Origin of the sequence: Phyllobacterium myrsinacearum, assembly GCF_002980555.1 — a bacterium.
Classification (GTDB): Bacteria; Pseudomonadota; Alphaproteobacteria; order Rhizobiales; family Rhizobiaceae; genus Phyllobacterium; species Phyllobacterium myrsinacearum.
Map to the genome: position 1 here is coordinate 225,067 of NZ_PVBT01000006.1, position 53,091 is coordinate 278,157.

General features: G+C 60.4%; 63 protein-coding genes (2 of these 63 cut by a window edge). 25 read left to right on the forward strand and 38 right to left on the reverse strand.

Annotated elements, in window-relative coordinates:
* The 5 genes from rarD to cysS all read right to left on the reverse strand — a co-directional run.
* Positions 1-206: the 5' end (the start) of an EamA family transporter RarD gene (gene rarD, locus C5750_RS19550; RefSeq protein WP_105735841.1), read on the reverse strand. The gene continues 712 nt to the left of window position 1, outside the view; 206 of the gene's 918 nt are visible here — the first part of the coding sequence; it begins with the start codon at positions 204-206; its stop codon lies off the left edge, out of view.
* A gap of 155 nt (positions 207-361) precedes the next feature.
* Positions 362-1,975 carry a citramalate synthase gene (gene cimA, locus C5750_RS19555; RefSeq protein WP_105735843.1) on the reverse strand — a complete coding sequence of 538 codons (1,614 nt, stop codon included), beginning with the start codon at positions 1,973-1,975 and terminating at the stop codon, positions 362-364.
* Positions 1,972-2,466 (reverse strand): GFA family protein, encoded by a 495-nt coding sequence (locus C5750_RS19560; protein ID WP_105735845.1) that lies wholly within the window; start codon positions 2,464-2,466, stop codon positions 1,972-1,974. The genes cimA and C5750_RS19560 overlap by 4 nt, the downstream gene beginning before the upstream one ends.
* Positions 2,456-2,839 carry an endonuclease domain-containing protein gene (locus C5750_RS19565; RefSeq protein ID WP_105735847.1) on the reverse strand — a complete coding sequence of 128 codons (384 nt, stop codon included), beginning with the start codon at positions 2,837-2,839 and terminating at the stop codon, positions 2,456-2,458. Before C5750_RS19565 ends, C5750_RS19560 begins: the two co-directional genes overlap by 11 nt.
* Before the next feature lie 181 nt (positions 2,840-3,020).
* A complete protein-coding gene (gene cysS / locus C5750_RS19575; RefSeq protein ID WP_105735849.1) occupies positions 3,021-4,478 on the reverse strand; it encodes a cysteine--tRNA ligase in 1,458 nt (485 codons plus the stop codon).
* Between the two features lie 385 nt (positions 4,479-4,863).
* Here cysS and C5750_RS26630 point away from each other — a divergent pair, with 385 nt between their 5' ends.
* Entirely contained in the window at positions 4,864-5,028 is a 165-nt protein-coding gene (locus C5750_RS26630; RefSeq protein WP_158531317.1) for a hypothetical protein, read from the forward strand.
* Here C5750_RS26630 and C5750_RS19580 read toward each other — a convergent pair.
* Together C5750_RS19580 and C5750_RS19585 are read right to left on the reverse strand one after the other, a co-directional pair.
* Complete coding sequence (locus C5750_RS19580) at positions 5,005-5,619, reverse strand: LysE/ArgO family amino acid transporter (protein ID WP_105735851.1); 615 nt, start codon at positions 5,617-5,619, stop codon at positions 5,005-5,007. The genes C5750_RS26630 and C5750_RS19580 overlap by 24 nt on opposite strands.
* 41 nt (positions 5,620-5,660) lie before the next feature.
* Positions 5,661-6,425, reverse strand: a complete 765-nt coding sequence (locus C5750_RS19585) for an SOS response-associated peptidase (RefSeq protein ID WP_105735853.1) — start codon at positions 6,423-6,425, stop codon at positions 5,661-5,663.
* 125 nt (positions 6,426-6,550) lie between these two features.
* On the opposite strand from C5750_RS19585, the gene C5750_RS19590 reads away from it, so the two are divergent.
* The 4 genes from C5750_RS19590 to C5750_RS19605 all read left to right on the forward strand — a co-directional run bounded on the left by C5750_RS19590 (position 6,551) and on the right by C5750_RS19605 (position 8,671).
* Positions 6,551-6,982 (forward strand): NUDIX hydrolase, encoded by a 432-nt coding sequence (locus C5750_RS19590; protein WP_105735855.1) that lies wholly within the window; start codon positions 6,551-6,553, stop codon positions 6,980-6,982.
* 118 nt (positions 6,983-7,100) lie between these two features.
* A complete protein-coding gene (locus C5750_RS19595) occupies positions 7,101-7,436 on the forward strand; it encodes a TIGR02301 family protein (protein WP_245421171.1) in 336 nt (111 codons plus the stop codon).
* A gap of 103 nt (positions 7,437-7,539) precedes the next feature.
* Positions 7,540-7,797 carry a hypothetical protein gene (locus C5750_RS19600; RefSeq protein WP_105736147.1) on the forward strand — a complete coding sequence of 86 codons (258 nt, stop codon included), beginning with the start codon at positions 7,540-7,542 and terminating at the stop codon, positions 7,795-7,797.
* 22 nt (positions 7,798-7,819) lie between these two features.
* Positions 7,820-8,671: a hypothetical protein gene (locus tag C5750_RS19605; RefSeq protein ID WP_105735859.1), complete on the forward strand. Its 852-nt coding sequence runs from the start codon at positions 7,820-7,822 to the stop codon at positions 8,669-8,671.
* Here the strand turns inward: C5750_RS19605 and C5750_RS19610 are convergent.
* A complete protein-coding gene (locus C5750_RS19610) occupies positions 8,668-9,447 on the reverse strand; it encodes an AraC family transcriptional regulator (protein WP_105735861.1) in 780 nt (259 codons plus the stop codon). The two genes, C5750_RS19605 and C5750_RS19610, sit on opposite strands and share 4 nt — an antisense overlap.
* A gap of 96 nt (positions 9,448-9,543) precedes the next feature.
* Here C5750_RS19610 and C5750_RS19615 point away from each other — a divergent pair, with 96 nt between their 5' ends.
* From C5750_RS19615 to C5750_RS19625, 3 genes are all read left to right on the forward strand, one after another.
* Entirely contained in the window at positions 9,544-9,798 is a 255-nt protein-coding gene (locus tag C5750_RS19615; RefSeq protein WP_105735863.1) for a hypothetical protein, read from the forward strand.
* Positions 9,799-9,939: 141 nt separating this feature from the next.
* Complete coding sequence (locus C5750_RS19620) at positions 9,940-10,392, forward strand: carboxymuconolactone decarboxylase family protein (RefSeq protein ID WP_105735865.1); 453 nt, start codon at positions 9,940-9,942, stop codon at positions 10,390-10,392.
* A gap of 55 nt (positions 10,393-10,447) precedes the next feature.
* Positions 10,448-11,245, forward strand: coding sequence for a sigma-70 family RNA polymerase sigma factor (locus C5750_RS19625; RefSeq protein WP_342588474.1), 798 nt, complete (start codon positions 10,448-10,450; stop codon positions 11,243-11,245).
* Positions 11,246-11,269: 24 nt separating this feature from the next.
* On the opposite strand, the gene C5750_RS19630 is transcribed toward C5750_RS19625, so the two are convergent.
* Positions 11,270-11,929, reverse strand: a complete 660-nt coding sequence (locus C5750_RS19630) for a DsbA family protein (protein ID WP_105735869.1) — start codon at positions 11,927-11,929, stop codon at positions 11,270-11,272.
* Between the two features lie 295 nt (positions 11,930-12,224).
* On the opposite strand from C5750_RS19630, the gene C5750_RS19635 reads away from it, so the two are divergent.
* Complete coding sequence (locus C5750_RS19635; protein ID WP_165403442.1) at positions 12,225-13,013, forward strand: PhzF family phenazine biosynthesis protein; 789 nt, start codon at positions 12,225-12,227, stop codon at positions 13,011-13,013.
* Here C5750_RS19635 and C5750_RS19640 read toward each other — a convergent pair.
* Positions 13,001-14,338 (reverse strand): dihydroorotase, encoded by a 1,338-nt coding sequence (locus C5750_RS19640; protein ID WP_105735873.1) that lies wholly within the window; start codon positions 14,336-14,338, stop codon positions 13,001-13,003. The genes C5750_RS19635 and C5750_RS19640 overlap by 13 nt on opposite strands.
* A gap of 76 nt (positions 14,339-14,414) precedes the next feature.
* On the opposite strand from C5750_RS19640, the gene ygfZ reads away from it, so the two are divergent.
* From ygfZ to C5750_RS19675, 7 genes are read left to right on the forward strand one after another with little or no spacing between them, the layout of a single operon-like run.
* The gene (ygfZ, locus tag C5750_RS19645; protein ID WP_105736149.1) at positions 14,415-15,266 is read left to right on the forward strand and encodes a CAF17-like 4Fe-4S cluster assembly/insertion protein YgfZ; all 852 of its coding nucleotides are present in this window, start codon (positions 14,415-14,417) and stop codon (positions 15,264-15,266) included.
* 12 nt (positions 15,267-15,278) lie between these two features.
* On the forward strand, positions 15,279-15,914 hold the full coding sequence (locus C5750_RS19650) for a YfbR-like 5'-deoxynucleotidase (RefSeq protein WP_105735875.1): 636 nt from the start codon (positions 15,279-15,281) through the stop codon (positions 15,912-15,914).
* A gap of 9 nt (positions 15,915-15,923) precedes the next feature.
* The gene (locus C5750_RS19655; protein ID WP_105735877.1) at positions 15,924-16,445 is read left to right on the forward strand and encodes a tyrosine phosphatase family protein; all 522 of its coding nucleotides are present in this window, start codon (positions 15,924-15,926) and stop codon (positions 16,443-16,445) included.
* Complete coding sequence (locus tag C5750_RS19660; RefSeq protein ID WP_105735879.1) at positions 16,442-17,407, forward strand: NUDIX hydrolase; 966 nt, start codon at positions 16,442-16,444, stop codon at positions 17,405-17,407. The genes C5750_RS19655 and C5750_RS19660 overlap by 4 nt, the downstream gene beginning before the upstream one ends.
* A gap of 9 nt (positions 17,408-17,416) precedes the next feature.
* Positions 17,417-17,923 (forward strand): cupin domain-containing protein, encoded by a 507-nt coding sequence (locus tag C5750_RS19665; protein WP_105735881.1) that lies wholly within the window; start codon positions 17,417-17,419, stop codon positions 17,921-17,923.
* 51 nt (positions 17,924-17,974) lie between these two features.
* Positions 17,975-18,250 (forward strand): type II toxin-antitoxin system RelE/ParE family toxin, encoded by a 276-nt coding sequence (locus C5750_RS19670; RefSeq protein WP_105735883.1) that lies wholly within the window; start codon positions 17,975-17,977, stop codon positions 18,248-18,250.
* 8 nt (positions 18,251-18,258) lie between these two features.
* Positions 18,259-18,561 (forward strand): HigA family addiction module antitoxin, encoded by a 303-nt coding sequence (locus C5750_RS19675; protein WP_105735885.1) that lies wholly within the window; start codon positions 18,259-18,261, stop codon positions 18,559-18,561.
* Positions 18,562-18,564: 3 nt separating this feature from the next.
* Here the strand turns inward: C5750_RS19675 and panB are convergent, their stop codons facing one another.
* From panB to C5750_RS19705, 6 genes are all read right to left on the reverse strand, one after another.
* Complete coding sequence (gene panB, locus C5750_RS19680) at positions 18,565-19,380, reverse strand: 3-methyl-2-oxobutanoate hydroxymethyltransferase (protein WP_105735887.1); 816 nt, start codon at positions 19,378-19,380, stop codon at positions 18,565-18,567.
* Positions 19,381-19,406: 26 nt separating this feature from the next.
* The gene (panC, locus tag C5750_RS19685; protein WP_105735889.1) at positions 19,407-20,252 is read right to left on the reverse strand and encodes a pantoate--beta-alanine ligase; all 846 of its coding nucleotides are present in this window, start codon (positions 20,250-20,252) and stop codon (positions 19,407-19,409) included.
* Complete coding sequence (gene nadC, locus C5750_RS19690) at positions 20,249-21,133, reverse strand: carboxylating nicotinate-nucleotide diphosphorylase (RefSeq protein ID WP_105736151.1); 885 nt, start codon at positions 21,131-21,133, stop codon at positions 20,249-20,251. Before nadC ends, panC begins: the two co-directional genes overlap by 4 nt.
* Positions 21,134-21,159: 26 nt before the next feature.
* The gene (locus C5750_RS19695) at positions 21,160-22,740 is read right to left on the reverse strand and encodes an L-aspartate oxidase (RefSeq protein WP_105735891.1); all 1,581 of its coding nucleotides are present in this window, start codon (positions 22,738-22,740) and stop codon (positions 21,160-21,162) included.
* Between the two features lie 43 nt (positions 22,741-22,783).
* A complete protein-coding gene (nadA, locus tag C5750_RS19700; RefSeq protein ID WP_105735893.1) occupies positions 22,784-23,857 on the reverse strand; it encodes a quinolinate synthase NadA in 1,074 nt (357 codons plus the stop codon).
* Positions 23,858-24,142: 285 nt separating this feature from the next.
* Positions 24,143-24,358 (reverse strand): hypothetical protein, encoded by a 216-nt coding sequence (locus C5750_RS19705; protein ID WP_130269035.1) that lies wholly within the window; start codon positions 24,356-24,358, stop codon positions 24,143-24,145.
* 142 nt (positions 24,359-24,500) lie between these two features.
* Here C5750_RS19705 and C5750_RS19710 point away from each other — a divergent pair, with 142 nt between their 5' ends.
* Positions 24,501-25,733: an MFS transporter gene (locus tag C5750_RS19710; RefSeq protein ID WP_105735897.1), complete on the forward strand. Its 1,233-nt coding sequence runs from the start codon at positions 24,501-24,503 to the stop codon at positions 25,731-25,733.
* A 6-nt stretch (positions 25,734-25,739) separates the two neighbouring features.
* Here C5750_RS19710 and C5750_RS19715 read toward each other — a convergent pair whose 3' ends face one another.
* The 5 genes from C5750_RS19715 to C5750_RS19735 form a co-directional block, all read right to left on the reverse strand.
* Entirely contained in the window at positions 25,740-26,918 is a 1,179-nt protein-coding gene (locus tag C5750_RS19715) for a glycoside hydrolase family 5 protein (RefSeq protein WP_105735899.1), read from the reverse strand.
* A 152-nt stretch (positions 26,919-27,070) separates the two neighbouring features.
* Positions 27,071-27,358, reverse strand: coding sequence for a PTS sugar transporter subunit IIB (locus C5750_RS19720; protein ID WP_105735901.1), 288 nt, complete (start codon positions 27,356-27,358; stop codon positions 27,071-27,073).
* Between the two features lie 27 nt (positions 27,359-27,385).
* The gene (locus C5750_RS19725) at positions 27,386-27,847 is read right to left on the reverse strand and encodes a PTS sugar transporter subunit IIA (protein WP_105735903.1); all 462 of its coding nucleotides are present in this window, start codon (positions 27,845-27,847) and stop codon (positions 27,386-27,388) included.
* A gap of 37 nt (positions 27,848-27,884) precedes the next feature.
* On the reverse strand, positions 27,885-29,276 hold the full coding sequence (locus C5750_RS19730; RefSeq protein ID WP_105735905.1) for a PTS galactitol transporter subunit IIC: 1,392 nt from the start codon (positions 29,274-29,276) through the stop codon (positions 27,885-27,887).
* Positions 29,277-29,506: 230 nt separating this feature from the next.
* A complete protein-coding gene (locus tag C5750_RS19735; RefSeq protein ID WP_105735907.1) occupies positions 29,507-30,031 on the reverse strand; it encodes a CcdC protein domain-containing protein in 525 nt (174 codons plus the stop codon).
* Positions 30,032-30,089: 58 nt separating this feature from the next.
* On the opposite strand from C5750_RS19735, the gene C5750_RS19740 reads away from it, so the two are divergent.
* Positions 30,090-30,683 (forward strand): TetR/AcrR family transcriptional regulator, encoded by a 594-nt coding sequence (locus tag C5750_RS19740; RefSeq protein ID WP_105735909.1) that lies wholly within the window; start codon positions 30,090-30,092, stop codon positions 30,681-30,683.
* A 26-nt stretch (positions 30,684-30,709) separates the two neighbouring features.
* Here C5750_RS19740 and C5750_RS19745 read toward each other — a convergent pair whose 3' ends face one another.
* The 10 genes from C5750_RS19745 to rpoZ form a co-directional block, all read right to left on the reverse strand.
* Complete coding sequence (locus C5750_RS19745) at positions 30,710-31,228, reverse strand: PaaI family thioesterase (protein WP_105735912.1); 519 nt, start codon at positions 31,226-31,228, stop codon at positions 30,710-30,712.
* Positions 31,225-32,001, reverse strand: coding sequence for a DNA repair protein RecO (gene recO / locus C5750_RS19750; protein WP_105735914.1), 777 nt, complete (start codon positions 31,999-32,001; stop codon positions 31,225-31,227). Before recO ends, C5750_RS19745 begins: the two co-directional genes overlap by 4 nt.
* A gap of 26 nt (positions 32,002-32,027) precedes the next feature.
* On the reverse strand, positions 32,028-32,966 hold the full coding sequence (era, locus tag C5750_RS19755) for a GTPase Era (protein ID WP_105735915.1): 939 nt from the start codon (positions 32,964-32,966) through the stop codon (positions 32,028-32,030).
* Entirely contained in the window at positions 32,963-33,676 is a 714-nt protein-coding gene (rnc, locus tag C5750_RS19760; protein WP_105735918.1) for a ribonuclease III, read from the reverse strand. Before rnc ends, era begins: the two co-directional genes overlap by 4 nt.
* A 7-nt stretch (positions 33,677-33,683) precedes the next feature.
* Positions 33,684-34,466, reverse strand: coding sequence for a signal peptidase I (lepB, locus tag C5750_RS19765; RefSeq protein WP_105735920.1), 783 nt, complete (start codon positions 34,464-34,466; stop codon positions 33,684-33,686).
* Between the two features lie 89 nt (positions 34,467-34,555).
* The gene (acpS, locus tag C5750_RS19770; protein WP_105735922.1) at positions 34,556-34,960 is read right to left on the reverse strand and encodes a holo-ACP synthase; all 405 of its coding nucleotides are present in this window, start codon (positions 34,958-34,960) and stop codon (positions 34,556-34,558) included.
* The gene (locus tag C5750_RS19775) at positions 34,957-35,517 is read right to left on the reverse strand and encodes a DUF2062 domain-containing protein (RefSeq protein WP_105735924.1); all 561 of its coding nucleotides are present in this window, start codon (positions 35,515-35,517) and stop codon (positions 34,957-34,959) included. The genes acpS and C5750_RS19775 overlap by 4 nt, the downstream gene beginning before the upstream one ends.
* A 71-nt stretch (positions 35,518-35,588) precedes the next feature.
* Entirely contained in the window at positions 35,589-36,167 is a 579-nt protein-coding gene (gene pyrE / locus C5750_RS19780; protein ID WP_105735926.1) for an orotate phosphoribosyltransferase, read from the reverse strand.
* A 10-nt stretch (positions 36,168-36,177) separates the two neighbouring features.
* The gene (locus tag C5750_RS19785; protein WP_105735928.1) at positions 36,178-38,400 is read right to left on the reverse strand and encodes a RelA/SpoT family protein; all 2,223 of its coding nucleotides are present in this window, start codon (positions 38,398-38,400) and stop codon (positions 36,178-36,180) included.
* Positions 38,401-38,552: 152 nt separating this feature from the next.
* On the reverse strand, positions 38,553-38,957 hold the full coding sequence (rpoZ, locus tag C5750_RS19790; protein WP_105735930.1) for a DNA-directed RNA polymerase subunit omega: 405 nt from the start codon (positions 38,955-38,957) through the stop codon (positions 38,553-38,555).
* Positions 38,958-39,254: 297 nt separating this feature from the next.
* Here rpoZ and C5750_RS19795 point away from each other — a divergent pair, with 297 nt between their 5' ends.
* Positions 39,255-39,827 (forward strand): LabA-like NYN domain-containing protein, encoded by a 573-nt coding sequence (locus tag C5750_RS19795; RefSeq protein WP_105735931.1) that lies wholly within the window; start codon positions 39,255-39,257, stop codon positions 39,825-39,827.
* A 79-nt stretch (positions 39,828-39,906) separates the two neighbouring features.
* Positions 39,907-40,557, forward strand: coding sequence for a uracil-DNA glycosylase (locus C5750_RS19800; protein ID WP_105735934.1), 651 nt, complete (start codon positions 39,907-39,909; stop codon positions 40,555-40,557).
* A gap of 17 nt (positions 40,558-40,574) precedes the next feature.
* Here C5750_RS19800 and smpB read toward each other — a convergent pair whose 3' ends face one another.
* On the reverse strand, positions 40,575-41,063 hold the full coding sequence (gene smpB, locus C5750_RS19805) for an SsrA-binding protein SmpB (protein WP_105735936.1): 489 nt from the start codon (positions 41,061-41,063) through the stop codon (positions 40,575-40,577).
* Positions 41,064-41,094: 31 nt separating this feature from the next.
* Positions 41,095-41,976, reverse strand: a complete 882-nt coding sequence (gene dapA, locus C5750_RS19810; protein WP_105735938.1) for a 4-hydroxy-tetrahydrodipicolinate synthase — start codon at positions 41,974-41,976, stop codon at positions 41,095-41,097.
* A 265-nt stretch (positions 41,977-42,241) separates the two neighbouring features.
* On the opposite strand from dapA, the gene C5750_RS19815 reads away from it, so the two are divergent.
* Positions 42,242-44,338, forward strand: coding sequence for a lytic transglycosylase domain-containing protein (locus C5750_RS19815; protein WP_105735940.1), 2,097 nt, complete (start codon positions 42,242-42,244; stop codon positions 44,336-44,338).
* A gap of 32 nt (positions 44,339-44,370) precedes the next feature.
* Entirely contained in the window at positions 44,371-45,261 is an 891-nt protein-coding gene (locus C5750_RS19820) for an alpha/beta fold hydrolase (protein WP_245421172.1), read from the forward strand.
* Here C5750_RS19820 and C5750_RS19825 read toward each other — a convergent pair.
* The 4 genes from C5750_RS19825 to C5750_RS19840 all read right to left on the reverse strand — a co-directional run bounded on the left by C5750_RS19825 (position 45,258) and on the right by C5750_RS19840 (position 48,447).
* Positions 45,258-45,917: a hypothetical protein gene (locus C5750_RS19825; protein WP_105735942.1), complete on the reverse strand. Its 660-nt coding sequence runs from the start codon at positions 45,915-45,917 to the stop codon at positions 45,258-45,260. The genes C5750_RS19820 and C5750_RS19825 overlap by 4 nt on opposite strands.
* A gap of 173 nt (positions 45,918-46,090) precedes the next feature.
* Entirely contained in the window at positions 46,091-46,756 is a 666-nt protein-coding gene (locus C5750_RS19830; protein ID WP_158531316.1) for a BON domain-containing protein, read from the reverse strand.
* 174 nt (positions 46,757-46,930) lie between these two features.
* Positions 46,931-48,049 (reverse strand): porin, encoded by a 1,119-nt coding sequence (locus C5750_RS19835; protein ID WP_105735946.1) that lies wholly within the window; start codon positions 48,047-48,049, stop codon positions 46,931-46,933.
* Between the two features lie 68 nt (positions 48,050-48,117).
* Positions 48,118-48,447 (reverse strand): DMT family transporter, encoded by a 330-nt coding sequence (locus C5750_RS19840; protein WP_105736155.1) that lies wholly within the window; start codon positions 48,445-48,447, stop codon positions 48,118-48,120.
* A gap of 405 nt (positions 48,448-48,852) precedes the next feature.
* Between C5750_RS19840 and C5750_RS19845 the strand changes: the two genes are divergently transcribed.
* Both C5750_RS19845 and C5750_RS19850 read left to right on the forward strand, forming a co-directional pair.
* Positions 48,853-49,911 carry a porin gene (locus C5750_RS19845; RefSeq protein WP_105735948.1) on the forward strand — a complete coding sequence of 353 codons (1,059 nt, stop codon included), beginning with the start codon at positions 48,853-48,855 and terminating at the stop codon, positions 49,909-49,911.
* A 331-nt stretch (positions 49,912-50,242) separates the two neighbouring features.
* The gene (locus C5750_RS19850; RefSeq protein ID WP_105735950.1) at positions 50,243-51,169 is read left to right on the forward strand and encodes a tyrosine-type recombinase/integrase; all 927 of its coding nucleotides are present in this window, start codon (positions 50,243-50,245) and stop codon (positions 51,167-51,169) included.
* Between the two features lie 94 nt (positions 51,170-51,263).
* Here the strand turns inward: C5750_RS19850 and C5750_RS19855 are convergent, their stop codons facing one another.
* Positions 51,264-51,932 (reverse strand): hypothetical protein, encoded by a 669-nt coding sequence (locus C5750_RS19855; RefSeq protein ID WP_105735952.1) that lies wholly within the window; start codon positions 51,930-51,932, stop codon positions 51,264-51,266.
* 715 nt (positions 51,933-52,647) lie between these two features.
* Between C5750_RS19855 and C5750_RS19860 the strand changes: the two genes are divergently transcribed.
* Positions 52,648-53,091, forward strand: partial view of a class I SAM-dependent methyltransferase gene (locus C5750_RS19860; protein WP_105735954.1) — the 5' portion only. 228 nt of this gene lie beyond the right edge of the window; the window shows 444 of its 672 coding nt (coding positions 1-444); it begins with the start codon at positions 52,648-52,650; its stop codon lies off the right edge, out of view.

Below are 53,091 nucleotides of genomic sequence, written 5' to 3' on the forward strand. Positions count from 1 at the left end.
AGGTCATCAAAACGGCCCAGCCACCACAGGACAGCCCCGGCAATGGGAACCGACCAGACGATGCGGTGCGCCACCACTTCCAGCGCCGGCATGTAGGCGACGGCCTTCAGATAAAACGGCAGGATGCCCCACAGCAGATAGGCGGAAAGCGCAAAGATAAAGCCTTTCCTGCCGTCCGACATTCCCGGCCCTGCTTCAACTGCCATTGCCCCAGCTCCAGGGCCGCTCTGATTGATCTGTTCGCTCATGCGGCGATGCTCTACGACCATCGACCCATAACGTCCATTGAATTCGGCTGATCATTGCATCAAGGACCTTGATGTTTTCCAGCCGATTCCAGCCAGAAATGCGATAAATCTCTCTATTCGGCAGCGATTTTACCGGCCAGATCGCGATTTTTCATCAATTTATAGACGATTGAGTCCATCAGCGCCTGAAACGACGCATCGATGATATTGTCGGAAACCCCTACCGTCCACCAGCGCACATTGCTGGAATCCGTCGATTCGACCAGAACCCGGGTGATGGCTTCCGTGCCGCCATTGAGGATACGCACCTTGAAATCCGCCAGCACCAGATCGTCGATCTCGTGCTGATAGCGCCCCATATCCTTGCGCAGGGCCAGATCGAGCGCATTGACCGGGCCATGCCCTTCCGCCACGGACATGCGCTGCTCGCCATCCACCTCGACACGGACCACGGCTTCGGAAACGGTCTTGATGTTGCCATTGGCATCGAAGCGGCGTTCGACCATGCAGCGGAAGGATTCGACCTTGAAGAATTCCGGCACCGTGCCGAGCGTCCGCCGTGCCAGCAGCTCGAAGCTGGCATCGGCGCCCTCATAGGCATAACCTTCCGCCTCGTGTTCCTTGACCAGCGCGATCAGCGTATCGAGGCGCGGATCGTTTTTTGCAACGGAAATGCCGCGCCGTTCCAGTTCATTGATGAAATTGGACTTTCCGCCCTGATCCGACACCATCACCTTGCGGCGGTTCCCGACCGTCTCGGGCGGTATATGTTCGTAGGTGGCGGGTTCCTTGATCAGCGCCGAGGCATGAATGCCTGCCTTGGTGGCGAAAGCCGAAGCGCCGACAAAGGCGCCTTGCGCATTGGGGGCACGGTTGAGCAGTTCATCGAAACTGCGCGACAGGCGCGACAGGCCCTTCAGCTTTTCAGCGCTGATGCCCGTTTCAAAACGGTCCGACCAGGCGGGCTTGAGCGCCAGCGTCGGAATGAGCGTGATCAGGTTGGCATTGCCGCAGCGCTCGCCGATGCCGTTGAGCGTGCCCTGGATATGGCGCACGCCCGCATCGACGGCCGCAAGCGAATTGGCGACCGCCTGCTCCGTGTCGTTGTGGGCATGGATGCCGAGATGATCGCCGGGGATGGTTTTGGTGACGGCGCGGACGATCGCGCTGATTTCACCGGGCTGCGTGCCGCCATTGGTGTCGCACAGCACCACCCAGCGCGCGCCGGCGTCATAGGCGGTCTTGGCGCAGGCCATGGCATAATCCGGATTGGCCTTGTAGCCGTCGAAAAAATGCTCGCAATCGACGATGGCCTCCTTGCCCGCCTCGACCGCCGCCCGGACGGAGGCATCGATGGATTCGAGGTTCTCCTCATTGGTGCAACCAAGCGCGACGCGGACATGATAGTCCCAGCTTTTGCCGACAAAACAGACGACATCGGCCGAGGAGCGGATCAGCGCCGCCAGCCCCGGATCGTTGGATGCGGAGACACCGGCGCGCTTGGTCATGCCGAAAGCGGCGAACTTGGCGTGGCTGGTGCGCTTCTCCGCAAAGAAGGCCGTGTCGGTCGGATTGGCGCCGGGATAGCCGCCCTCGACATAATCGAGGCCAAACTCATCGAGCATGCCGGCGATGACCTTCTTGTCCTCGACCGAAAAATCGATGCCCGGCGTCTGCTGCCCGTCGCGCAAGGTCGTGTCGAAGAGATAAACGCGTTCTTTTGTCACTTGCCCGCCACTCCCAACGGCCATGCATCCGTATCATGATCGGGATGCTGGTTGGACACCATTGTCTTGAGGAATTCGATCGATTCCGGATCGCCATCGGATCTGTGGCCCGGCAACAGGCTGAGATCATCGACATAGGGCAGCTTGTCCTCGATGCCCCATTGCACGAGCGGCGCCAGCTCCTCCGGATGGTCGAAGGCGCCGATGGCCAGCGCGACGCCATCCGGCGCCTCATAGGTCAGGGGCGTGCCGCAATCCGCGCAGAAGCCGCGCTGGACATGATTGGACGAACGGAAGCGCTTTGGCGCGCCGCGCGTCCACTCCAGGTGCGCCGTCCTGGCGGAGACCAGCGGCGCATAGAAATTGCCAAAGGCCTTCTGGCACATACGGCAGTGACAGATGGAGGTATCCGTCAGCGCGCCCTCGATGCGGAACCGCACCGCGCCGCACTGACAGCCGCCACTATAGACGGGCTTGTTATCAAGACTCATGGCTGTGGCTCCCCTTCAGCGCAACACGGACAATGTGCTGGCACACGCCTTCGATATCCCGCAGAACATCGTCATTCCAGAAACGCAGGACGACCCAGCCATCGGCTTCCAGCCGGCGGGTTCGGCCCAGATCATAGAGCAGATGATCATCTTCACCATGCTGCGAGCCATCGAGTTCCACAATCACCCGGCGGGAAGGGCAGGCAAAATCAACGATGTAACCGGCAATGGGCATTTGCCGCTTAAAGGCCAGCCCCATCAGCCGATGGGCGCGAACCGCATTCCACAGCTTCAGTTCTGCGCCGGTCAAAGTCCGGCGCATTGCCCTGGCATTGTTGCGCATTTTGGGGGCGACGGGTGTATGCGACGGCATGGTGCTCACCCCCCTCTGTCCTGCCGGACATCTCCCCCACAAGGGGGGAGATCACATCGGCATCGCAGTTTTTGCTCAATGATCAACATTTCAAGTTTTGCGGATACGGCAATGAAAGCTGATCTCCCCCCTTGTGGGGGAGATGGCTGGCAAGCCAGAGGGGGGTGAAACAGCGCCAATGTCACCGCTTCACCTCCCAGGTTGTCACGCGCTCGCCGGTCTGCGGGTCCTTGCCGTCCTTGAGCTGGATGCCCTGCTCCAGGAGTTCATTGCGGATGCGGTCCGCCTCGGCAAAGCTTTTCGCCGCCAGCAGCGACAACCGCTCGCTGATCTTGGCATGAAGCTCCGCCTTGAAAGCATCAGACAGGCTGGCGGCGGTCTGCCCCGCCACATCCACGCCCAGCAGGGCAAATGCCGCATGATAATCCTCCGGGCTGACCGAACCGGATTTGCGGATCGATGCCAGCCAGTTGATCAGGCTCGGTGTCGCCAGATCGTCCGACAGGATGGTGATCGCATCGTCCGGGATCGTGCCAACAGGCGCATCGCCGACATATTCGCGCGCCTTGACCAGGATGTTCTCCGCTTCCTCGAGCCGGCTGACCGTGAAGTCGATCGGCTCGCGGTAATTGGTCATCAGCATGGCAAGGCGCAGCACCGCGCCCGGCCATTTGCGCCCGCCGAAGATGGTCGTCTGCAACAGCTCGTTGATGGTGAAGAAGTTGCCGGCGCTCTTGGCCATCTTCTGGCCTTCGACCTGCAGAAAACCGTTGTGCATCCAGATATTGGCCATGCGCTCGGTCCCCAGCGCGCAGCACGACTGGGCGATCTCGTTCTCATGGTGCGGGAACACCAGATCGATGCCGCCGGCATGGATATCGAAAATGTTCTTCATCGGATCGTCGCACATGAGACCGCCGCCGAAGGGTTCGAGCAGCTTGGCCATCGCCATGGCGGAGCACTCGATATGCCAGCCGGGGCGGCCAAGACCTTCGATGCCCGCGGGCGACGGCCAGCCGGGTTCATCCGCCTTGGACGGCTTCCACAGGACAAAATCCATCTCGTCGCGCTTGTAGGACGCAACATCGACGCGGGCCCCGGCAAGCATGTCATCGGCCGAACGGCGGGCAAGCAGGCCATAGCGCGGGCCCTTGCGGGCATTCATCGCCGAGGGGGAAAACAGCACATGGCCATCGGCGACATAGGCGACGCCCCGTTCGACCAGCCGGTCGATCATCGCCGCCATTTCCCGGGTGTAATCCGTGGCGCGCGGCTGGTCCGACGGCTCGAGATTGCCCAGCGCCGTCACATCCGCCTGAAACTGCGCATTGGTCTTGTCGGTGACGATCCGGATCGCCTCATTGAGCGGCAGGCCGGGATAATCACGCGCCGCGCGGGCGTTGATCTTGTCATCCACGTCGGTGATGTTGCGCACATAGGTCACCTGCGCCGCGCCATGCAGATGACGCAGCAGCCGGAACAGGACGTCGAAGACGATCACCGGGCGGGCATTGCCGATATGGGCATAGTCATAGACGGTCGGACCGCAGACATACATGCGCACGTTTTTCGGATCGATCGGCACGAAGTCTTCCTTCGTGCGGGTGAGCGTGTTGTAGAGGCTCAGGGTCTGCGGCATGTCTTTGATCTCAAATTCGGGTTGCAACGGTAAAAACGCATATCACGGCGCTGGTCTGGCGACCGGTGCGTTTCACATCTTTGGAGCAAATTTTGAGACGAAAACGGCCGGGGCCAGCGAAGCGCTAGCTGATAATAATCCGACAGGTAATAATCGTTACGGACGACGTTTTCATGATTGCATTTATGATTGAGCCGGGGCGCAAGGTCAAGCGCAACTTGCCAGCGGCCGGGTGTGGCAAATTTATCAGGTTTGAACTGGTTAATTCAAATTAACCGGAAAGCCCAAAATCCTCCCGGAAAGTGCCTTTTTTCCGGCGGAATTGACCGGGATTCCTGCACCCCAGAACAGAGGGGAATTGTCCCCGCGACACAGGACCGGACACATGACCAACACTTCCGTAGCGGCCAAAGCCCGCGACACCGTTTTCGCCGATCACCTGGCCGCACAATACCGTGCGATTGGCCCGGCCGCCGTTCAGGCCGCCGTTTTGACCAAGCCGCGCCAGCGGCCGCTTCTGACCGTTTCAACCGTGCAGGAAACGGACTAACAGACTGAGGGCGATCCCGGCCATCACAAGGCCGATGAGGACGTCCAGCACGCGCCATGCGGCCGGCCTTGCAAAAACCGGCTGCAACAGTCTCGCGCCATAGCCGAGACCAAAAAACCAGACGAACGAGGCGACCGCCGCTCCGGCGCCATAGGCCGCACGGTTGGCGCCTTCAAAGCGCGCCGACAGGCCGCCCAGCAGAACCACCGTATCCAGATAGACATGCGGATTGAGGAAGGTCAGCGCCAGAACCGTGGCAATGGCTGCCTTCAGCGCGCCCTCGCCCATGCGCGCCGCCTGCATGGCCTCCGGCTTGAGCGCCCGGCGAAACGCCACCGATGCATACCAGAACAGGAACACCGCGCCGCCAAGCGTGACAACCGAGATCAGCTTGGGGGACTGGGCAATCAGTGTGCCGAGACCGGCAACCCCGGCGGTGATCAGCAGCGCATCGGACAGCGCGCAGATCAGGCACAGGATGAACACATGCTGTTGCAAAAGCCCCTGGCGCAGAATGAAGGCATTCTGCGCGCCGATGGCGATGATCAGCGAGGCACCGAGAAGGAAACCGGACAAAGCGGCGGAAAACATGGGAAAATCCTGAAATCTGAATGGGAGGCTTGGATGGACGGTCAGAACAGCTTCATCTGATCGTCGGACTCGGGCGGCTTCTGCCGCAGCGGTTTTTTTGCCTCCAATGCCCCTTCGCTCACCCGCTCCTGAATGTCCGGCCCCATATTGGCAACCTTGTTGACCTTGTCGGACACCGGTATCGCCTCGAAAAAGTCAGCCTGGGCGGGTTTCAGCAGATCGGCGACGTGGCGCGGCTCCTGGGTCTTGCAGTCGAGCCAGCGGCTGAAATCCTTGGGATCGATGACGACGGGCATGCGGTCATGGATGGGGCGCAGCGTTTCATTGGCGCTGGTGGTCAGGATCGCACCGGTGTCCATTTCCGAACCTTCCGCATTGGCCCATGGCTCATACAGGCCGGCAAAGGCGATGACGCCGCCATGCTTGGGGCGGATCCAGAACGCCTGCGACTTGTTCTTGCCGTCGCGGCGCCATTCGTAAAAACCCGACGCGGGGATGAGCGCCCGGCGATGCCGCATGGCGGTCCTGAACGATGCCTTGTCGATTGCCGTTTCCGAACGGGCATTGATCATCAGCGGATAATTGGCCGTGTCCTTGACCCAGCCGGGAATGAACCCCCAGCGCACCAAAAGCGCGCGCCGGTCCGGGCGGTTGCTGCCGGGCGGCGGCGTTTCACCCGAAACGATCATCAGCACCGGCTGTGTCGGCGCGATGTTGTAGCGGGCCGGAAAGGCCTCGACATCCATCAGCCCCATCAGGGCTTCGATCTCTTCCGGGGTTCCGAGGAGGGCAAAACGTCCGCACATGCAATGAGAGCCTATTTGAATTGGAGTGGCGATCATCCGGTTTTTCGATGCCGGGTCAAGGTGGAGTTTGCAAGATGTGGAACCACGCTCTTGTCAAAGCTCCCACCGCGACATACCCCTAACGCATGGCACAGATTCCGCTTTCCCCCGATGTTGACGGCGTTTCAGCCGTCTGTATCCGCAACAAGGCGTTCCTCCTGGTGGAGCGCGGGCGCGAACCCGCCAAGGGCTGGCTGGCCTTTCCGGGCGGGCGGCGCGAAGAGGGCGAAGCGCCTGATACCGCCGCAATCCGCGAGCTGTTCGAAGAAACCGGCCTCCGCGCGTCAGAAGTGTCCTATCTCGACACGGTTGTCTTCGATTATTCGACGCCGGAATTTCCCGCCCCCCGGCCCTATCACCTCGCGGTTTTCCTGGCGCATGATCCTGAGGGCGAGGCTGTTGCTGCCGATGATGCGGCGGCGGTCCACTGGCTGAAAGTCGAGGAAATGGCGAGCTTTGATGTCACCGCCAGCGTCCTCGACATGGCCCGGACCCTGGCGCAAGGCTTCAAAAATTGAGGGTATTGCCGCATTGCGCCTTGAAGACGCCTTGCTTTCCGGCCACAACCGTCATCAGGGGATTCCACCGCCATAGGGTTCGTACGTGCGCCGCAGAGCATTGATATCAGCATTTCTGTTGGCGATCGTCAGCACGGGCCCTGCCCTTGCGGTGGACCCGCTCTACGAGACCAAGCTGATCCGGCTGGCGGAAATTCTCGGCTCCATTCATTCGCTGCGCAATATCTGCGGCGAGAAAAGCAGCCAGTGGCGCGACCGGATGGATTCGCTGCTGGCGGCGGAAAATCCGGACCCCGCCCGCCGGGCGCGGCTGGTGGCCAGTTTCAACCGCGGCTACCGCACGTTTACCGAGACCTACACCGCGTGCACGAGCCAGGCGATTGCGGCGATTGACCGCTACCAGACCGAAGGAGAAAGGCTTTCTTCGGAGATCATATCGGGCTATGGAAATTAACCAGGCTTTAACTGTTGAAGCCAAAGGACCGCATTTTAGGCAAAACGTATGGTATTGTTTAGCGGCAGTTTAAGAATTGGCTTCGGCCAAGGATGGTATAATCATGAACATGACATCGGCAGACCTCGATAAGTTGGTTGCAGAAGAAAAAAAGCTGGTTGCGATCGAATATCAGAATGAAGTCTGGGCAGATGGCACTCTTGAAGGTATCGAGCCCGAAATCATGGCCGAGGCTGCATTTGCGACCGCACTGACCGAGTTGATCAGGGATAACGGCGAAGTGTCCGCACTGGCCTTGCTCGAAGTGCTGCGCGAACGTATTTCTGCAGGTGAATTCTCTTCGAATCGCGTTTTGCAATAATTCAACGACCGGGTGATCCTGCATGCTCGACAAGCTCGCTTCCGCTTCCGTGATCGCCAGAACAGGTTTTCTAGCGGCAGTCCTTTGTGCCTGCGCTGTTCCTGCCTATGCCGCTGCACTGGACAGGCCCGTGCAGCTGGCGCTCAGCGAAATCAAGAAGGAAGAACTGCCGAAGGCTGCTGAAACGGCCCCGGCAAAGCCGGACGAGAAGGCACCGGCGGGCACGGCTCCGGCCGCTCCGCCTGCCGCGTCCGAACCCAAACCCGCCACGCCACCGGAAAAGCCCGCCGCCCCTGCCGCAGCGCAGGAAAAGAAGGCGCCCGAGGCACCCGCCGCCAAGGAAAACGACGCAGCCGGCGCGCCGCGCAGCAATCCGGCCCTGCCGAATGTGCCGGAAGGCTCGCCGCCGCCGCACGTGGAATACGATGTAACAAAACTGCCCTTCCCGGTGCAGAAGATGCGCGAGCTTATCATTGCCGCTGCCAAGACCGGTTCGCTGGAATCCCTGCGCCCGCTCATCGGCTCGGGCGATGACATGACGATGCTGTCGCTTGCCGATACGGACGGCGACCCGATTGCCTATCTGAAGAGCCTTGCCGGCGATACGGATGGGCAGGAAATTCTCGCCATTGCCATCGATATTCTCAATTCAGGCTATGTCCATCTCGACGCCGGAACGCCTGACGAACTCTACGTCTGGCCGTATTTCTTCGCCTATCCGCTCGACAAGCTCGATGCCAAGCAGCGCGTGGAACTGTTCCAGATCGTCACCGCCGGTGATTATGACGAGATGAAGCAGTTCGGCACCTATGTGTTCTACCGCCTCGGCATCACGCCGAAGGGCCGCTGGCGCTTCTTCGTCAACGGCGACTAGAGACTGCCATTGGCGAAATAGCGCGTGGGCGTGACCCCGAACACGCGCCGGAACATGGCAATGAAGGCGCTGATATTGTTGTAGCCGACATCAAGCGCCACCGTGGTGACCGCCTGCCCCGCTGCCAGCAGTTCCAGTGCCCGCATCAGCCGGGCGCGCTGGCGCCATTCGGTAAAGGTGAAACCCGTTTCAACCACGAATTTGCGCGTCATCGTCCGCGCGGGAATACCCGCCCAATCAGCCCAATCCTCGGCCTTTCGTTCGTCGAGCAGATTGCCGGTCAAGGCATGGGCGATGCGCACCAGGCGCACATCCGCCGGCATCGGCAGCCCGAGATCCTCATGCGGCAGGCTGGCGATCTCATCGAGAATGACGCGCGCAATCCGCTCCTTTCCCTGATCGAGTACCCCGCCCCTCCAGCCGGCCGCCCGGCTGACCGCCTCGCGCAGCAGGCCGGAGCTGCGCAGGGTGCAGGGAATGGCGGGCAGCATCGCGCATTCCGGCTCCGCCACATAGACACTCCAGCCGAAATAGGCCCCGTGCGATTGCAGCGAATGTTTGTGATGCGGCGGTATCCACACCGCGTGGATGGCGGGAACGACCCATTGCCCCGCTTCCGTTCCAATCGTCAACAGACCGGTGCTCGCCCCGAGCAGCTGTCCGCGTGCATGGGCGTGGACGGGAACAAACCGCGGAACACTCCTCTCCTGCCTGCCCGCGATGATGATCGGGCCTTCGGACGACATGGCTTGTTCGGGCGTGATGAAATAGCTCATTTTGGCCTCAACACCGTATTCATTGGCATGGATACGATAGCAGCGCCAACACACCGCGGCTAGTTTGCTCACACGGTTTTTATCAAGGAGATGACAATGCGTGCCCAGGATATTTTGCCCGACAATATCAGCCAGGTGGAGGTCAACGACGTCGCCGTGCGCAAGGGGACGGTCGGCGCCTTCCTCATCAATGCCCGGCTCTGGCTGAAGCCCGGCGTATCCGCCGAGGAGCGTGAACTGACCGAACAGGACATCATTGATGCACTGCCCGCGCTGGTGGCACTGGGTCTGTTTGACTTCTTATCGATCCGCGATCCCAAACTCAGGGAATTCATCGCCATGCATATATAGGAGGCATCGATGCTCATCGATCTCAAGGAATTGCCGCGCGGCTGAAAAACAATGCGAAAAAGTTTTGAGCGGCATGTCACATCCGGCCTTTCCATCTCGTCTTGTGTGCAGGCAACGCAATGCCACACAAGGAGATGACCGATGAAAGCCCGATTGATTCCCTATAGCTACGCCATCATGAAGCCAATGCTTGACATGGAGGACGCCGTTGTCAAAAGCGGCCTCGAACACAGCCTGATCGAGCTGGTCAAGATGCGCGCCTCGCAGATCAATGGCTGTGCCTACTGCCTCGACATGCATTCGAAGGATGCGATCAAGCATGGCGAGACGGTGCAGCGGCTGGTGCTGCTTGATGCCTGGCGGGAATCGCCGCTTTATAGCGACCGCGAGCGCGCCGCGCTCGGCTGGACCGAAGCCCTGACGCTGGTTGCGCAAACCCATGCGGACGACCGCGACTTTGAGCCGCTCAAGGCGCAGTTCACCGAAGAGGAGATCGTCAAACTGACCATGCTGATCGTGACCATCAACGCCTGGAACCGGATTTCCATCGGCTTCCGCTCCGTCCATCCGGTCGACAAAGCCCGTGCAGCCTGACGCGACGGAAACATTCAACCGCCTCCGGCCCCGGCTGATCCGCCTTGCCTATCGCATGCTCGGCTCGGTCGCGGAGGCGGAAGATATCGTGCAGGAAGGCTTTATCCGCTGGCACCAGGCCGACCGGTCGCAGGTGCGCAGCGCGGAAGCCTTCCTCGTGCGCACCATTTCGCGGCTTTGCCTCGATCACCTGAAATCGGCGCGCGTGCGGCGGGAAACCTATGTGGGAAGCTGGCTGCCCGAGCCGATCTTCGATCCGGGCGAGGAGGAAACCGACGGTGATATCACCCTCACCCTGATGATGGCGCTGGAACGGCTGTCGCCGCTCGAACGCGCGGCCTTCCTGCTGCATGATGTTTTCGGCCAGGACTTCAATCAGGTAGCGGAGGCCATCGGCCGCGATCCGGCAACCTGCCGCCAGCTTGCCAGCCGCGCCCGCACCCATGTGCAGCAGGCAAAACCGCGTTTTCCCGTGTCCGACGCCCATGGCAAGGATATCGCGACGGCCTTTTTCAACGCCTCGCGCAGCGGCGACATGCAGGCCCTGCAGGCGCTGCTCGCCGACGATGTCACGCTCTATACCGATGGCGGCGGCATCCGGCCCTCGGCGATCAATCCTGTCTATACGCTCGCCAAGGTGTCGCGCTTCTTTGCCGGCATTTCGCGCCGGGCGGAATACCACAAACCGCCGCTGCTGCGTCAGGGACTGATCGATGGCCTTCCCGGCTATGTCACCCGCGAAGCCGACGGCCTGATCCAGACCACCGCCCTCGCAATCGAGGACGGAAAGATCAAGGCGATCTACATCGTCCGCAATCCGGAGAAGCTGAGCCATATCGCCATCGCCAATTGATCCGGCAGTGGCGAGGCGCGCGCCCTATCGCGCGGTTTTCAATTCGCTGTCGATGATCGCCGACATCTGGGCCACCGAAAGCGCGCCGACATATTTCTTGCCGTTGACGAAGAATGTCGGCGTACCGGTGACGCCAAACTCCTTGAGCGCGCGCTCGCGCACGGCGTTCACCTTGTTGAGGAGTGCCTGGTCGGCCAGGCAGGATTTGAACTCCTGCTCCGAGAGCCCCGCCAGTTTCGACGTCTGCTGCAGGTAACCCAGGATATCCTTGGTCTCGATCCACTGCCGCTGATGCCCGAACAGCGTTTCGATGAAGGGATAATAGCGCTCCTTCGTCACGCAGCGCGCCAGCATGAAAATGCCCGTGGAGCGCGGCTCCAGCGGCATTTCGCGAAAGATGAGTTTCGCCTTGCCGGTGCTGATGTATTTCTGCTTGATCGCAGGCAGCGTTTGCGCGGTAAAGTCGGCGCAATGCGAACAGGCCATGGATGCATATTCGACAATGGTCACCGGCGCGTCGGCATTGCCGAGGATCATGTCGTCAAGCGTCCCCGGCTGCATGAGCTTTGCCACGTCCACCGTGCCAACGGGTTCCGGTACCGCTTCCCCGGCAGCCATCGCCGGGACAACCATGGAAATGGCGGCGGCAACGGACATCAGGAGCGTATCACGGCGGTTGAACATCTCTGGTTTCCTATCTCGACGGGCAGAAGCACCGGCTCGCAATGAATGGTCCGGGAGACATAATGGCTAGATCGCGCGCGTGCAATCAGTTGATGCGGGAAAACCGCGGCTCCGGCCCCCGCGATTGAACCGCATGAAACAACCCATACCGAATGAAAACACGGCCATTACGCGGTGTCTATGCACCCTTCGTAGGGTGTTTCTGCCTGGATGACGCTATCTTTGCACAAGCGCATTGACCCGCCGGAAAGCTGCGCTCACGATGGGTGCACCTCTCACCCCACGGAATCATCCCATGCCAGAACTTACGATGTATCAGGTCGATGCCTTCACCAGCGCACTTTTCCGCGGCAATCCGGCGGCCGTTCTGGTGCTGGACGACTGGCTGCCCGAGGCAATAATGCAGAACATTGCCGCCGAGAACAATCTGGCGGAGACGGCATTCGTGCGGCCCAACGGCGGGGGATGGGACCTGCGCTGGTTCACCCCGGTGCACGAGGCGCCGTTCTGCGGCCATGCCACGCTGGCGACTTCGCACGTGCTTGCGCATGAGATGGGCATTGACGGCCAGCTGGTGTTCGAGACGCAGGTCGGCACCTTGCGCGTCGATCGCAGCAATGACGGCTACCGGCTTGATTTTCCGAACTTTCCGCCCGATATCCTGAGCGAAATTCCAGTACCCCTGAGGGCCATCTTCGGCCCGGGCGAGGTCAAGGCGTTCCGCAATTTTGAAAACATGTTCGTCGAACTTGCTGATGAGCGGGCGGTTGTGGACTTCGTTCCCGACCTGCCTGCAATCCTGAAACTTGATCCGTTGAGCCTTGTCATTACAGCGAGGGGCGATGAGCACGATTTCGTCTCGCGCTACTTTGCACCGCTCGCCGGCATCCCGGAAGATCCGGTCACCGGTTCCATTCACGCAACGCTGGTGCCCTACTGGGCGCAAAAGCTGGGCAAGACGAACCTCTCGGCCTTCCAGCGCTCCAGCCGCGGCGGGCATCTCCTGTGCGAACTCAAAGGCGACCGCGTGCTTCTTTCAGGATCGGCGGTCACCTTCATGAAGGCGCAAATCTACCTGCCCTGACCCAGCGCCTCGCCGAACAGCACCGGCTCGCCCTGCGACGGCGTGACGATTTCGCCGTCCCACATCACCCTGATGCCGCGCACGATGGTGCCGACAGGCCAGCCTGTGACGATCTTGCCGTCATAGGGCGTCCAGCCGGCTTTCGAGCCGACCTGCGCATTGGTGATGGTTTCGCGCCGCTTCATGTCGACAATGGTCAGATCAGCGTCATAACCGACGGCGATGCGGCCTTTGCGCGCCATGCCGAACAGACGGTTGGGGCCATGCGAGCTTAGATCGACGAACCGCTCGATCGACAGGCGCCCGGCATTGACGTGATCGAGCATGATGGGAACCAGCGTCTGCACACCGGTCATGCCCGAGGGCGATGCCGGATAGGGTTTTGCCTTTTCTTCCAGCGTGTGCGGGGCATGGTCGGAGCCGAGCACGTCGACAATGCCCTGGCCGATACCCTTCCACACGCCATCGCGGTGGCGCGCATCGCGCACCGGCGGGTTCATCTGCAACAGGGTTCCCAGCGTGGCGTACTGGCTGGCATCCAGCGTCAGATGGTGCGGGGTTGCCTCGCAGCTGGCCACATCCTTGTGCCCGGCGAGGAAATCGATTTCTTCCGCCGTTGAAATATGCAGCACATGGATGCGCGCGCCGGTTTGACGGGCGATGCGCACAAGCCGCTCGGTGCACTGGAGCGCGGCGATTTCATCGCGCCAGACCGGGTGCGAGGCGGGATCACCGGCAATGCGGTAGCTCTCGCGTTCGCGCAGGCGGAACTCGTCCTCGGAGTGGAAGGCGGCGCGGCGGCGGGTGTTGCGCAGGATGGAAGCCACGCCTTCATCATCCTCGACCAGAAGATCGCCGGTCGACGAGCCCATGAACACCTTGATACCAGCGGCGCCGGGCAGACGTTCCAGCTCGGCCACATCTTTGGCGTTGTCACGCGTGCCGCCGACCCAGAAGGCGAAGTCGCAGTGCATGCGGTGATTGCCGCGCCGCACCTTGTCTTCCAGCGTTGCCGCCGATGTCGTCAGAGGTTTGGTATTGGGCATTTCGAAGACGGCGGTGACACCGCCGAGCACGGCCGAGCGCGAGCCGCTTTCCAGATCTTCCTTGTGCTCGAGGCCGGGCTCGCGGAAATGCACCTGGCTGTCGACAACACCGGGCAGAATGTGCAGGCCGGTCGCATCGATGATCTCACCGGCGGAGGCACTGCCGAGATTGCCGATGGCGGCAATGCGGCCATTGGTGATGCCGATGTCGCGCAATCCGGCGCCATCCTGATTGACAACCATTCCGCTTCTGAAAATCGTATCGAACGTCTGAGCCATCTGCTTTCCATTCCTGCCTTGCGAACCCTTCCCTTGCGGCTTACGTAACGGGGACAGCAAAGGCAAGGGTGATATGATGCCATCGGCAAACTTAAGCGGAAGAGCGGTTCTCGACATAAGCGGGGACGATGCGGAAAAGTTCCTGCAAAACCTGATAACCACCGATCTCGACACCCTCAATGAAGGCGATCTCAAACCCGGCGCGCTGCTGAGCCCGCAGGGCAAGATCCTGTTTGAATTCCTGGTGTCGCGATCGCCGCAAGGTCTGGTCCTCGATACGCTGCAAACCTCGGCCAGCGATCTGCAGAAAAGGCTGACACTGTATAAATTGCGCGCCAAGGTGCAAATTACCCAGCGGCCGGAATCGGTTATCCGGGTTTCCTGGCACGATGAATCAGGTGCTTCAGACACTGATTCAGGCGTGCAGGACCGCCGCTTTCCCGCTGCCTTGAATGTCCGCCGCCAGTATGGCGGGGAAACGGCACCGACGGCGGATGAATCGCAATGGATGGCGCTGCGCATTGCCCACGGCGTGGCGGAAGCGCCGTTCGACTATGCGCTTGGCGATGCGTTCCCGCATGATGTCAATCTCGACCAGATATCCGGCGTGTCCTTTAAAAAGGGCTGCTTCATCGGCCAGGAGGTGGTCTCGCGCATGCAGCACCGCGGCACGGCGCGCCGGCGCATTCTCATTGCTTCGGGCAATGCCGCCCTGCCGGACCCTGGCACGGTCATCAGCGCGAACGGGCGCGAGCTCGGCACGCTTGGCAGCGTCGTGGGCAATGCCGGGCTGGCGCTGGTGCGCATCGACCGTGTGAAGGACGCCATGGATGCGGGCACGCCGATCCTGTCAGGAGATGCGGTTCTCACCCTTGCCATTGCGCCCGAACACCGCTTTACATTTCCCGTGACGACCGAAGGGGCCTGAGCGGGAGAATCCATGCCGAAACCGGCAGCAGCCAAAACCAGACAGAGCAACGAAACGCGGGCATGGCAGCGCATGCTGTCGGGCCGCAGGCTTGACCTGCTTGACCCCTCGCCGCTCGACATCGAAATCGAGGATATCGCGCAAGGGTTGTCGCGCGTGGCGCGCTGGAACGGTCAGACCATCGGGGCGCACGCCTATTCGGTGGCACAGCATTCGCTGCTGGTCGAACACATTTTCGGCCTGATCGTTCCCGAGGCCAGCACCGAGCACCGGCTGGCAGCACTTTTGCACGATGCGCCGGAATATGTCATCGGCGACATGATTTCACCGTTCAAGGCGGTGGTGGGCGGCGATTACAAGAGCGTCGAATTGCGCCTGCAGCAGGCCATCCACCTGCGCTTTGCCCTGCCGCCAACCGTATCGCAAAGTCTGCGCGGCCTGATCAAGCGCGCCGATGCCATCGCCGCCTATTTCGAGGCGACGCGGCTTGCCGGTTTTGCCGAGAAGGAAGCGGTGCTTTTCTTCGGGCGTCCGCGTGGAATCGACCCGCACTGTCTCGACTTGACCGCCATGGCCACCCAGAATGCGCAGAATGCCTTTTTGCAGCGTTTTGCTGTATTGGAATCACATCGCGCCAGCAAGACATAGAGGCCAGCCATGCCGCATATCATCGTCACTCCCCTTTCCCGGCTTGCCGAAACGGCAACGCGGTCCGGCGCGCGGGACATGGTGACCCTGATCAACATGGGCACCCCGGTCGAACGGCCCGCCGAAATCGCCGAGGGACGCCACCTGTTTCTCGGTTTCAACGATATCATCGAACCGGCTGACGGCATGACGCCGCCGGGTGCCGAGCATGTGCACAGCCTGATCGCCTTCGGCCGCAACTGGGACCGGCAGGCGCCGCTGCTCGTGCACTGCTATGCCGGTATCTCGCGCTCCACAGCCGGGGCCTATATCACCGCGCTGGCGCTCAATCCCGAACTTGACGAGGTTTCGCTCGCGCAGACCCTGCGCCGGAACGCGCCTTCCGCCACGCCCAACAGCAGGCTGGTTGCCCTTGGCGACGACATCCTTGGCCGCAAGGGACGCATGGTCGATGCGATCAAAGCCATTGGCCGCGGCGAGGACGCATTCGAAGGCACGCCGTTCATCCTGCCGCTCGCGGTCCAGCCATGACGGCGACCGCTGCACCCAACGCCGTCGAGATCAACCTGAGCGCCGCCATTGCCGCGGTTGCCGACAATGATCCGCTGATCCTGACAACACCGGCCAGCGACGATGCGCAGCGCGATGAACTGCCGTTCGGCCCATTCAATCCGCTGGCCCACCGCACCTTCGAGACGGGTCTGCGCGAATGGGTGGCGGAGCAGACGCCGCTGCGCCTCGGCTATGTCGAACAGCTCTACACATTCGGCGACCGCGGGCGGCACAAGACGGCCGAGGACCGTGACCTGCACATCGTCTCGGTCGGCTATCTCGCGCTGACCCGGATTACCGACGACAACCGCGAAACCCTGCGCAAATCCGGCGCGCGCTGGCGCAGCTGGTATTCGTTCCTGCCATGGGAGGACTGGCGCGGCGGCAAGCCCGCCATGATCGACGACACCATTCGCCCGGCGCTGTGCCAGTGGGCCGAACAGGGCAACTCGCACGCACGTCTGAGCCGGTTCCGGCTGGCCTTCGGCGACGAGGGCATCGCCTGGGACGAGGAACGGGTGCTGGAACGCTATGAACTGCTCTACGAGGCGGGTCTCGTCACCGAGGCGGTACGCGACGGGCGCGCCGATCCGCCTGCCCTCACAGGTCATCTCGGCCTGCCCATGAGCTTCGATCATCGCCGCATTCTGGCGACGGCGATTTCGCGCCTGCGCGCCAAGCTGAAATACCGGCCTGTCGTTTTCGAGCTGATGCCGCCGACCTTCACCCTCACCGCCCTGCAGGAAACCGTCGAAGCCATTTCCGGCCGCCACCTGCACAAGCAGAATTTCCGCCGCCTGGTGGAAGGCACGGAACTGGTCGAGCCGACCGGGGCCGAACAGACGCAGGCGCGCGGCCGGCCCGCTGCGCTTTACCGGTTCCGGCACAATGTGCTGGAGGAGCGCAGCGTCGCGGGCCTGCGGGTCGGCGGGCGCGGATAGGGAGGAGATATGACCGACAAACCCAGTGCCGTGAATGCCGACGGCATTTCAGAGCCCTTCGCCGTGGAAAGCGTGCCGTGGCAGGAGTGGTCGGAAGGCAGCCGTTACGGCTCGCGCTTCCGCTATCTCTCTGCCTTCGGCGGCGCCAGCCATGTCGGCGTTGCGATGGAGGAGCTGGCGCCGGGCATGGAGTCCAGCCTCAACCATTATCATATGCTGGAAGAGGAACAGGCGCTGATCGTGGCGGGCGAGATGACCCTGAAGCTCGGCGACAAGACCTATCTGGTGAAGACAGGCGATTACGTCTGTTTTCCCGCAGGCCAGAAGGCCGGGCATTCCTTCTACAACCACAGCAGCGAGCCCTGCCGCTTCCTCATCATCGGCGAGAAGAATCCGCATGACGTGATCGTCTATCCGGAAACCGGCCGCGTCAGCGTCCGCCTGACCGGCGAAGGCTATGACAAGTCGGCAACCATGGACTATTGGCAGGGCGCGGATACGGAACGGAAGGGGTAATAATACGAACGTCGAATTGACGGGATTGCAAACTGTAAGCAATCTGCTTACATGATCAAGACGTTTAGGAATAAAGCGGTTGCCGATCTCTGGCGTGATGGCAGATCAAAAATTGATGTGCGATTACACAAGCGGATTCTCGTGCGGCTCGATCGCCTTAATGTCGCAACAGGGATCGAACAGCTAAATCTTCCGGGGTTTGATTTTCATTCCCTGAAAGGTTTTAACCCAACCAGATACACCATTCACATCAATGGTCCTTGGTGCATCACGTTCAGCTTTGAAAACGGTCACGCATATGACGTCGACTTTGAACAGTACCACTAGGAAATCCAATGACGAAAATGACATCCAGCCCAGATCGTTGCCCGTCTCATCCCGGCGCGCTGCTTGATGATATCATTCCGGCGACTGGAAAGACCAAGGCGGAGATTGCCCAGCTTCTGGGGATATCGCGCCAACATTTCTATGACATTATCGGCGAGCGCAAGCCGGTGTCGCCCACCGTGGCGGCGCGCCTTGGCAAGGCTTTCGGCGATGGCGCAGCGGTATGGCTGCGGATGCAGGCCGCTTATGATGCCTGGCATGCAGAGCGCGAAGTCGACGTCAGCAAAATTCCGACGATCCGCGCCGCATGAATCTTATTTCAGGAGATAAACGTTCTCATCGCCCGGAAATGTCCGTGCACGGACATCTTCCGCATAGGCTTTCACCGCGGCGTCGATACCGGCGCCGACCGTGCCGTAGACCTTGACGAATTTGGGCGGCCTGGGGTTGTAACCCAGCATGTCCTCCAGCACGAGAATCTGGCCGTCGCATTCTTTCGACCCGCCAATGCCGATGGTCGGAATGGGGATTTCGCGCGAGATTTCGGCGGCGAGCGGTTCGACAATGCCTTCCAGCACCACGGAAAACGCACCCGCATCGCTGACGGCCTTGGCATCCGCCTTGATCAGCGGCCACAGCGCCGTGTCGCGCCCTTGCGTCTTGAAGCCGCCCAGCGTGTTGATCGATTGCGGCGTCAGGCCGATATGCGCCATGACGGGAATACCGCGTTCGCTGAGAAAGCGGATCGTCTCGGCCATGCGCACGCCGCCTTCGATCTTGATGGCGCCGCAACCGGTTTCCTGCATCACCCGCGCCGCGTTGCGAAACGCCGCGGCGGGGCTTTCCTCATAGCTGCCGAAGGGCATGTCGACGACGACCATGCCGCGCTTCGAGCCCCGGACCACGGCCTTGCCATGCATGATCATCATGTCGAGCGACACGCCGAGCGTTGATTCCATGGCATAGAGCACCATGCCGAGACTGTCGCCGACAAGGAGAATATCGGCGTGGTTGTCGACGATGCGCGCCGTGTGGGCGTGGTAGGAGGTCAGCGCCACGATGGGTTCGCCGCCCTTGCGTGCGCGGATTTCCGGCGCCGTGACCCGGCGAATGACGATTTCCTGGCTCATGTCGATGCGCTCCCCTTGCGTTGTTGTCAGCCGATCACGCGCTGGTCGATCAGCCGCACCTTGCCGAAGCGCACCGTGAGCAGGATGACCACGGGCTGCCTGAATTTGCCCGCAACGGGATCGAGCGTCTGGGCGTCACGGATATCGACGGCTTCGACGTCGCCCTGTTTTTCCGTTTCCAGCATCGTGCGCACCGCGTTGCGGATGGCCGCCACCGAACGCTGCCCTTGTGCCACCATCGCATCGGCAAGATCGAGCGAGCGCGGCAGGATGGCCGCCGCCTTGCGGTGTGCCGGTGTCAGCATGGCATTGCGCGAGGAACAGGCGACGCCATCGGCTTCGCGCACCGTTGCCACGCCGGTGATGACGATGGGCATATCGAGATCGGCGACCATGCGGCGGATGATCGTCAATTGCTGGTAATCCTTCTCGCCGAAGAAGGCATGGTCCGGCTGCACGATGTTGAACAGTTTCGTCACCACCGTGCTGACGCCGCGGAAATGACCCGGCCTTATCTTGCCGATCAGGATGCGCGAGAGAACCGGATTTTCGACGATGGTGTTGGCACCCGCCCGGTAGATTTCGGCCACCTCCGGCGTGAAGACATAATTGACGCCTTCCGCTTTCAGTTTGGCAAGATCGCCGGCCATGTCCCGGGGATAGGTGGACAGATCCTCATTCGGACCGAACTGGGTCGGATTGACGAAGATCGACACGACTGTCACATCGCACACGGCGCGCGACTGGCGCACCAGCGTCATGTGGCCGATATGCAGATAGCCCATGGTCGGCACAAGACCGATGCTCCTGCCTTTCAGCCGTTCGGCCGTAAGAGCAGTGCGCAGCGCGGCGATGGTGGCGATGACTTTCATTTCAGGTCTATGTCCAGTCCGATATCCAGCGTTGGCGCTGCCATGGTGATCTTCGAGGTCGAGATATAATCGACGCCGGTTTCGGCGATGGCCTTGATCGTATCAAACGTAATATTGCCCGACGCTTCAAGCCTGGCGCGGCCTGCATTGATTTTCACCGCTTTTTCAAGCAGTTCCGGCCCCATATTATCAACAAGAATCACATCGGCGCCGACAGACAATGCCTCATCAAACTGATCGAGGCCGTCCACCTCCACCTCGATCTTGACGAGATGTCCGGCATAGGCCCGCGCCGCCAGAATAGCCTTGGCCACACCGCCCGCAACGGCAATGTGGTTGTCCTTGATGAGGATCGCATCATCAAGGCCGAAGCGATGGTTGGAACCGCCGCCGCACTTCACCGCATATTTGGCAAAAGCCCGCATGCAGGGAATGGTCTTGCGCGTATCGCACACCTTGGCATGGGTATGGGCGATCAGGTCGGCAAAGCGGGCGGTATAGCTGGCGATACCGCTCAGATGCATGAGAAAATTGAGCGCCACGCGCTCGGCCGACAGGATGGCGCGGGCATTGCCCTCGACAATGGCGATGGCGTCACCGGGTTTCACCCGCACGCCGTCCTTGACCAGGGCCGTGAACGTCACATCCGGACTGATCAGGGTGAAGGCCTTGCGGGCAAACTCCATGCCGCAGATCACCCCGGCCCCGCGGCTGGACAGAACCGCCTTGGCGGTTGCCTCCTCGGGAAGCGTGGCATTGGTGGTGAGATCACCGGCGCGCCCGAGATCTTCGAGCATCGCACCACGCACGGCATCGTCGATCAGCAATCCCGGCAATGATGGCGGAAACGCCTTCTGCGCTACAGTTGCTTTCTGAGACATATTCATCTGCTTCTCTCCGCCTGCGCCTAGGCGCGTTCCATCATGTCGCCGACATAAGTCTGCGCATCGTCCAGTGTCAGGAATGTCCGGTGCTGCCATTCCCGGCGTTTTTCGGGAAAATCGGTGCGGAAATGGCCGCCACGGCTTTCCTCGCGGCGCAAGGCACTGACCGCCACCAGCTTGGCGGTGGCCAGCACATTGCGGAATGCCGGATCGCGATTGCTGTCCTCAAGCTTGAGGATGGTCTTCAGCCCGGCCAGCATGTCCTCGCCGTTGCGGATCACCCCGAAGCTGGCGCTCATCGTCTTGCGCAGCGCCGCCATGGCGGAGCTGTCGCCTTCGGTCTGCAGGTCATCGCGGTCGACCGATCCGGCCGACCAGTTATCGACCGGTTTCGCGCCGTCCCTGCCGATTTTGGCAGCGATGCGGGCAGAGAACACGACTGCCTCCAACAGCGAATTGGATGCGAGGCGGTTGGCGCCATGGGCACCCGTGGAGGTGCATTCGCCGCAGGCCCACAAGCCATCGATCGAGGTGCGCCCGTCCGCATCGGTGAGGATACCGCCCATGAAATAATGGGCGGCGGGAACAACGGGGATAGGCTGGATCACGGGATCAATGCCGGCATCCTGGCAATAGCGGTACACCGTCGGAAATTCCTCGGGGAACGCCGCGCCGACCGCCGTGGTACAGTCGAGCCAGGCGCCCCGCCCCGCCATGACTTCGGCATAGATGCCGCGCGCCACCACGTCGCGCGGGGCAAGTTCGCCTTCCCCGTCGATTTTCAGCATGAAGCGCTCGCCGTCGCGGTTGATCAGTGTCGCGCCATGGCCGCGCAAGGCTTCGGTGGCCAGCGGCGCGGGGTCCTTGTGCACATCGAGCGCCGTCGGATGGAACTGCACGAACTCCATATCCGCCATCATGGCGCCCGCCCGGGCGGCCATGCCGATGCCTTCGCCGCGCGCCTCGGACGGATTGGTGGTAACCGCATAAAGATGTCCGATGCCGCCCGTGGCAATGACGACGGAGCGCGAAGCCAGCTGCAGCGTTTCGCCCCGGCCCGCATCGGCGCGCGCGATCACTCCGGTCACGGCGCCTTTTTCCGTAATGATGTCGTCCACCACATAGCCTTCCATCACGCGGATGGAGGGTGTGTTCTCAACGGTATGCACCAGCGCCTGCATGATGGCACGGCCCGCCATGTCGCCGCGCACGCGGACAATGCGGCTTTCCGAATGCGCCGCCTCGCGCGAGACCTGCAGCTTGCCTTCGAGATCGCGGTCGAATGGCACGCCATAGCCCAGCAGGTCATGCACGCGGGCGGCAGCTTCTGTCGCCATCAGCCGCGCAATGGCCTCATCGACAATGCCGTCACCGGCGGCCATCGTATCGGCCACATGCTTGTCGGTCGTATCACCTTCGGAAACAGCGGCGGCAATACCCGCCTGCGCCCAGGCGGAGGAAGCACCGCGGCCGATGGGCGCGGCCGCCAGAACGGTGACGGGACGCGGCGCAAGCTTGAGCGCGCAGAACAGGCCAGCCAGACCGCCGCCGATAATGATCACAGGCTCAACCTGAGCCGAAGCATCGGAGAATGGTACATTCATCGCAATTACCCCCTGTTGCCCAGCCGGGCCGTTGGGTTGAAGGTCAGTTCTTGAGATTCACCATGCGCTCGACGGCAAGACGGGCACGTTCGGCGACCATCGGATCGACGTGAATTTCCTCACGCATATAGACGAGGCTTTCCAGAATATTCGGCAGCGTGATGCGCTTCATGTGCGGGCACAGGTTGCACGGCTTGATGAACGTCACCTCGGGCACCTCGGACTCGACGTTCGATGCCATCGAGCATTCGGTGACGAGAAGCACCTTTGCTGGCTTGCGGTCCTTCACATAATTGATCATGCCGCTGGTGGAACCGGTATAATCGGCAATGGCCACGACTTCCGGCGGGCATTCCGGGTGGGCAATGATCTGGATATCCGGGTCGGCCGCCCTGTAGGCGAGAAGCTCATCGGCGGTAAAACGCTCATGCACTTCGCAATGGCCCTTCCAGGTGAGAATCTTGACATCGGTCTGCGCGGCAACGTTCTGCGCCAGGAATTCATCGGGGATGCACAGAACCCGGTCAACGCCAAAGCTTTCGACCACCTGAACGGCATTGGCCGAGGTGCAGCAGATATCGCTTTCCGCCTTCACCTCGGCTGAGGTGTTGACATAGGTGACAATCGGCACGCCCGGATAAGTTTCCCGCAGCAGGCGGACATCGGCGCCGGTGATGGATTCAGCCAGCGAGCAGCCTGCTCTCATGTCGGGAATGAGGATGGTTTTCTGCGGGTTCAGCAATTTCGAGGTCTCGGCCATGAAATGCACGCCGCACTGGACGATGATTTCCGCATCGACACGCGTGGCTTCGCGGGCCAGTTGCAGGGAGTCCCCGACGATGTCGGCGACGCAATGGAAAATTTCCGGCGTCTGGTAATTGTGCGCGAGAATGACGGCATTGCGCTGCTTCTTCACCCGGTTGATCGCCGCCACATAGGGCGCGTAAACCGGCCATTCGATGCGCGGAATATGATGCGCAACCCGCTGGTAGAGGTGTTCGGTTTCCGCCGCCACTTCCGGGGTGAAAGACAGGTCCGGCATGGTGAGAACGCCGAAACGTTCCGCTGCGGATGGGCCGGAGACAGGGCCGGTTACGGTGCGCGCAGTGCTGGTCATCGTCTTTTCCTCCAAGGGCAACCTCCTCAGATTGCCTGCTGCCGATCATTTATACTCAATATGAGCATATTTGTGATCAAAAGAAAAACGGCAAGGCCGTCGCTGAATACATAGGCCAATATTTCCGCCGCTTCAAGGGGCAGATTTTCAACAATCGGCTAAAGATTGCGGGAGGAATGAACCTGCCAGGGACAATCCGGCGCGGGTTTTCCCTGTGTCACGCGCAAGGTGCGGGCCAGTGGAAACGCCCGGTTCAAGGGCATTTCCTCGATTTGTTTCATGGGGTTAGTAGGTGGTGCCCCGATGGCGGTAGAAGTTGCGATCCTGCCGGTCGCGTTTGGCCGGGCTGTCACCGCCCAGGCGCGGTGTGCAATCGGTGAAAATTTTTGCGTTGAAATCCGACGGCCGGTCGCAAAAGACCAGGGGGCTCACCCGGCCCGAATTGGCGCAACCGGCCAGCGTCATGGTGGTCAAAGCCAGAAGTGGCAGAAGAAATCGCATCGGGGAAGCCTTTATCTGTATGTGCGGCAGGAAATGGAAGGACCCATAACGTATCAACTGCGTTGATATGCCAATTCACATCTATTCAATTGATTGAGAGTATAAATAGGGTAATTCTTTCCTGGATTTAAGGGGAGAGATCATGATTCAATCGAGCACAGCAAAGCCGTCGGGCATACCATGGCTGATCATCATCGCCGGTTGCCTCATCGCGGTCATGACATTCGGCCCGCGCTCGTCCATGGGTCTCTTTCAGTTGCCGCTGCTGCACGACAAGGGCTGGGACCGCACCACATTCGGCATGGCGATCGCCCTGCAGAATCTGTTCTGGGGCATCGGCCAGCCCTTCTTCGGCGCCATCGCCGACAAATTCGGCACATGGCGGGTCCTGCTGATGTCGGCGATCCTCTACGGCGCCGGGCTCATCCTTATGGCATGGGCGTCCACACCGGGAATGCTCTATGCCGGCGGCGGCCTTCTCGTCGGCCTCGGCATTGCCTCCGGTTCGTTCGGAACGATCCTTTCCGCATTTGCCCGCAATGTTTCGGCGGAAAAGCGTACCTTCGTCTTCGGCCTCGGCACGGCAGCGGGCTCTGCCGGCATGTTCGTGTTTTCGCCGCTCAGCCTTGCGCTGATCGAGCGTTTCGGCTGGTCCGATGCGCTTGTTTATCTCGGCATCGCCATGCTGATCGTGCCGCTGCTGGCCATCCCGCTGCGCGGCAACTCTTCGAGCGGGCGCATCAGCGAGGCCCAGTACAAGCAATCCATGGGCGAAGCCCTGCGTGAAGCGCTTGGGCACAGGAGCTATGTGCTGCTGACGACAGGCTTTTTTGTCTGCGGCTTCCAGCTGGCGTTCATCACCGCGCATTTTCCCGCCTATATCAGCGATATCGGCATCGATGCCAAATATGCGGTGCTGGCGCTGGCCCTGATCGGTTTTTTCAACGTGATCGGTTCGCTGGCATCCGGCGTCATCAGCCAGCGCTATTCCAAGCCGAAATTCCTCACCTATCTCTATATCGGCCGCTCGGTGCTGGTGGCGGCGTTCCTGCTGCTGCCGCAGACCGGCGCCTCGGTCGTGGTGTTTGCCATCGTGATGGGGCTGATGTGGCTTTCAACCGTGCCGCCGACCAATGCGCTCGTCGCCATCATGTTCGGCACGCGCTATCTCGGCATGCTCGGCGGCATCGTGTTCTTGTCGCACCAGATCGGCTCCTTCCTCGGCGTCTGGCTGGGCGGCTATCTCTACGATCACTTCGGCAGCTACAACCCTGTGTGGTGGCTGAGTGTCGTCCTCGGGATTTTCGCCGCCATCGTGCATTGGCCGATTGAAGAACGCCAGGCGGACCGCCCTGCCCTGCAACCGGCCGAATAGGCCGCATCAGGGCTGCAGGCGCTTGCGGATGGGCTCGAATTCCGGTGTAGCCTTGCGCTTGACCGGGTCCGGCTCGTTCGTATCGATGGCTTCCCAGTATTTCCAGTTCACCTTGCTTGAACCCAGTTCGTAGTCCATGCCGTCCCAGCTGTCTTCGCGGAAGCTGTAGAAGGCCCAGTGCAGAGCGTCCCTGTCGAGCACCGTCAAGACATCCTCGAGATAGGCCTTGCAGCCGGGCAGCATGCGCATGCAGCCAAATTCACCCGCCACCAGCCGGTTGAGCGGTACTCCATGCGCCTTGGCCCAATCGACCGGCTTGGCCAAATATTCCGCCACCTTCTGCGCATTCCATGTCACCGTTGATCCGGCATAGGGAACGTCGCCCGGATAGGCAAAGGGCGTCTTGCGTTTGATATTCGGCGCGCTCGTTGCTTCGTAGGGCTCGTACATATGGAAGCTGTAGACCACCTTCGTGTCATCGAGCGGCGCCGGCCAGTAGCTGAAGGCATCGGCAGCCGCATACCACCCGGCATCCGCCATGACAGGCGTTGCGGGATCGGCCTTGCGGATTTCGGCTATCACCATGTTGTAGAAGGCGATGAGGTCGCGCGCGCCGCCCTTCTGCCTGCCGTACCAGGCCTGCATATCCGCTGCACTGGCATGTTCGGCAATGCCGCCCATCTTTTCCGGTGCGGGCTCGTTGATGATGTTGTAGGCGGCAATGGCCGGATGATCCTTCAGGGCCGTTGCCAGATCACGCCAGAATTGTGCGGCCTCCTGCCATTTTGCCTTGTCCTGCCAGAGCCGGTCGTCGAACCTGCCATTGTTGTTCTGCGACCAGCGCATGGATGGCAGGGACAGCGGCGTGATGACGACCTTGAGCCCTGCCTTATCGGCGCGGTCGAGCGTTGCCTTCAGCGTGGCAAGATCGGACGGAGGGATGCCCTCGTAATGATCGGCATCGCCGATGAGAAAATCCCGTCTGGCGGGTTTCCATTTATCATAGGAGAGCCGCACCCAGCTTGCGCCATATTTTTTCAAGGCGTCGAAATAGGCCTGATCCGGCGGCAAACGATTGAAACTGTTGCCGCCATGCTGGGGCGTGTCCCAGAAGGTGATGAGATCGGCGGCATTGGCGGCGCAGCTCATGGTGAGAGACAGGAACAGGGTCGTCGCGATGCGCATGGGCACTCCTTCGGATCAATGGACAGAGCGACAATTGACGGGATACTGCGGCAGCAATGGGCCGGGTTTTACCCGGCAGGACGGTTATAAACAGAAACCGCCGCCTGACGGGTCAGACGGCGGCGATTTGCAGCGATATGGTAAGCAGAACGTTAACGGCGCAGAACAGCCTCGATCTTGTCGAGCGCTTCCGCCTTGCCGATGCCGGTCAGGAAAGCCAGCGTGGTGATCACCGGCTTGCCGAGGTCCTTCGGCAACTGGGTGGTGGAGACGACGAGGTCGACATCGTCGATCTGCCCGGCCACCTCGGTTGCCTTGCACTGGCGTGAATGGAACGTAATGCCGCGTTCCTTCAGTGCGTCCTCCACCGCGTGAGCGACGACGGTCGACGTGGCGATACCGGTTCCGCAGGCGAAAAGTACAGTCTTTTGTTTGGTCATTGGTCCCTCTTCATCCCGGATGGCGCATCAGGCCAGGAGCCGGGTTACATCTTCTACGCTATTGGATTGCATCAAGGCGGTGATCGTGTCGGCGGACTGAATGGTCAAGGCGATCTCCTGCAGCATTTCGATCTGCTGGTCCTTGTCATTGAGCGCCATGAGAAAAACCACGCTGACCTGCAGCCTTTCCTCCGGGTCCTCCATGTTGCAGAAGGCCACCGGCCTGCACAGCGTCGCCATGGCGAGGCCCGGCTTCAGCACATGTTCCGGGTCCGTATGGGGAATGGCAACATTGTTGTCCAACCCCAGCGGCAAACCGGTGGGCAGCGCTGCCTCGCGGGCAAGCACCGCCGCGGCAAAGCTTGGCTTCACATAACCCAGGCTGTGCAGACGATCGGAAAGGATCCGGATCACATCCTGATCATTCCCGGCCTCGACCCCAAGGATAATCGCCCCGGGATCGAGATAGTTCATCAGGGCTTTCGCCATTCACTTACTCCAATATGCATCGTGTCAGGCAGTCTTATCAGGCGTTCTCATCGGCACCGGCGGCACGTTCCCATGCGGCGGTGTTGCGGTGATAGGCCCAGAAGGCACCGGCGATGATGACGGCAATGACGCCAAGACCGGCTGCGCCGAGACCGCGGATCGCAGCGATCACCGCATAGGACACCCACAGGAACCCGTCGACGACACTGGTGATCTGTACCGCATTGGCCGGCATCTTGAAGCCCGACGACTGGGCCGCACTGGTGAACAGCGGTGCCAGCGCGTTGGCAACGTAGAAGCCGACAGCCAGCGTGAAGGCGCCGACAATGACCATGCGGAAGACATTCCCCTTCAACAGCGGCGCTGTCATGGCAACGATGAACGGAATGACCGCGAGATCAGCAAAAAGAATGACGCGGTTGCCCGGCAGGATCACCGAGAGGACGATGGCAATCGGCACCAGGATCAGCGCCGAGGAAATCGCCGCGGGGTGGCCGATGAGAATGGCCGAATCGAGCCCGACCAGCAATTCCCTGTCGCCGGTCCGCTTCTTGACGAAGGCCTGCGCCGCATCGGAAACCGGCAAAAGCCCTTCCATCAATATCTTGACCATGCGCGGCAGCAGCAGCATCACGGCGGCCAGCGTCATGCCGGTCTGCAGCACCTTGCTGAGAACCACGCCGAAATCACCGGCATTGTAGTAGGCGATCACGCCGAGCACGAGACCGATGATCAGGCCGAGAATGACCGGCTCGCCGAACACGCCGAAGCGCTTTTCGAAGGTTTCGGTGTTGATCTCGATCTTGTTGATGCCGGGAATCCGGTCGATGATCCAGTTCAGGACGATGGCAATCGGCAGGATTTGCGCGGAGGCCAGATGCGGCACGGAAATGCCGGGAATGCCGTAGAACTGCTGCACGGCCTTGGCCGACCAGTCGGCAAAGAGCAGGCAGAGCGCCACCATCAGCGCGGCGACGATCAGGCCATAGGCCAGGCTGCCGGTGGCCGCGACGGCGAGCGAACCGATAAAGGCAAAGTGCCAGAAGTTCCACACGTCGACGTTCAGCGTGCGGGTCAGGCGCGTGAGCAGCAGCACGATATTGACGGCGATGCCGATGGGAATCACCCACAGGCCGACGGACGAGCCGAAGGCGATGGCGGCGGCCGACGGCCAGCCCACATCGACGATATCGCGCTGAATGCCCGTGTTGGTGACGATCGCCTTGGCGACGTCGCCGATCGATGTCAGCATCAGTCCGAGCACCAGATTGATGCCGATAAAGGCAACGCCGATGGTGACGGCTGCGCGGAAGGCGCGCCCCACCTTGGCGCCAAGCACCACGGCAATGATGAAAATAACGATGGGCAAGAGAACCGTCGGCCCCATCGTGTCGACGGCAGCCTTCAGGCCCGTCAAGAAACTGTCCATTTCAACCTCCCCAGCAACCGTCCCGGCTGCGCATACCCCAAACGCTGTTTTTGCGTCGCGCCAATGTTTGACAGGATATGCGGGAAAAACTAGCGGATTTTCCGAAAATTCGACGGGAATTCACACTTGTCCGTAACGATTTCGCTGCAATTTCCCAGTCCTTGAGCAGATTTTCACAATGCGGGGGAAACCGCCTTATATTCCGGATAATAAAATCCGAAAATGTGCGTTCATGGTGCCTCGGCAACCGGTAGCCCTTGCTGGTCACGATACCGCAGCGCGAGATTGACATTGCGCCCGGCGGTCATGCCGAGAAACCACGCCCAGACACCGGCAGCGAGCGGCTGGACCGGCCAGCCCGCGACCCATACGGCACGGGATTCGATACCGTAATGCAAGGCAAATTCGAAGGCGAAGCTGCCAAGGATGATTGCGAACATCATCACATCACCCGGCACGGTGATCTGTCCGGCCTGCCTGTCGATTGCAATCGTCCAGCGGCGGGCGTGATGCCAGCCGAGCGCCAGCCCGACAGCAAGTCCCAGCAGCGCGGCAAGAACGTCCCGATCCGCCGGATGCGGAAACAGGCCGAAGAACCCGCGAAAACCGAGGGCCGCAAACAACAGGGGCATGACGAGAAGCCGCCGGATGCGGATCGTACGCCGGAAGCAGCGTGTAATCCCGACCCACAGCAGTGCAATGAAGATAAAATAGACGTAGACCGGGATATGTGACATGGCAAAATCCGTTCTCATTGTCAGCTCATCTCAAATAAACTACAATCCTAACACTGTAAAGATAGTCTGGATACATATGGACGAACAGGATCATCCCCCCGCCGGTTATCACCACGGCAATCTGCGCCAGGCGCTGCTCGCTGCCGCCCGTGAGTTGCTTGAAGAACGCGGCCCCGGCGCCTTGGGTTTGCGTGAGATCGCCCGCCGGGTCGGCGTATCCGCACCTTCGGCCTATCATCACTTCGCCAGTCTTGACGCCATTGCCGCATCGCTGGCCGAGCAGGGTTTCACCGAGTTCGCCGAACAGCTGGAGGCCGCCCCGACCAATGCCGGGGGCATGCTGGCACCGACGGGCGAGGCCTACATCGCCTTTGCCCGCGCCAATCCGGCGCTTTACCGCCTGATGTTCGGTGAAGGATTGCGTGGTGCGTCGAGGGAAAGCAAGGCCGTGCGTGCCCTGCGCCAGCGGGCCTATGAGAAGGTCAAGGCCGGCCTCCGCAAGAGGCTGCCGGCGGACGAGGTTCCCGCAGCGGCTTTGTTTCTATGGTCGCTGACCCATGGGCTGGCATTGCTGATGATCGACGGGCAAGTCGACGCCGGGGCTGATGCCAGCGCTTTGATCCGTCAGGTCCTAAAACTATCGGGAACCGGATTGCCGAGCGCCGGGTAGCAAGGTCTGATGTGCCGTCAAAAGCCTCAGCCGCCGCGCATAAAGCTTTCGAGCGGGAAAATCGCGCAGGTCTCGGTACCGTGGGCGAGCAGCTTGCCGTTGGCGTCGCGCAGGAAGGCTTCCGAAGTTGCCAGCGTGCGCCCGCGATGCACGAGCTTGCCCTCGCAGAAGACAGGGCCGGTATCGGGGGACAGCGGGCGGACCAGATTCACCTTGAACTCCACCGTCGTATAGGCTTCGCCCGGCTTCAGGGTCGTCATCACGCAGCAGGCCAGCGCCGAATCCATCAGCGTCGCCACCCAGCCGCCATGAATGCCGCCCAGCGGATTGAGATGCTCCTGCGCCGGGACGCCCTTGAAGACAACCCGGTCCGGCTCGACCGCGTGCAGGGTGAAGGACAGGGTTTTGGCCATGGGCGGGGCGGGATAGTCCCCGCGCAGCATCGCCTGCAGGATGTCGAGACCGCTGCGCTTTGCCAGGTCGGCAAGCGGCAGCGTACCGATGCCACCGGGAAACGCGATGGCGGGCATGGTATCTGAACTCATGATTGTGCTGACCTTTCCTGCACGGCCTGACCCTGCCCTGCCGCCTTTGATACCGATCGCGATACAGCCGTCAAAAATCCGTCGCGCGATTCCGGCGCCTTCAGCGCCCGCGGTTCCCAGACATGGCGGGTGAAGAAGAAACTGGTCAGACGGAAGGCATCCGTCAGTTCGGCGAGCGACGCCGCCCGCACCTTCGAACTGATCATGAACGGCGGCATCACCAGCAGCTTGTCGGCCCAGGGCGCACCGGCATCGCGCGACACGGCCCGGCCGGATTTCGGTGAGACATAGGCAAGATTGTCGCCGCTGCCCGTCGCCGCGCAGCGTTTCAGATCGAGGCCGAAGCCCAGCTCCTCCAGCATCATCACCTCGAAGCGCAGGATGAGTTCGCCCGCAATCAGCGGGTCGTCGCAATGTTCGAGGATGATGGCAAGTGTCTCGAAAAGCCCCTGATGCGGATCCCGCTCCGGCAGGAGGCGCAGATGCGCGGCAGCCAGCTGCAGGGCATAGAGGCCGACGGGCTGTTCGATCAGCCGGGCAGCGGCGAAGGAGACCGGCTCGACCTGCATCATGCCGAGATGCTCGTCGATGCGCGCGCGCCAGATCACATCCACCCGGTTTCCCGGCTGCAGCAGCGGCTGCATGCGGCGGGAGCGGCCGCCGCGCACCAGCCCCATATGGCGGCCATGCGCGCGCGTCATCAGTTCGAGGATCGCACTGGTTTCCCCGTGCCGCCTCGTTCCGAGTATGATTCCTTCATCCCGCCATTCCATGAGAGCCTCTTCCGGCGAGACTCGCGCTATCCGTGCGGGAATTCAAGGCCCATTTCGCGGTAGCGCTCGGGATCATTGCCCCAATTGTCACGCACCTTGACGAACAGGAACAGATGGACCTTCTGTTCGAGGATTTCCATCAGCTCCTTGCGGGCAGCCTGGCCGATGGCCTTGATCGCCTGCCCCTCGTGCCCGAGCACGATCTTCTTCTGGCTGTCGCGCTCGACATAGATCACCTGCTGGATGCGGACGGAGCCATCCGGCTTCTCCTCCCAGCTTTCGGTCTCGATGGTCGACGAATACGGCAACTCGTTGTGCAGGCGCAAATAAAGCTTTTCCCGGGTGATTTCCGCCGCCAGCATGCGCATCGGCATATCGGAAATCTGGTCTTCCGGATAATACCACGGACCTTCCGGCAGGTTGTCGGCGAGATATTTCACCAGATCCTTGCAGCCATAGCCCTTCAGCGCCGAAATCATGAACGTCTTGTCGAAATTGATCTTCTCGTTGGCGCGCTGCGCCAGTTCCAGAAGTTTCGGCGCTTCGATGCGGTCGACCTTGTTGAGGACGAGAATGACCTTGCGCTTCTTCTCGTGCAGGCTGCCGAGAATGGCTTCCGCCTCCTCGTTGATGCCCTCTTCCACATCGATCAGCACCAGAATGATATCCGCATCCTTGGCGCCGCCCCAGGCTGTCGTCACCATGGCGCGGTCGAGCCGGCGCTTGGGCTTGAAAATACCGGGTGTGTCGACCAGCACCATCTGCGTGCGGTCGTGGATGACGATGCCGCGCACCAGCGCGCGTGTTGTCTGGACCTTGTGGGTGACAATCGAAACCTTGCTGCCGACCAGCTGGTTGACCAGCGTCGACTTGCCGGCATTCGGCGCGCCGATCAAGGCGATGAAGCCCGAACGCGTCGGGCCTTCGGGCTGTGTCACTTCCGGTGTTGTGTCCTGGTCGGTCATGCCTGTCCTTCTTCCTGCGTCTTCTGACGGACGCCTTCCCGGTAAAGCAGGGCAACGGCCGCTTCCTGCTCGGCAATGCGCTTGGAGCGCCCCATGCCGGTGGCAGGCGCAAAACCCTTCACCTCTACCTTCACCGTAAACTGTGGATCGTGGTCCGGGCCGGTGCGCTCGACCACGCTGTATATGGGCTGGGCACCATCCTGCTGGTGGGCCCATTCCTGCAATTCGGTCTTGGGATCACGCTGCGCCGAGTTGATCTCGCGCGAGCGGGCATCCCAATACCGCTGGATGAAAGGTTGCGCCGCTTCCAGCCCGCCGTCCAGATAAATCGTGGCGATCAGCGATTCCACCACGTCGGCGCGCAGGCTTTTCAGCCGCTTGTCCGCCAGCCCCTTCACATCGGAGCCGGTACGGATGAATTCGTGCAGGCCGATTTCATCGGCCACGGCAGCGCACGTATCGGCATTGACCAGCGAATTCAGGCGCAGCGACAATTCCCCTTCGCTTGCGGTCGGATAGGCGCGAAAGAGCATTTCGGCAATGACCAGCCCGAGAACGCGATCGCCGAGGAATTCGAGCCGTTCATAATCCGATCCGACCGACTGACGGGCACTGGCATGGGTCAGCGCGCGCTCCAGGCGGGCGAGATCGCGAAATGTGTGGCTCGTCTGCTCCTCCAGTCTGCGAACGGCGTCAGCGGACAGGGTCATGGGCGGCTCATTGGCTCTTCGGGGTGAAAGAGGTTCCGTTCACGCTGTGAAGCAGACGGTCAAAACGCAGTTCCGACGGCCAGCGCCACAGTTCCAGCGGGCTTGCCTTGCCGGCAATGGAGAAGAAGATGATGTTGGCACGGCCGATAAAATTCTCGAAGGGCACGTAGCCGACGTCAAAGCGGCTGTCGGCGGAATTGTCGCGATTGTCGCCCATCATGAAATAATGGCCGGCAGGCACAACGAACTCCCGCGTATCGTCGCCGATGCCATTGGGGGTCAGATCGAGCGTGTCATAGGTTACGCCGTTCGGCAGCGTCTCGCGGTAGACATCCACGGGGCGGTTGACTTCGGTGACATCGGGATTGTTGATCTGGCCGACCTTGACGCGCGGCACGGCCACGTCGTTGAGGTAAAGCACGCCGCCACGCATCTGCACGCGGTCACCGGGAAGGCCGACCACACGCTTGATGAAATCCAGCGACGTATCATTTGGCTTGCGGAACACAGCGATATCGCCGCGCTGCGGCTCGCTGGCCCAGATGCGCCCGGAAAACAGGTTCGGCGCAAAGGGAATCGAATATTTCGAAAACCCGTAGGAGAATTTCGAAACGAAGAGATAATCGCCCTCAAGCAGGGTCGGGCGCATCGAACCGGACGGAATGTTGAACGGCTGGAACAGCACGGTGCGGATCACCAGAGCGAGCAGCAGGGCCTGCACGACAACACTGATCGTCTCGCCAAGACCGCCAGATTTTTTCACAACAGATTTGTCGCTCACGCTCGTCATATCTCCAAATTTCTTAGCTGCACCCTCTTAACCGCTGAAACAGCAGGGAGCAATGCTACATAGGCCCGCTTCATGGCGTTTGATTGCGGCTATTCCACGATTTTCAGCGCCTCGATAATCACGAATGCTTGCGCAAGCGGAAAATCGTCGGTGATCGTCACATGGATGCGCGCGGTATGTCCGGCCGGCAGAATCGCCTCAAGCCGACGGGCGGCACCATTGGTCAGCCGCATCGTCGGCGCGCCGCTCGGAAGGTTGATCACCCCCATGTCACGCCAGAAAACGCCTTCGGATAACCCCGTCCCGAGCGCCTTGGCACAGGCTTCCTTGGCGGCGAAACGCTTGGCATAGGAGGCGGCACGCAGCTTGCGCCGTTCGGAACGGGCCTGCTCGACCGGCGTATAGACGCGATCGATGAAGCGCTGGCCATGCCGCTCCAATGTCTTTTCAATGCGTCTTATATCAATCAGGTCACTGCCGATCCCGATGATCATGAGGGTTCGGCCACCTTTTCCAGGGCGTAACCGGCCTTGCGGCGGTTCTGGAAGCTGGCAACGATCCAGCGGGTCGGGAAATAGACCACCAGGGCGGCGATGAAACCGAGGGGTACCGCACCGATCAGCATCGGCTTGACAATCGGCCCCCACAATTCAGCGAAATCCAGATGCCGCAGCATATGGCCGAGGTGGTGCGGGAAAGGCTCGTCGCTGGGACCGCCGCTCAGAATGAACCGTCCGGCCTCCAGCGTCGCGCCCCAGATAAACGGCAGGAACAGCGGATTGCCGAGCGTCGTGCCAAGGATGGCGGCGGCGATGTTGCCGCCGATGATCCAGGCAATCGCCAGCGCCACGGCGATATGCACGCCGAGGATGGGGATGAACGAGGAAAAAATACCGGCGGCAAGTCCCGCGGCAATGGCGTGCGGGGTTGCCCGCAGCCGCAGGACGCGCTTGCCGAAATAGCGCAGCGACCGGCCGACCGAGCGGCGCGGCCATAGCGCAGTACGCATCCGTTCACGGAAGCCCGGTTTGATACGCCGTTTGAAGAGCATTGGTATTCAAGTCCCTCGACGCTGGGGCCAGCGAGTGCGCAACTGGCTCAGCGCTCACGTCTTTTGGTTAATCAAATATTACGACTACCAGGCTTAACGGGCGGAATTGCGGCAAGCTCCGGCGGTAATTGGTCAGCAGGATAGGCCGGGACTTCATATTCCGCCAGTGCAATCAGCGGCACGCCGACATCTGTCTTGCCGGCAGAACGATCGATGATGCAGGCAGCGGCCAGAACCTCGGCACCCAGTTCCTGCAAGGTGGTGACCGTTTCGCGGATCGACAAGCCCGTCGACACGATATCTTCGACAATGACGACGCGCGCGCCCTTGGCAATTTCGAAGCGGCGCAGGCGGAACACGCCGTTTTCCCGTTCGACCCAGATGGCCGGAACGCCGAGATGGCGCGATGTCTCATAGGCCGGGATGATGCCGCCGATCGCCGGTCCAACCACATAGTCGATCGGGCCAAGACCGGCACTCCTGATCTTGTCGGCCAGCGCACGGCACACGCGCTCGGTCTTGTCGGCGTGCATGAACACACGGGCCTTTTGCAGGAATGTCGGGCTGCGCAAACCCGATGTCAGGATAAAATGCCCTTCCAGCACTGCCCCCGCTTCGCGAAATACCTGCAGAACTTCATCCGTATTCATGTGTGCCCCTCTATCCGTTCACGCGCTGTGCGTCGCTGACGCACTTGCTTTCCTTGAGTTTCGACAGGATCCGGTTGAGATGTTTCAGATCCCATACCTCCAGGTCGACGATCATCTGCGTAAAGTCAGGCGCCGTGCGGACCATGGAGAGATTGTGAATATTGGTTTCGTTGGCGGCAATGATCTGGGCGATCTCGGCCAGGGAACCCGGCGCATTGATCGCCGAAATGTTGATGCGGGCCGGAAACCGGTCGCGCCTGCTCTCGTCGATATCCCAGCGCACGTCGATCCAGCGCTCCGGCTGGTCGTCATAGGCCATCAGCGCCGATGACTGGATGGGGTAGATGGTCATGCCTGCGCCGGGCTGGAGAATGCCGACGATGCGGTCGCCCGGCACTGCGCCCTCCGGCGAGAAGTGCACGGGCATGTCGGGGCTCGCGCCGCGGATCGGCAGGGCGTGCGGGCCGCCCGGCTCCCATCCCGCCGTGCCGTCGCTGCCTTCCGGCATCTTGAAAATCATGCCCGACGTGTTGCGGAAATTGACCCAGCCTTCCTCGCGCTCGCTCTGTGTCGGCTTGGGCTTGGAGTCCTGATATTCCGGATAGACTGCCTTCATGACGTCGGAGGACGGCAGTTCCCCGCGCCCGACGGCGGCCAGAACATCGTCGATCTCCTTGCGTGCCAGACGCGGCAGGCCTTTCTTGAGTTCATCACGCGAATAGACTTTCCCGGCCCGCTCGAAAGCCCGCTCGAGAATCTGCGTGCCGAGGCCGGAATACTGCTTGCGCACGGCAATGCGCGTGGCACGGCGGATGGCGGCGCGCGCCTTGCCGGTGACGACGACCGATTCCCAGGCGGCCGGCGGTGTCTGCGCCTTGGAGCGGATGATCTCGACTTCGTCGCCATTATGCAGTTCGGTCATCAGCGGCATGATGCGGCCATTGACCTTGGCGCCAACGCAGCTATCGCCGATATTGGTGTGCACCGCATAGGCGAAATCGATCGGCGTTGCCCCGCGCGGCAGGGCGATGAGCCGGCCTTTCGGCGTGAAGCAGAAAACCTGGTCCTGAAACAGCTCCAGCTTGGTGTGTTCGAGAAACTCTTCCGGATTATCGCCTTCCGCCAGGGCTTCGATGGTTTGCCGCAACCAGGCATAGGCGTTGGTTTCCGTCGAAATGACATGCGGATTCTGGGCGCTGCCGCGATCCTTGTAGATCGAATGGGCGGCGACGCCGTATTCGGCAATGTCGTTCATTTCACGGGTGCGGATCTGCAGTTCGACACGCTGGCGCGATGGACCGACGATGGTGGTATGGATCGAACGGTAGTCGTTCTGCTTGGGCGTCGAGATATAGTCCTTGAAACGGCCGGGAACCATCGACCACGTCGTATGGATGATGCCGAGCGCATTATAGCAATCGGCGACCGTATCGACGACGACGCGGAAGCCGAAAATGTCGGAAAGCTGTTCGAAGGAGAGCCCCTTGCTCTCCATCTTGCGAAACACCGACCAGGCCTTCTTCTGCCGGCTTTTGACATTGGCCTTGATGCCGCGCTTTTCGAACAGGCTGGAAAGATCGGTTTCGATCTGTGTCAGCGTGCTGCGGTTCTTTTCCATCAGCTCGGCAAGCCGGTTGGTTACCGCGTTGAAAGCTTCGGGATTGATGTAGCGGAAGGCCAGCCCCTCCAGTTCCTCACGCATATCCTGCATGCCCATGCGCCCGGCGAGCGGCGCATAAATATCCATGGTTTCCTCGGAAATGCGCAAACGCTTGTCCGGCGGCACATGATGCAGCGTCCGCATATTGTGCAGGCGGTCGGCGAGCTTGACGAGGAGCACCCGCACATCGTCGGAAATGGCCAGGAGCAGCTTGCGCAGGTTTTCCGCCTGCACGGCCTTTTTCGAGACGAGATCCAGCTTCTTCAGCTTGGTCAGGCCCTCGACGAGCTTGCCGATATCGGGGCCGAACAGCGTGTCGATTTCCTGCCGGGTCGCCGAGGTATCCTCGATGGTGTCATGCAGCAGGGCAATGGCAATGGTCGCCTCGTCCAGATGCATGTCGGTGAGAATGGCGGCCACTTCGAGCGGATGGGAAAAATACGGATCGCCCGATGCGCGCTTCTGATGACCATGCTTCTGCATGGCATAGACATAGGCCTTGTTGAGCAGCGCCTCATTGACGTCAGGCTTGTAACGCTGAACACGCTCGACAAGCTCATACTGACGCATCATGGACGGAAGCCTCCAAACCCAAAACTCTAAATTATCGAGCGATATATGGTAATTGCGTTACCAAGACGCAAAAATAATGCGCCGCAGAAAAACTGCGACGCATCACGATAGCCTGAACTGGCAATCAGTCGCGCTAAGAGCGCGACACTTGATTAATAGTCGTCGCTTTTTTCCGGTGCTACCAGACCTTCGATGCCGGCCAGCAGTTCTTCTTCCGACATGCTGTCGAAGGAAACATTGTCGTCTGCTTCGATCTCGACGATCTCGTTGCCTTCGCTGTCGGCTGATGTGACCTGCGGTACCACGGCAACGGCTTCCGGCTCATCGACTTCCACATGCTTCTGCAGCGAATGGATCAGGTCTTCCTTGAGGTCGCCCGGCGAAAGCGTTTCCTCTGCGATTTCGCGCAGGGCAACAACCGGATTCTTATCATTGTCGCGATCGATGGTGATCGCTGCACCCTGTGAAATCAGGCGTGCGCGGTGACTGGCGAGCAAAACCAGTTCAAACCGGTTCTCGACTTTGTCAACGCAATCTTCAACAGTGACGCGGGCCATGGACTGCCCCTTTCATTTTTAACTGAATTAGCGGATTAAGCGGGACATAACGCGGTTACACGGAAAAAACAAGCAAAAGCCGTAGGCAGGTTCGACACCGGCTGTTTAACAGTAAAAAACAATCACCATATAGTGAGCGTCCCGGTCCAAAATTCGGACAATTTTTCCACCCGGCTATTGGCTTTTCACCGAACCCGACGTAGTAAATATGCTACTTTCGTATAAGATCAGATCGAGCTTTATTACCTCCTAGCTGATTTGAAATTGAAGCTCACCTTTTTGAAATGGAACCTTATTATGTTTGATCCACGTGAAAAGATCGTTTTGTTTATCGATGGTGCAAATCTCTACGCAGCCTCAAAGGTACTGGGATTTGATATTTACTATCGCAAACTTCTTGCCGCTTTCCAGAAGAGAGGCTATTTGCTTCGCGCATATTACTATACAGCGCTTGTAGAAGATCAGGAATACTCATCGATACGCCCGCTGATCGATTGGCTTGATTACAACGGATATAAGGTTGTTACGAAGCCTGCAAAAGAATTTACCGATTCTGCTGGCCGCCGTAAGATCAAGGGCAACATGGACATTGAACTTGCTGTCGATGCCATGCAGTTGACGGACACGGTGGATCATTTTGTTATCTTCTCCGGCGACGGTGATTTCCGTTCCCTGGTGGAAGCCCTGCAGCGCAAGGGCCGCAAGGTCAGCGTCGTTTCGACGCTCTCGACCCAGCCGCCGATGATATCGGACGAACTGCGCCGTCAGGCGGATCATTTCATTGATCTGACGTCGCTGCGCAGCGAAATCGGCCGTGAGGCCTCCGAGCGCGCACCGCGCCGCGTCGAAGAAGAACAGGTCGATTACTAATAATCGCTGATTGATATTTGTCGAAAGATTTGGAAATGCCGCATGGAAAACCGTGCGGCATTGTGCTTTTTAGCGCCTCATGAGTATTGAACCCTCCCCCGACTGCCCGATTTGCCCGCGACTGCATGATTTCATCGCCGGATGGCGCGTGAAAGAACCCGCATGGCACAATGCGCCGGTCCCTGCCTTCCTGCCCGCGGGCGGCATCGAACAGGTTCAGCTCCTTATCATCGGGCTGGCGCCCGGCCTGCGCGGGGCCAACAGGACGGGCCGCCCGTTCACCGGCGATTATGCGGGGGATCTGCTCTATGGCACGCTTGCGCAGTTCGGCTTTTCCCGCGGCACATTCGCCGCCCGGCCGGATGACGGTCTGCAACTGCTCAATGCGGCGATCGTCAACGCCGTCCGCTGTGTTCCGCCGGAAAACAAGCCGGTCGGCAGCGAGATCAACAATTGCCGGCGGTTTCTCACGCCGACCATCCAGCAGTTCCGCAACCTGCGCGCCATCGTGACCCTTGGCACCATCGCACACCAGTCGACGATCCGGTCGCTCAAGCAGCCGGTGGCGAAGTTTCCGTTCAGCCATGGCGGACAGTCCGATATCGGCGATATCCGCATTTTCTCCAGCTATCATTGTTCGCGCTACAACACGAATACCGGACGCCTGACCGAAACGATGTTCAAGAACGTGTTCGCTGCTGTGCGCGCGCATCTGGACGCGGTGGCTTAACGGCGTATCCGGCGCAATCAGCCGCGGTCGCGCAGCAGCCGTGACTTCTCACGATTCCAGTCGCGCTGCTTTTCCGTCTCGCGCTTGTCGTGCAGTTTCTTGCCGCGGGCAACGGCAAGCTCGAGCTTCGCCCGGCCCTGATCATTGAAATAGAGTTTCAGCGGCACGACGGTCATGCCTTCGCGGTCCACCGATTGCGCCAGCCGTGCCATTTCGCGCTTGCTGACCAGCAGCTTGCGGTGGCGGCGCGGCGCATGATTGAAACGGTTGGCCTGCAGATATTCCGGAATATAGGAATTGATCAGCCAGAACTCGCCGTTTTCTAGACTGGCATAGCTTTCGGCAATGTTGGACTGGTTGTTGCGCAGGGATTTGACCTCGGTGCCCTGCAGCACAATGCCAGCCTCCATCGTGTCGAGAATCTCGAAATTGAATCGCGCTCTGCGGTTCTCGGCAATGACCTTGCGAACCGTTATGGGTTTTTTGGCAGCTTTGGGCTTATTCATGAGGCCTATATAATGCTTTGCAACTGAATTGTCAGTTGATCAAACCCGCATGTTTCATCGCCTGATCAATACGGTCCGCAGTTGCGGCTTCAATCGGGACGAGCGGGGAACGCAGCGAATTGTTCATCTTGCCGAGCTTGGCCAGGGCATATTTCGGGCCTGTCGGATTGGGTTCGATAAAGAGCGCCTTGTGCAGCGGCATCAGACGGTCCTGAATGGCGAGTGCGCCGGCATAATCGCCCCGCAGGGTCGCAGCCTGGAACTCGGCACACAGGCGCGGCGCGATGTTCGAGGTGACGGAGATGCAGCCGACACCGCCATGGGCATTGAAGCCGAGCGCAGTCGCGTCCTCACCGGAAAGCTGGATGAAATCCAGCCCGCAGGTGATGCGCTGTTCCGAAACGCGCTCGATCTTGCCTGTCGCGTCCTTGACGCCGGCAATGTTCTTGAAGTCATGCGCCAGCTGACCCATCGTCTCCGGCGTCATGTCGATGATCGACCGACCCGGAATGTTGTAGATGATGATCGGCAGCGAAACGGATTCGGCCACAGCCTTGTAGTGGGCATAGAGGCCGCGCTGGTTCGGCTTGTTGTAATAGGGCGTGACAACGAGAATGGCGTCCGCCCCGGCCTTTTCGGCATGCTGCGCCAGTTCGATGGCTTCGCGCGTATTGTTGGAGCCCGCACCGGCAATCACCGGCACCTTGCCCTTGGCTTCCTCGATGCACACTTCAACCACGCGCTTGTGCTCGGCATGGGACAGCGTCGGCGATTCGCCCGTCGTTCCGACAGGGACGAACCCATTGGTGCCTTCGGCAATCTGCCAGCCCAGGAATGCGCGAAAGGCTTTCTCGTCAAACGACCCGTTTTGGTCGAATGGCGTGACGAGAGCGGTGATTGAGCCTTTCAGCATGGTGAACTCCAAGAAAACAATATTAGATCATGGCCGGGCCAGTATGGCACCAACCAGGAGGTGGCGCACCATAGTCGTGCAACCTTCGCCGGGCAAGATGATTTCCTTGATGAAAAACAGCAAAGCAATTGATGTTTTGCGCAAAAGCAATGGCTCGTGCTAACCTTTCGTTAAGATTGCCTTCACACGTCCGCCATTATTATCTGATCCAACAGTTCTGGATCCGGGGCTGCGGTGTGATCCTTTCGATAAATTGGTTGCCTGAATGCTGAGAACTTCTGTTTTGCGTCATGTTCTTCTCGCGTCATCGCTGCTGGTGACGACGGCTTCGCTCGCGCAAAATTCAACGCCGCCCATCCCGACCCTCAAACCGTTTGCCCCCACCCAGACGCGGATCAGCCCTGCAGCGCAGATCATGGCAAAGCCCGATCCGGTGACCACGGCGGGAATCGCCCAGCCGTCAAAGCCGTCGGCCATTGCGGGCAGCCTCAAAAGCGGCCTCGACGCCCTGTCGAGCGGTGACGTGCAGCAGGCTCTCGGCATCCGCAACGGACTACCCGCCGACGCGCTGGACCGGCATATCCTGACCTGGGCCATCGGCCTGTCAAACGCGCCCGGTGTTCCCAGCTCGGAAATCGCCCATGCGGCGGCCGAACTGCCGGGCTGGCCTGGCATGGCGACCTTCCGCAACAATTCGGAACGGGCGCTGTTCAAGGAGAATCCGCCGGCGGCAACGGTGATCAATGCCTTTGGCGGCACCCCGCCGCAGACGGCCGAAGGCACCATCATCCTGGCCCGTGCCTTTGTCGCCACCGGCAATACCACCCGTGCCCGTCAGGTTCTCGGCCCCTTCTGGCGCACCAAAAAGCTGGACGATGCACAGGAAACGGCGATCCTGAAGGAATTTGCGCAGGTCATTCCGCGCGAAGACCATCTGGCGCGCATGCTGACCATGCTTTACGAAGGCAAGGCAAAATCGGCCGGACGCGTCGCCAAGCTTGCCAATGCGGACGTGCTCTATCAGGCCTTTGCCGCGGTTCTGCAGAAGTCGCCCGATGCCGCTCAGAAACTGGCTGCTGTCACCGGCTCCTGGCAGTCAAACCCGGCTTACATCTTTGCCAAGGCGCAGTATCTGCGCCGTCAGGAGCGCTTCAAGGAAGCGGCCGACGTTTTGGCCACCGCGCCGCGCGATGCGGCATCGCTTGTTGACCCGGACGCCTGGTGGGTGGAACGGCGCGTGCTGTCGCGGGAGCTGCTGGATATCGGCGATGCCAAGCGCGCCTACAAGATCGCGGCCATGCACAGCGCCGAAACCCCGTCGGTCGCCGCCGAGGCAGAATTCCATGCGGGCTGGTATGCCCTGCGCGCGCTCAAGGACCCGCAGACGGCACAGCGCCACTTTGCCCGCATCGCCGAGATTTCGTCGCGCCCCATGTCCGCATCGCGCGCCTATTACTGGCTGGGCCGTTCCGCTGAAGCGGGCGCGGGCGGCAATGCCAATGACTATTACAGCCGCGCGGCCCGTTATGGCACGACATTCTACGGCCAGCTGGCCGCCGCCAAGCTGGGACAGGCGAGCCTGCAACTGCCCTATCCGCGTCCGAGCGATGCGGATCGCGCCCGTTTTGCCCAGCGCGAAGCCGTGCGCGCCATCCAGCGCCTGGAAGACACCGGCTATGCGCAGCGCGCGGCCATTCTGTACACCAGCCTGAGCCAGGAACTCGACAGTCCCGGCGAGCTGGCGCTTCTGGCGGTCATGGCGGAGCGCACGAACAATCACTTCGTCGCCCTGCGTGTCGGCAAGATTGCGGCACAGCGCGGCATCGATGTCGGCGCCCTGTCGCATCCCGTTGGCGCCATTCCAGGCAATGCCAATATTTCCGGTTCCGGCGCCGCCCTCGCCTATGCCATCGCCCGGCAGGAGAGCGAGTTCAACGCCAGTGCCGTTTCAAGCGCGGGCGCGCGCGGCCTGCTGCAATTGCTGCCCGGCACGGCCAAGGATGTCGCCAAACGCGCGGGTATTTCCTATTCCAAGGACAGGCTGACCGGCGATGCCGCCTATAACGCCACCCTTGGCGCACGGTTCCTCGGCGAACAGATCGCCAAATTCGACGGTTCCTATGTCCTGACCTTTGCCGGATACAATGCCGGGCCCAACCGCGCCAATGAGTGGGTTTCGCGTTACGGCGATCCGCGCGGCAAATCCGTCGACGAGGTCGTCGACTGGATCGAGCGCATTCCCTACACGGAAACCCGCAATTACGTGCAGCGCGTCATGGAGAACTACGAGGTCTACAAATCGCGGCTCTATGGCAAGGCCCAGATCGAGAGCGATCTGACCGCCGGAAGGCTGCAGCGTTAACCGGGCCCTACACTCAACAACAGGATTGCGGATTGGCCGATTTATTTCGTGACATTCATTTCGACGCCCCGGATGGCCTGCATCTCTATATGAGATTTTACCAGCCCGAGCACAAAAGCGACGGGCTGCCGGTCATCTGCCTGCCGGGACTGACCCGCAACAGCCGCGACTTTCACGATCTCGCACTGTCCTTGTCGCAGCACCCGCAGACGCCGCGCCCGGTCGTCAGCGTCGATTATCGCGGACGCGGATTGTCGGACTACGATCCGGACTGGACCCACTACAATATCGGGGTGGAAGCGGGCGACGTCATCGCCGGTCTTGCCCATCTGCAGATCGACCGGGCGATTTTCCTCGGCACATCCCGCGGCGGGCTGATCACGCATATCCTGGCGGCCATCGCGCCGCAGCTTCTCGCAGGCGTCATTCTCAATGATATCGGGCCGGAGATAACCGCCGCAGGCCTGCAGCAGATCAGCGCCTGTCTCAATGGCGCGCGTCAACCCAAAGACTGGAATGACGCGGCGGAACTGCAGCGGTCGGTGCACGCAGCAGCCTTCCCTGCCCTGACACAGGACGATTGGCAGCGTTTCGCCCGCATGATCTACCGCGAAGACAATGGTGTGATCCGCGCGGATTACGACCCCAATCTCCGCAAGACGATGGAAAATATCGACTATTCGCAAAAACTGCCGGATTTATGGGCTCAGTTCGAGCTGATGAAGGACCTGCCGCTGCTGCTGATCCGGGGTGAAAACACCACTTTGCTGGCGCAGGAAACCGTTGACGAGATGGCGCGGCGGCACGGCGCACTGCAGGTGTTCAATGTCGCGGGTCAGGGCCATGCGCCGCTGCTGGAGACAGGCCGCATGCCCGAGCTGATCGCCGCGTTTTGCGCAGGCGTTGATTTGCGCGCGGACTAGCCGCCCTTTGCCGGTTTTCTCGGCGCTGTCTTGGGCTTGGCCTTCACAGCAGCCTTTGCTTTTGCCGGCGCTTCGCCCGTCTGCTTGACCAGTCCGGCGGCCTGTTTCATCCAGTTTTCGCGGTGGGCACGGCCGGGGAAACCGATGGCCCGGCTTACCCAGGCGGCCTGATCGACATCCCAGCCCGCGATCTGGTCGAAATGAAACACGCCCAGAGCATAAAGTTCCGTCTGGATCACATTGCCGATTCCCTCGATATCCGACAGGCGATCCGGCTTTCCCCGCCGCGCATTTTTTAACAGCGCCGGACGGTGCGTCTCGTCCTGTTGCAGAGCAGCGCGGACAGTATCGCTTGCAGCGGTCTTGCGGGCCGGTGCCTTGGTCCTTGATCGCGCGGACGCGGGGGATGCCATTGCCGGGACCGGCTCTGCCGGCGGCACCATGGCCGGGCCGGACACCTGCTTGCCGACATCGTCATTGGCGGGCGTAACCGGCGGATGCGTTGCGGCGGCGAGACGCACATCGGCGGCGCGTGTCGATTCCTCAGAAACAGAATCGGTTTTCGGCGAGAACCTTTTGAAAAAATGACCCAAAATGGCGCCGATAATGAACGCAGCTGAAATGAGCAAAAGCGCCTGAAGAAGAAAAATGACCACAGCTCGTTACCTCAGTTTCAACACAGATCAGTTGCGCTTGCCGCCCTGGGTCGACCAGCCGACATAGAAACCGACCAGAGCGGCCACCAGCAGAAACAGCCATAGCTTGGTGATGAGATACATGATTGTCCGCGCTCCCGTTGATTGCACTGAATCGGCACGCCCGCCGATGTTTACCCGGCATTGCCGGCGGACGGCGGCGCCAGCTTCACCGCGCCCACCCTACCATTACCCGGAAGTTGTGTCTTCAATGCGTTGGTCACGGCCTCATAGTCCGCGGCATTTGCCGCCGTTCCAGTGATGCTGTAGGTCTCCCCGGCAAGCCGCACCTCGCCACTGATCAGCTGCGATGCCTGCTGCAGGGCGAAATTGGCGAGGTCCGCAAATCCCTGCGGCGCGCCGCGTGCGACGGCCATCTCGTCGAGGATTTCAATGCCCGGCATGGCATTTTCAGCCGCGGCCAGAAGTTTGGCGCGCATATCGCCATAGGGAACATTGCCCGATAGCAGGATCCCCTGATCCGATTTCGTCACCACAAAGCTGAAAGGATCGACCAGCGGCAAAAGCGTCGCCGCGTTTTCGACGACGCGAATGCCATCGGTCGTATCAGCAATTTTCAGCGCCGACGCGAGCGCTTCTTCCGACGGCGCCACCCCTTTGAGGGTCAGATCGCGCCCGTCAACCTCGATGCTGGCCCAGCTGTTGTCCGCTTCCAGCGCTGCGGCGACGGTTTCGGTCAATTGCCGGTCCATCGGCTCGGCAAGGAACCAGCCGGCAAGCGTTGTCAGACACACAATGGTGATCAGACCGGGCCAGAACCAGCTTTTAACAATGTGCATGGATGGCGTCTTCCCCTTGCGGCAATCGAACAGAATGCTGTCTTGCCCCATGTCGGTGGGAATATCAACACGATGCTGGCCGCCAGGCGGCGAAGAACGGAAAACGGAAGGCGGCGCAAAGAAAAACCCGGCAGCTTGCGCTGCCGGGTCTTATGAACTCAAATCCTGAAAGGATTAGAAGTTGCGCTGGAAGCGGATCATGCCACCGAATGCGTCGTCGTTGCCGCCGTTGAGGATCGATACATCCTTACGATGACCATCGAACTTGGTGTAGCTGACTTCCGGAGTGATGGTGAAGCCAGGAACGAGCTCGTAAGCAACGTTCAAAGTACCAGCAACGGTGCCTTCGGATTCGTATGCAACCTGTGCATTGACAGTTGCCTTATCCGAAACCTTGGCGGACAGACCGCCCCAGACAGCCCAGTCGCCTTCCCAGCGGCCGAACCAGTTCAGGCTGCGTGTGTGGCCGATCGAGTAGTTGTCGTCGAAGTTGGACTGATAGCCACCCATGACGAATGCCTTGACGGTGTCGGTGATCTTGACGTCCAAACGAACCTTACCGGCCCACTCTTCGATAACCGAGTCATAAGCTGCAACAGCCGAGATGCCGCCCCAACCCTGCTCGTACTTCACACCGCCGATGACATGCGGCATGTAATCGTTGATGCGGTAGTCGTGCGAAACGCCGTCGTTGTCGGTTTCGGTTTCGCCCTGTTCAGCAGCGATCATGGCCGAGAAGCCATTGCCAGCTGCGAATGTGTAGCTAACCTGGTTGGATGTGCCGGACTGATAGTTGATCACGTCGTCGTTGATGACGTCGCCAGCATAACCGGTCCACGAACCGAAGATTTCGTCAGCAACACCGATGCGGAAGCCGCCGAGTTCGATGTAAGCCTGAGGAATGGAGGACTTGTTGTTGCCGTTCTGGTAGTTGAAACGTGTTTCAATGTACGAACGCAGTGTGCCGAGTTCGGTTTCCGAACGGGCATCAAAACGGATCGTTGCACGTGTCAGCTTGTCGTATGTGCCGTCGCCATCGGGATCGCTGCCCTGATTGACGTGGCCGCCGGTGTATACGCTGTCGCCGCCCTTGGCGTCATAACGCAGATAGCCGCCGATCTTCAGGCAGGTCTCGGTACCGGGAATGTAGAAGAAGCCCTTGCCGTATGCATCGCAAACGCGAACATATTCGACAGCTTCTGGCTCAGCGACGACAACTGCATCGGCAGCGCGTGCGCCAGTGACTGCAACCAGGGCTGCAGCGGAGCCGAGTAGAAGGCTCTTGATGTTCATTTCTGACCTCCAGTCAAAGGTGACGGGAGGCCAGGGCATTCAACCGGCTTTGACCGGACTGCCTGACCCTAGTGTCCGACGGTTCCGGAGAACAGGTTGACGATGAGAACACCGGCGATAATCAGCGAAAGGCCGATGATTGCCGGCATATCGAGCGGCTGCTTGAACCAGAACCAGCCGATTGCGGCGATGAGCACGATCCCGGCGCCCGACCAGATGGCATAGACGATCCCGACCGGCATGGTCTTGACCAGGATGGAGAGGAAATAGAAGGCCGCTGCATAGCCGGCCAAGCAAATCAGCGATGGCCAAAGCCTTGTAAAACCATCCGCTTGCTTGAGCGCCGATGTGGCTGCCACCTCGAAAATTATGGCTACAAAGAGATAGAAATAAGTCATGGCAAACCACCTGTCAGAATCAGCGCGTGCCGCATTTGATTCGATGCGCACACCGCAAATATGCCTGCGATGCATGCCCGATTTCGAGTCAAATCGCCGTTCCGTTTCCGCCATCGATGGGTGGGAATTGATGAAAATCCGGTTACCTATATTAATGAGTGGTAAAGATTTTGCCGGGGTCGCGACGATTTCGTGTCATTTGTGCAACAGGGATAAGGCATAGAGGCGCCGCAAGGTGTGCATGCCGACATTCATGGTTGAAACCCCGGAGATGGCGAGTATGTTCGGTCGCAGAAGAACGGCGTTGATCGCATTTCTTCTAGGACTTAGGGGATGGGGACAAGGTTGTCCTTCAGCCAAATTGGAATGCCCAGACCCATTTTTAACTTTGACTGGAGGTCAGAAATGAACATCAAGAGCCTTCTACTCGGCTCCGCTGCAGCGCTCGTTGCAGTCACTGGCGCACGCGCTGCCGATGCAGTTGTCGTCGCCGAACCGGAAGCTATCGACTATGTTCGCGTTTGCGATGCATACGGCAAGGGCTTCTTCTATATCCCCGGAACCGAGACATGCCTGAAAGTCAGCGGCCATGTGCGGGTAGATGTCAGGGGCGGCGATGATGTCTCCGGCGGCGGCAAACTCGGCACCTGGAAACTGAAATCGCGCGCCACCATCCGCTTCGATGCCCGTTCGGACACCGAACTCGGTGCCTTGCGCTCCTATGCCGAAACGCAGTTCAACAATGCCGACGGCGACACCAATGCGGCAATCCCCCACGCCTATATCTCGCTCGGCGGCTTCCGCATCGGCGTCACCGACTCGCTGTACGATACCTGGACCGGTTCTGCCGGCAACGTGATCAAAGACGGCATCATCGGTTATGCCGGCGATGGTGATAACCAGGTCAGCTATACGTTCACCGGCGGCAATGGTTTCTCGGCCCTCATCGGCCTGGAGCAGGGTGACAAGGACCATGTGATCACGGACTACGTGCCGCATGTCATTGGTGGTGTGAAGTTCGAACAGGGTTGGGGCGGCGTCTCCGGCGTTGTCGGCTATGATTCGGTGGTTGAAGAATGGGGCGGCAAGCTGCGCCTGGACGTGAAGTTCACCGACACGCTCTCCGCCTTCGTTCTGGGCGGCTATCAGTCCGGTTATGGCGACCACGCCAAGGAAAAGCGCACCTCGTCCTATTACGGCCCGTGGAATGGCGACTGGGCGCTCTGGGGTGGTCTATCCGCCAAGGCTTCGGACAAGGCCACCGTCAACGCGCAGTTGGCCTATGAATCCGAAGGCACCTATGCCGGCGCACTCAATGTCGCTTACGAACTGGTTCCCGGTTTCACCATCACACCCGAACTCGACTACACCAAGTTCGATGGTGCCCGTAAGACCAAATCCCTGGCCAATAAGGGCGGCGATCACGCGTTTGGCGGGTTCCTCCGCTTCCAGCGCAACTTCTAATGTTGTGACGTGCATAACCAACGCCGGAATTGACCGGCGTTGGATTTTCCAAAATTCATTTTGACCGATCAATTTTCAGCGCCCGTTACCACAGCGCACAGACATTTAGCAGGGAAAGGATAGCAAAGCGGTCGCGGACCGAGGAGATATGGACATGTCGAGGCAAGATTGCTGGGGACTGGCTGTTGAGGGCGCTGTGCAACGCTTCCTCGAACGGGGTTTTATTATCCTAAAGTTCTATACCCCACCCGATTGCGCTTTTCAGAAAGACGATTACAACTCGATGCATATTTTATTTATGCATATTTTTCTGATTTAGAGCGTGATCCCTATGACAATTTCATCGATGGGTGCCAAACAGGCGGACACCGACTTCCCGGTTCGATTTCAGTACAGCGTGACCTACGCGGCGGCGGACCATAGGGGCAACCGTGTGGTCAGAGATCACTCGCTGGATGAGTTGACGGCGCGTTATATCGGGATTCTCTGGGACGACGGTTCGCACAAGGGCAATGTCAAATCCTTCCTGGGCGAAACCAGCGAGATACTGGCCGGCAACCGGTTCAGCGTTTTTACCCAGGACATGCTCGATTCCGTCATCAGCGCACTGCGCGAGCGCGGCAACAGCAATGCAACCATCAACCGCAAAATGGCTGCCTTGAGCAAACTGCTTCGGAAAGCTTGCAAGATGGGCGATATTTACAACCTGCCCGAATTCCGGCGCCAGAAGGAAAGACAGGGCCGCATCCGCTTTCTCGAGCTGGAGGAGGAGGCGCGGCTGTTTTCGGCCATTCGCGCCAAATGCGAAGACAGCTACCGCCTGAGCATCTTTCTTGTCGACACGGGGTGCCGGCTCGGCGAGGCGATCGGGCTGAACTGGAACGACCTGCAGGGAAGCCGCTCGACATTCTGGCTGACAAAATCCGGACGCAGCCGCACCGTGCCCCTGACCCGGCGCGCCCATGACGTCACCCAGATTCCGCGCGGGCGCTTGAAGGGCCCTTTTGCCATGCACGACCAGCCGCGATTCCGCGCCATCTGGAACGAAGCCAAGGCGGAGGTTGGATTGGGAGCGGATGATCAGGTCGTGCCGCATATCCTGCGCCATACCTGCGCGTCACGGCTGGTGCGCGGCGGCATCGATATCAGGCGCGTGCAAATCTGGCTCGGCCATCAGACATTGCAGATGACCATGCGTTACGCACATCTGGCCACGCATGATCTTGATCCCTGCGTGGCTGTGCTTGAGCAGGATTGATGACCGGCGATGGCGCGCCTGCTGTTCCCGCCTGTCCCTGCGCCGTCACGCGACCCGAGCCGTGTCCAGCCCGCACCCGGCCGGCGAAAAACCGTCAGAAGTGATAACGGATACCGACCGTATTGGCGTTTGATCCCTCGCCCATATTGCCGAAGGTTTCGCCGGCACCGGAGCGGTGATGCAATTGCCATGTCACTTCCAGATTGGGCGCGCCGCCCCAGCGAAATGAAAGTTCCGGCCCGAGAAAGCCCAGGAAGGACGCATCGCCGTCATAGCGAAGCTCGCGTTCCTTCTCGATCTGGGTCTCGCCCGTCACGGCACTGAAACCGGCGGTGAATGCCGGGGAGATCACGACATTGCCGATAACGAGACCCTGGTGCTTCAGCCGGACGCCGGTCCAGACTTCGCCCGAGGTGTCGTCGTCCTCGCCAAAACGCAGCGCCACGCCGATGACGCCGCCAAGTTGAAATCCCGATCCGAGATCATAGACATCGCGACCATAGGTGACGCCGATCAGGCCGTTCCCGGTGTAGTCCACACCGAAGAGGTGAATGGCTCCGCCCGCCGTGTCGCGCGCAAACGGCCCGCCCAGCAGCGTGATGTCATTGCGCTTCGGCGCCTCTCCGGGTTGCAGGAACGGATCCGAGGTGGCAAAATAAATGAAGGGATGGGCCTTGCTGGCGGCCGTCACCGGGCCGGAAGAAAGTCCGAGAATCGCTGCGCTGACCAGCGCTCCAACACCAACCGAACGCCAAGATTTCATCTGTGCCCTCATGGTTCCTGAACAAACGAGTCTGGTGCACACGATACAAAAAACGACGGAAGAAGAAACACAAAATTAACCATAGGCTTTTTTGACCGCCGGCATGGGCGGCGCTTGACCGGTTTGGCACTGTATGACGGCTCCGGAAAAGACAGGGCCCGGCGCTGTTGCGCCAGGCCCTGTCCTTTCGACTTTTCGCTGTCATTCCCTCAGTTTCGCTTCAGGTTCGGATAATCTCCTCCTCAGCTTCTGATGGTATCAAGCGCACGTTGTCACCTTCGGGCAACGTGAGGCTCGGCAATTCACCCCCCGATGATCCCCCCCTGCCGGGCCTCATTCCCGGCTTTGCACCACTGCCGGTCAAGTATACCCAGAGTTCCTGGCCTGACCTTGGCATGTTCAAATTCGCCGTGAATCAATCGATATATTACGTCTCTCAAAAAAAATCACAAGACAAGAGGGCAGAACAAGTTACAGGCAAGAATTGCATTTCCTTGTCAGCATATATGCCAAGAAAAAATTGCTCCGCCCCGTGCGGCAATACATCGATCGTACCCCACCACACTAATCCCCCTCTCCCCGCACTGGCGCCGGGATGCCGGCGGCCGCCCCCATTTTCGCAAGGTCTTGATTTCTGTCATATCACGTAACATATTAAGTGACATGAAATGCGGATGTTCAAACCGGCGCCGCAGCAAGTGGAGACGCACACGCGATGACCGCCTTTTCCGATCCGCAAGCCGTGGCGCGCTATGCCGATGGGCCGACCCGTTTCGTGCCTGGCTTTGATGCCATGCAACGCATGACGACGCTGCTGCTGGCGGAGCGCGCGCCTGACGACGCCCGTGTGCTGGTGCTTGGGGCGGGCGGCGGATTGGAGCTGAAGGTGTTTGCCCAGGCACATCCGGGCTGGACTTTTGACGGCATCGATCCATCAGCAGAAATGCTCCAGCTGGCCGGACGGACGCTGGGGCCGCTGGCATCGCGGGCGCGGCTGCAGCAAGGCTACATCGGCGATGCGCCGGATGGCCCCTACGATGCGGCGGCCTGCCTCCTCACCCAGCATTTCATGGACGCGGCGGAGCGCCAGCGCACGGCGGCTGAAATCCACCGGCGGCTCAAGCCCGGCGCACCGTTCGTGACCGCCCATCTCAGTATC

What these genes read in the sequence shown, in the direction of transcription:
- C5750_RS19580 (WP_105735851.1), bottom strand. Translation starts at nt 5,619, where the DNA reads ATGTTTTCCGCCGCTTTGTCCGGTTTCCTTCTCGGTGCCTCGCTGATC.
- era (WP_105735915.1), bottom strand. Translation starts at nt 32,966, where the DNA reads ATGACCGACCAGGACACAACACCGGAAGTGACACAGCCCGAAGGCCCG.
- C5750_RS19775 (WP_105735924.1), bottom strand. Translation starts at nt 35,517, where the DNA reads ATGCTCTTCAAACGGCGTATCAAACCGGGCTTCCGTGAACGGATGCGT.
- C5750_RS19850 (WP_105735950.1), top strand. Translation starts at nt 50,243, where the DNA reads ATGACAATTTCATCGATGGGTGCCAAACAGGCGGACACCGACTTCCCG.
- C5750_RS19610 (WP_105735861.1), bottom strand. Translation starts at nt 9,447, where the DNA reads ATGAGCTATTTCATCACGCCCGAACAAGCCATGTCGTCCGAAGGCCCG.
- C5750_RS19670 (WP_105735883.1), top strand. Translation starts at nt 17,975, where the DNA reads ATGATCAAGACGTTTAGGAATAAAGCGGTTGCCGATCTCTGGCGTGAT.
- C5750_RS19620 (WP_105735865.1), top strand. Translation starts at nt 9,940, where the DNA reads ATGAAAGCCCGATTGATTCCCTATAGCTACGCCATCATGAAGCCAATG.
- C5750_RS19635 (WP_165403442.1), top strand. Translation starts at nt 12,225, where the DNA reads ATGCCAGAACTTACGATGTATCAGGTCGATGCCTTCACCAGCGCACTT.
- cysS (WP_105735849.1), bottom strand. Translation starts at nt 4,478, where the DNA reads ATGCCGCAGACCCTGAGCCTCTACAACACGCTCACCCGCACGAAGGAA.
- C5750_RS19630 (WP_105735869.1), bottom strand. Translation starts at nt 11,929, where the DNA reads ATGTTCAACCGCCGTGATACGCTCCTGATGTCCGTTGCCGCCGCCATT.
- smpB (WP_105735936.1), bottom strand. Translation starts at nt 41,063, where the DNA reads ATGAATAAGCCCAAAGCTGCCAAAAAACCCATAACGGTTCGCAAGGTC.
- C5750_RS19695 (WP_105735891.1), bottom strand. Translation starts at nt 22,740, where the DNA reads ATGAATGTACCATTCTCCGATGCTTCGGCTCAGGTTGAGCCTGTGATC.
- C5750_RS19725 (WP_105735903.1), bottom strand. Translation starts at nt 27,847, where the DNA reads ATGGCGAAAGCCCTGATGAACTATCTCGATCCCGGGGCGATTATCCTT.
- C5750_RS19605 (WP_105735859.1), top strand. Translation starts at nt 7,820, where the DNA reads ATGCTCGACAAGCTCGCTTCCGCTTCCGTGATCGCCAGAACAGGTTTT.
- lepB (WP_105735920.1), bottom strand. Translation starts at nt 34,466, where the DNA reads ATGACGAGCGTGAGCGACAAATCTGTTGTGAAAAAATCTGGCGGTCTT.
- C5750_RS19840 (WP_105736155.1), bottom strand. Translation starts at nt 48,447, where the DNA reads ATGACTTATTTCTATCTCTTTGTAGCCATAATTTTCGAGGTGGCAGCC.
- C5750_RS19855 (WP_105735952.1), bottom strand. Translation starts at nt 51,932, where the DNA reads ATGAAATCTTGGCGTTCGGTTGGTGTTGGAGCGCTGGTCAGCGCAGCG.
- rpoZ (WP_105735930.1), bottom strand. Translation starts at nt 38,957, where the DNA reads ATGGCCCGCGTCACTGTTGAAGATTGCGTTGACAAAGTCGAGAACCGG.
- C5750_RS19715 (WP_105735899.1), bottom strand. Translation starts at nt 26,918, where the DNA reads ATGCGCATCGCGACGACCCTGTTCCTGTCTCTCACCATGAGCTGCGCC.
- rnc (WP_105735918.1), bottom strand. Translation starts at nt 33,676, where the DNA reads ATGACCCTGTCCGCTGACGCCGTTCGCAGACTGGAGGAGCAGACGAGC.
- C5750_RS19845 (WP_105735948.1), top strand. Translation starts at nt 48,853, where the DNA reads ATGAACATCAAGAGCCTTCTACTCGGCTCCGCTGCAGCGCTCGTTGCA.
- nadA (WP_105735893.1), bottom strand. Translation starts at nt 23,857, where the DNA reads ATGACCAGCACTGCGCGCACCGTAACCGGCCCTGTCTCCGGCCCATCC.
- C5750_RS19710 (WP_105735897.1), top strand. Translation starts at nt 24,501, where the DNA reads ATGATTCAATCGAGCACAGCAAAGCCGTCGGGCATACCATGGCTGATC.
- C5750_RS19615 (WP_105735863.1), top strand. Translation starts at nt 9,544, where the DNA reads ATGCGTGCCCAGGATATTTTGCCCGACAATATCAGCCAGGTGGAGGTC.
- C5750_RS19640 (WP_105735873.1), bottom strand. Translation starts at nt 14,338, where the DNA reads ATGGCTCAGACGTTCGATACGATTTTCAGAAGCGGAATGGTTGTCAAT.
- C5750_RS26630 (WP_158531317.1), top strand. Translation starts at nt 4,864, where the DNA reads ATGACCAACACTTCCGTAGCGGCCAAAGCCCGCGACACCGTTTTCGCC.
- nadC (WP_105736151.1), bottom strand. Translation starts at nt 21,133, where the DNA reads ATGTCTCAGAAAGCAACTGTAGCGCAGAAGGCGTTTCCGCCATCATTG.
- acpS (WP_105735922.1), bottom strand. Translation starts at nt 34,960, where the DNA reads ATGATCATCGGGATCGGCAGTGACCTGATTGATATAAGACGCATTGAA.
- C5750_RS19665 (WP_105735881.1), top strand. Translation starts at nt 17,417, where the DNA reads ATGACCGACAAACCCAGTGCCGTGAATGCCGACGGCATTTCAGAGCCC.
- C5750_RS19835 (WP_105735946.1), bottom strand. Translation starts at nt 48,049, where the DNA reads ATGAACATCAAGAGCCTTCTACTCGGCTCCGCTGCAGCCCTGGTTGCA.
- panC (WP_105735889.1), bottom strand. Translation starts at nt 20,252, where the DNA reads ATGAAAGTCATCGCCACCATCGCCGCGCTGCGCACTGCTCTTACGGCC.
- C5750_RS19590 (WP_105735855.1), top strand. Translation starts at nt 6,551, where the DNA reads ATGGCACAGATTCCGCTTTCCCCCGATGTTGACGGCGTTTCAGCCGTC.
- C5750_RS19795 (WP_105735931.1), top strand. Translation starts at nt 39,255, where the DNA reads ATGTTTGATCCACGTGAAAAGATCGTTTTGTTTATCGATGGTGCAAAT.
- C5750_RS19720 (WP_105735901.1), bottom strand. Translation starts at nt 27,358, where the DNA reads ATGACCAAACAAAAGACTGTACTTTTCGCCTGCGGAACCGGTATCGCC.
- C5750_RS19565 (WP_105735847.1), bottom strand. Translation starts at nt 2,839, where the DNA reads ATGCCGTCGCATACACCCGTCGCCCCCAAAATGCGCAACAATGCCAGG.
- C5750_RS19600 (WP_105736147.1), top strand. Translation starts at nt 7,540, where the DNA reads ATGAACATGACATCGGCAGACCTCGATAAGTTGGTTGCAGAAGAAAAA.
- recO (WP_105735914.1), bottom strand. Translation starts at nt 32,001, where the DNA reads ATGGAATGGCGGGATGAAGGAATCATACTCGGAACGAGGCGGCACGGG.
- C5750_RS19830 (WP_158531316.1), bottom strand. Translation starts at nt 46,756, where the DNA reads ATGCACATTGTTAAAAGCTGGTTCTGGCCCGGTCTGATCACCATTGTG.
- C5750_RS19740 (WP_105735909.1), top strand. Translation starts at nt 30,090, where the DNA reads ATGGACGAACAGGATCATCCCCCCGCCGGTTATCACCACGGCAATCTG.
- C5750_RS19785 (WP_105735928.1), bottom strand. Translation starts at nt 38,400, where the DNA reads ATGATGCGTCAGTATGAGCTTGTCGAGCGTGTTCAGCGTTACAAGCCT.
- C5750_RS19800 (WP_105735934.1), top strand. Translation starts at nt 39,907, where the DNA reads ATGAGTATTGAACCCTCCCCCGACTGCCCGATTTGCCCGCGACTGCAT.
- C5750_RS19650 (WP_105735875.1), top strand. Translation starts at nt 15,279, where the DNA reads ATGCCGAAACCGGCAGCAGCCAAAACCAGACAGAGCAACGAAACGCGG.
- C5750_RS19730 (WP_105735905.1), bottom strand. Translation starts at nt 29,276, where the DNA reads ATGGACAGTTTCTTGACGGGCCTGAAGGCTGCCGTCGACACGATGGGG.
- C5750_RS19735 (WP_105735907.1), bottom strand. Translation starts at nt 30,031, where the DNA reads ATGAGAACGGATTTTGCCATGTCACATATCCCGGTCTACGTCTATTTT.
- dapA (WP_105735938.1), bottom strand. Translation starts at nt 41,976, where the DNA reads ATGCTGAAAGGCTCAATCACCGCTCTCGTCACGCCATTCGACCAAAAC.
- panB (WP_105735887.1), bottom strand. Translation starts at nt 19,380, where the DNA reads ATGAGCCAGGAAATCGTCATTCGCCGGGTCACGGCGCCGGAAATCCGC.
- pyrE (WP_105735926.1), bottom strand. Translation starts at nt 36,167, where the DNA reads ATGAATACGGATGAAGTTCTGCAGGTATTTCGCGAAGCGGGGGCAGTG.
- C5750_RS19655 (WP_105735877.1), top strand. Translation starts at nt 15,924, where the DNA reads ATGCCGCATATCATCGTCACTCCCCTTTCCCGGCTTGCCGAAACGGCA.
- C5750_RS19675 (WP_105735885.1), top strand. Translation starts at nt 18,259, where the DNA reads ATGACGAAAATGACATCCAGCCCAGATCGTTGCCCGTCTCATCCCGGC.
- ygfZ (WP_105736149.1), top strand. Translation starts at nt 14,415, where the DNA reads ATGCCATCGGCAAACTTAAGCGGAAGAGCGGTTCTCGACATAAGCGGG.
- C5750_RS19705 (WP_130269035.1), bottom strand. Translation starts at nt 24,358, where the DNA reads ATGCGATTTCTTCTGCCACTTCTGGCTTTGACCACCATGACGCTGGCC.
- C5750_RS19625 (WP_342588474.1), top strand. Translation starts at nt 10,448, where the DNA reads ATGCTCGGCTCGGTCGCGGAGGCGGAAGATATCGTGCAGGAAGGCTTT.
- C5750_RS19660 (WP_105735879.1), top strand. Translation starts at nt 16,442, where the DNA reads ATGACGGCGACCGCTGCACCCAACGCCGTCGAGATCAACCTGAGCGCC.
- C5750_RS19560 (WP_105735845.1), bottom strand. Translation starts at nt 2,466, where the DNA reads ATGAGTCTTGATAACAAGCCCGTCTATAGTGGCGGCTGTCAGTGCGGC.
- C5750_RS19745 (WP_105735912.1), bottom strand. Translation starts at nt 31,228, where the DNA reads ATGAGTTCAGATACCATGCCCGCCATCGCGTTTCCCGGTGGCATCGGT.
- C5750_RS19585 (WP_105735853.1), bottom strand. Translation starts at nt 6,425, where the DNA reads ATGTGCGGACGTTTTGCCCTCCTCGGAACCCCGGAAGAGATCGAAGCC.
- C5750_RS19815 (WP_105735940.1), top strand. Translation starts at nt 42,242, where the DNA reads ATGCTGAGAACTTCTGTTTTGCGTCATGTTCTTCTCGCGTCATCGCTG.